This is a genomic window from Thermodesulfobacteriota bacterium (genome assembly GCA_040753795.1).
GTDB lineage: Bacteria > Desulfobacterota > Desulfobacteria > Desulfobacterales > Desulfosudaceae > JBFMDX01.
Window position 1 is genome coordinate 230687 of sequence record JBFMDX010000005.1, and the last position, 45357, is coordinate 276043.

37 protein-coding genes (1 of these 37 running past the window's edge) are annotated in these 45357 nt (G+C 57.3%); 15 read left to right on the forward strand and 22 right to left on the reverse strand.

Going from position 1 to position 45357, the window contains the following annotated elements; translation table 11 throughout:
* The 7 genes from AB1724_08810 to AB1724_08840 all read left to right on the forward strand — a co-directional run.
* Window positions 1–521 carry the 3' portion of a DUF4105 domain-containing protein gene (locus AB1724_08810; GenBank protein ID MEW6077898.1) on the forward strand. The gene continues 508 nt to the left of window position 1, outside the view, so only the last 521 of its 1029 coding nucleotides appear in the window; the start codon falls outside the window, past its left edge; it ends in the stop codon at window positions 519–521.
* 72 nt (window positions 522–593) lie between these two features.
* Entirely contained in the window at window positions 594–1085 is a 492-nt protein-coding gene (locus AB1724_08815; protein ID MEW6077899.1) for a glycine zipper family protein, read from the forward strand.
* Between the two features lie 12 nt (window positions 1086–1097).
* On the forward strand, window positions 1098–1514 hold the full coding sequence (locus AB1724_08820; GenBank protein MEW6077900.1) for a hypothetical protein: 417 nt from the start codon (window positions 1098–1100) through the stop codon (window positions 1512–1514).
* 75 nt (window positions 1515–1589) lie between these two features.
* The gene (locus AB1724_08825; GenBank protein ID MEW6077901.1) at window positions 1590–3359 is read left to right on the forward strand and encodes a SulP family inorganic anion transporter; all 1770 of its coding nucleotides are present in this window, start codon (window positions 1590–1592) and stop codon (window positions 3357–3359) included.
* A gap of 137 nt (window positions 3360–3496) precedes the next feature.
* On the forward strand, window positions 3497–5437 hold the full coding sequence (locus tag AB1724_08830) for a hypothetical protein (protein MEW6077902.1): 1941 nt from the start codon (window positions 3497–3499) through the stop codon (window positions 5435–5437).
* A 98-nt stretch (window positions 5438–5535) separates the two neighbouring features.
* Window positions 5536–5997, forward strand: coding sequence for a DUF3332 family protein (locus tag AB1724_08835; protein ID MEW6077903.1), 462 nt, complete (start codon window positions 5536–5538; stop codon window positions 5995–5997).
* Window positions 5998–6048: 51 nt separating this feature from the next.
* Entirely contained in the window at window positions 6049–6516 is a 468-nt protein-coding gene (locus AB1724_08840) for a DUF3332 family protein (GenBank protein ID MEW6077904.1), read from the forward strand.
* 323 nt (window positions 6517–6839) lie between these two features.
* Here the strand turns inward: AB1724_08840 and AB1724_08845 are convergent, their stop codons facing one another.
* From AB1724_08845 to malQ, 7 genes are all read right to left on the reverse strand, one after another.
* Window positions 6840–7505, reverse strand: a complete 666-nt coding sequence (locus AB1724_08845) for a TrkA family potassium uptake protein (protein MEW6077905.1) — start codon at window positions 7503–7505, stop codon at window positions 6840–6842.
* 43 nt (window positions 7506–7548) lie between these two features.
* Window positions 7549–8925 (reverse strand): TrkH family potassium uptake protein, encoded by a 1377-nt coding sequence (locus AB1724_08850; protein ID MEW6077906.1) that lies wholly within the window; start codon window positions 8923–8925, stop codon window positions 7549–7551.
* A gap of 146 nt (window positions 8926–9071) precedes the next feature.
* Entirely contained in the window at window positions 9072–10361 is a 1290-nt protein-coding gene (locus tag AB1724_08855; protein MEW6077907.1) for an anaerobic sulfatase maturase, read from the reverse strand.
* 123 nt (window positions 10362–10484) lie between these two features.
* Window positions 10485–12800: an arylsulfatase gene (locus AB1724_08860; GenBank protein MEW6077908.1), complete on the reverse strand. Its 2316-nt coding sequence runs from the start codon at window positions 12798–12800 to the stop codon at window positions 10485–10487.
* Between the two features lie 334 nt (window positions 12801–13134).
* Window positions 13135–14229 (reverse strand): calcium/proton exchanger, encoded by a 1095-nt coding sequence (cax, locus tag AB1724_08865; GenBank protein ID MEW6077909.1) that lies wholly within the window; start codon window positions 14227–14229, stop codon window positions 13135–13137.
* Between the two features lie 177 nt (window positions 14230–14406).
* Window positions 14407–15402, reverse strand: a complete 996-nt coding sequence (gene glk / locus AB1724_08870) for a glucokinase (protein MEW6077910.1) — start codon at window positions 15400–15402, stop codon at window positions 14407–14409.
* Window positions 15399–16904: a 4-alpha-glucanotransferase gene (gene malQ / locus AB1724_08875; GenBank protein MEW6077911.1), complete on the reverse strand. Its 1506-nt coding sequence runs from the start codon at window positions 16902–16904 to the stop codon at window positions 15399–15401. Before malQ ends, glk begins: the two co-directional genes overlap by 4 nt.
* Window positions 16905–17356: 452 nt before the next feature.
* On the opposite strand from malQ, the gene AB1724_08880 reads away from it, so the two are divergent.
* From AB1724_08880 to AB1724_08890, 3 genes are read left to right on the forward strand one after another with little or no spacing between them, the layout of a single operon-like run.
* A complete protein-coding gene (locus AB1724_08880; protein ID MEW6077912.1) occupies window positions 17357–18760 on the forward strand; it encodes a TolC family protein in 1404 nt (467 codons plus the stop codon).
* Window positions 18757–20403 carry an efflux RND transporter periplasmic adaptor subunit gene (locus AB1724_08885; GenBank protein MEW6077913.1) on the forward strand — a complete coding sequence of 549 codons (1647 nt, stop codon included), beginning with the start codon at window positions 18757–18759 and terminating at the stop codon, window positions 20401–20403. Before AB1724_08880 ends, AB1724_08885 begins: the two co-directional genes overlap by 4 nt.
* Before the next feature lie 15 nt (window positions 20404–20418).
* A complete protein-coding gene (locus tag AB1724_08890) occupies window positions 20419–24087 on the forward strand; it encodes an efflux RND transporter permease subunit (GenBank protein MEW6077914.1) in 3669 nt (1222 codons plus the stop codon).
* Window positions 24088–24208: 121 nt separating this feature from the next.
* Here the strand turns inward: AB1724_08890 and AB1724_08895 are convergent, their stop codons facing one another.
* The 6 genes from AB1724_08895 to AB1724_08920 all read right to left on the reverse strand — a co-directional run bounded on the left by AB1724_08895 (window position 24209) and on the right by AB1724_08920 (window position 30717).
* Window positions 24209–26173: a DUF1365 family protein gene (locus AB1724_08895; GenBank protein ID MEW6077915.1), complete on the reverse strand. Its 1965-nt coding sequence runs from the start codon at window positions 26171–26173 to the stop codon at window positions 24209–24211.
* Window positions 26170–27426 carry an FAD-dependent oxidoreductase gene (locus tag AB1724_08900; protein MEW6077916.1) on the reverse strand — a complete coding sequence of 419 codons (1257 nt, stop codon included), beginning with the start codon at window positions 27424–27426 and terminating at the stop codon, window positions 26170–26172. Before AB1724_08900 ends, AB1724_08895 begins: the two co-directional genes overlap by 4 nt.
* A gap of 120 nt (window positions 27427–27546) precedes the next feature.
* On the reverse strand, window positions 27547–27948 hold the full coding sequence (locus AB1724_08905) for a DUF2177 family protein (GenBank protein MEW6077917.1): 402 nt from the start codon (window positions 27946–27948) through the stop codon (window positions 27547–27549).
* Between the two features lie 13 nt (window positions 27949–27961).
* Entirely contained in the window at window positions 27962–28750 is a 789-nt protein-coding gene (locus AB1724_08910) for a DUF1295 domain-containing protein (protein ID MEW6077918.1), read from the reverse strand.
* Between the two features lie 15 nt (window positions 28751–28765).
* On the reverse strand, window positions 28766–30136 hold the full coding sequence (locus tag AB1724_08915; protein ID MEW6077919.1) for an MFS transporter: 1371 nt from the start codon (window positions 30134–30136) through the stop codon (window positions 28766–28768).
* Entirely contained in the window at window positions 30133–30717 is a 585-nt protein-coding gene (locus AB1724_08920) for a chalcone isomerase family protein (GenBank protein ID MEW6077920.1), read from the reverse strand. Before AB1724_08920 ends, AB1724_08915 begins: the two co-directional genes overlap by 4 nt.
* A gap of 451 nt (window positions 30718–31168) precedes the next feature.
* On the opposite strand from AB1724_08920, the gene AB1724_08925 reads away from it, so the two are divergent.
* The 3 genes from AB1724_08925 to AB1724_08935 all read left to right on the forward strand — a co-directional run bounded on the left by AB1724_08925 (window position 31169) and on the right by AB1724_08935 (window position 33765).
* Window positions 31169–31480, forward strand: coding sequence for a hypothetical protein (locus tag AB1724_08925; protein ID MEW6077921.1), 312 nt, complete (start codon window positions 31169–31171; stop codon window positions 31478–31480).
* Between the two features lie 557 nt (window positions 31481–32037).
* On the forward strand, window positions 32038–33063 hold the full coding sequence (locus AB1724_08930; GenBank protein MEW6077922.1) for a lysophospholipid acyltransferase family protein: 1026 nt from the start codon (window positions 32038–32040) through the stop codon (window positions 33061–33063).
* 123 nt (window positions 33064–33186) lie between these two features.
* Window positions 33187–33765 (forward strand): nuclear transport factor 2 family protein, encoded by a 579-nt coding sequence (locus AB1724_08935; GenBank protein ID MEW6077923.1) that lies wholly within the window; start codon window positions 33187–33189, stop codon window positions 33763–33765.
* Window positions 33766–34097: 332 nt separating this feature from the next.
* On the opposite strand, the gene AB1724_08940 is transcribed toward AB1724_08935, so the two are convergent.
* The 8 genes from AB1724_08940 to AB1724_08975 all read right to left on the reverse strand — a co-directional run bounded on the left by AB1724_08940 (window position 34098) and on the right by AB1724_08975 (window position 42562).
* Window positions 34098–35387 (reverse strand): FAD-binding oxidoreductase, encoded by a 1290-nt coding sequence (locus AB1724_08940; GenBank protein MEW6077924.1) that lies wholly within the window; start codon window positions 35385–35387, stop codon window positions 34098–34100.
* 48 nt (window positions 35388–35435) lie between these two features.
* Window positions 35436–36527, reverse strand: coding sequence for a patatin-like phospholipase family protein (locus AB1724_08945; GenBank protein ID MEW6077925.1), 1092 nt, complete (start codon window positions 36525–36527; stop codon window positions 35436–35438).
* A gap of 200 nt (window positions 36528–36727) precedes the next feature.
* On the reverse strand, window positions 36728–37489 hold the full coding sequence (locus AB1724_08950) for an SDR family oxidoreductase (GenBank protein ID MEW6077926.1): 762 nt from the start codon (window positions 37487–37489) through the stop codon (window positions 36728–36730).
* 20 nt (window positions 37490–37509) lie between these two features.
* Window positions 37510–38379, reverse strand: a complete 870-nt coding sequence (locus AB1724_08955; protein ID MEW6077927.1) for an amidohydrolase family protein — start codon at window positions 38377–38379, stop codon at window positions 37510–37512.
* Window positions 38380–38645: 266 nt separating this feature from the next.
* Window positions 38646–39713, reverse strand: coding sequence for a phosphotransferase family protein (locus tag AB1724_08960; protein MEW6077928.1), 1068 nt, complete (start codon window positions 39711–39713; stop codon window positions 38646–38648).
* A 55-nt stretch (window positions 39714–39768) separates the two neighbouring features.
* The gene (locus AB1724_08965; protein ID MEW6077929.1) at window positions 39769–40458 is read right to left on the reverse strand and encodes a TetR/AcrR family transcriptional regulator; all 690 of its coding nucleotides are present in this window, start codon (window positions 40456–40458) and stop codon (window positions 39769–39771) included.
* Between the two features lie 9 nt (window positions 40459–40467).
* On the reverse strand, window positions 40468–41667 hold the full coding sequence (locus tag AB1724_08970; GenBank protein MEW6077930.1) for an acyl-CoA dehydrogenase family protein: 1200 nt from the start codon (window positions 41665–41667) through the stop codon (window positions 40468–40470).
* A 184-nt stretch (window positions 41668–41851) separates the two neighbouring features.
* Window positions 41852–42562, reverse strand: a complete 711-nt coding sequence (locus AB1724_08975) for a histidine phosphatase family protein (protein MEW6077931.1) — start codon at window positions 42560–42562, stop codon at window positions 41852–41854.
* Window positions 42563–42692: 130 nt separating this feature from the next.
* On the opposite strand from AB1724_08975, the gene AB1724_08980 reads away from it, so the two are divergent.
* Window positions 42693–43469: an electron transfer flavoprotein subunit beta/FixA family protein gene (locus tag AB1724_08980; GenBank protein ID MEW6077932.1), complete on the forward strand. Its 777-nt coding sequence runs from the start codon at window positions 42693–42695 to the stop codon at window positions 43467–43469.
* Window positions 43470–43480: 11 nt separating this feature from the next.
* A complete protein-coding gene (locus AB1724_08985; GenBank protein MEW6077933.1) occupies window positions 43481–44461 on the forward strand; it encodes an electron transfer flavoprotein subunit alpha/FixB family protein in 981 nt (326 codons plus the stop codon).
* Between the two features lie 47 nt (window positions 44462–44508).
* Here AB1724_08985 and AB1724_08990 read toward each other — a convergent pair.
* Window positions 44509–45357: YadA-like family protein (locus AB1724_08990; protein ID MEW6077934.1), on the reverse strand; the 849-nt coding region annotated here is incomplete at its 5' end.

Sequence of the window (45357 nt, forward strand, 5' to 3'; positions counted from 1 at the left end):
ACGACTACCTCTGCTTTTCCATTGAAACGCGCAAGGAAACGGGGGAAAGCTATTCGGCCGTCAGGGGTTTTTTCCGCCAGTACGAACTGATTTATATCGCCGGCGATGAGCGGGACCTGGTCCGGCTGCGCACGGACTTCCGCAAGGGCGAAAACGTGTACCTGTACCGTATGCGCTTCGCCTCCCCGGATGACGCCCGCCGGGTGCTGCTGGGATACCTGGAACGGATCAACCGGCTTCATGAACACCCGCAATGGTACAACGCCCTGACCGAAAACTGCATGACCAGCGCCTTCCGCCTGGCCCGCCGGGAGACGTCCGAAAAGAGGAAATGGCACTGGTCGATCATTTTAAACGGGTTCGCCGACCGCCACGCCTATGAAAACAAAAGAATCGACACGTCGCTTCCCTTTGACGAACTCAAACGCCTGAGCCTGATCAATGAACGGGCCCTGGCCGCCGGCGACGGGCCCGATTTTTCCCGAAAGATCCGGGAAGGGCTGCCGGGCATGAGTCAGTGACGGCCAATACGTTTTTATCAGATAACCGTTTTCTGTTTAAAATGTAACACAAAACAATGAGGAGACGAAAAAATGAACCAAATGCAGAAGATCTTTGTGGCGGCTGTCCTGCTCATGCTGTTTGCCGGATATGCCTTTGCCGAGGATTTTATGATCTTCCCCGGTAAAGGCCAGAGTAATGAGCAACTGGAAAAAGACAAATACGACTGCTACCAGTGGGCCAAACAACAGTCCGGTTTCGATCCCATGGCCGCGCCCCAGGCGACAACACCACCGCCGCAAGCCGAGGCGCCGCAGACCAATGCCGTTAAGGGCGCTGCCCGAGGTGCCCTGCTCGGCGTCGCGGTCGGCGCGATTGCCGGAGACGCCGGCAAGGGCGCGGCCATCGGAGCGGCTTCCGGCGGCCTGGTCGGCGGAATGAGAAAACGGGACCAGGTGGCCAAGCAGGAACAGGCCCAGAACAATTGGGAACAGCAGCAGGCCCAGCAATACGCGGCCAATCGCGACAAGTATAACCGGGCTTATACCGCCTGCCTTGAAGGCAAGGGATATACCGTAAAATAAAACAGGAGAAAAATGATGAACAAGCGAATGCTCATGATTGCCCTGCTTGTGGTGGCGGGGATTTTGCCGATATCGGCCAATGCCGCTGAATTTAACGGATCAAAGCCTTTTATCTGTACGATTATAGAAGCTTATGAGTGCGAACCGAATGCGGACTGCAAGCGGGTTACGGTCCAGGATATCGACTGCCCGAGATTCCTCAGGGTGGATGTGTCTAAAAAAATCATCGTCGGCACCATGACCGACCAGAGCACGCGGGATGTTGAAATCCAGTCCAGCGCCCATGTGGAGGGGAATTTCATCCTCCAGGGCGTTCAGAAAGACCGGGCCTGGAGCATGGTCGTATCGGAGTCCACCGGAATGATGACGCTGACCGTAACCGGTCAGGATGCGGGCTTCGTGTTCTTTGGAGCGAGTTATCTTCCATAACCGGTACGGATAACGAAAAGTCGGAAACCGTTTCAATACTATCCCGGGCCATGGAAACCGGGAAGGGGAAAAAACATGAATGCAGCCGATAAAATGAAATGGCCCACCGTCTTTTCAGGCTTGAAAGGGGGCACCCGGACGAATTTACCCAGGGAGATTTCCGCCGGCATTACCCTGGCGGCGCTGATCATCCCCCTGAACATCGGGTATGCCCAGGTGGCCGGGCTGCCGCCGGTCTTCGGCCTATATGCGGGCATCTTTCCCCTGGCCGTGTTCGCACTTTTCACCGGCTCCCGTCACGTGGTGGGAAGCCCGGATGCGACCATTGCCGCGATTCTGGGAGCGGCGCTGATCGGTTTTGCGCCCATCGGCGACCCGCTGCGGGTGGACTACGCCCTGGCCCTTTCCCTGCTGTGCGGGGTGCTGTTCATAGCGTTCTGGTTTTTCCGGCTGGCGTTTCTGGCGAATTTCCTGTCCCGGGCCGTATTGGCGGGATTCATCAGCGGCCTGGCCATCGAGGTGTTCACCAACCAGGTCCGGAAGATACTGGGAGTGTCGCATACAAAAGGAGTGGAGTTGGGGGCGATCGGTCAGCAGATTCATGATGCCATGACGGCTTCCCTGAACACTACTGGCTATTTTGCGGAACTCATCCTCCTGATCAAGTCCATACCGCATGCGAATCTGTACTCGGTGGCGGTCGGCGCCGGCGCGTTCTTGATCGTGCGGCTGATGAAAAAATACGCCCCCATGGCCCCGGCGGCGCTGATCGCCCTGATGCTGACGACGGTTGTCGCGTCACTGCTCGGCCTGGATCAGAAAGGAGTCAAGGTCCTGGGTTCCATACCATCGGGGCTGCCGTCACTGACCGTGCCGCGAGTGCCGCTTTCCGACTATGTGCAACTGTTCCCCGGCGCCATGGCGGTGGTGGCCATCACCCTGTGCAAGGGATTGCTGCTGGTCCGGGACTGCAGCCGGAAGAACCATACCAAAGCGGACGGCAACCAGGTGCTGTTTGCCTACGGCATGAGCAGCATCGCCAGCGGGTTCACCGGGTCGCTGGTTTCGGGTCCCAGTTCGTCCCGGACCGCCGCCATGGACGCCGCGGGATCCCGGACACAGATCTCCAGCCTCGCTGCCGCGGTTACGGTCGCGCTGGTCATGATGTTCTTGACGGATGCGCTGGCCTCCCTGCCGATTGTCGCCCTGGCCGGAGTCGTCGCCAGCGCGGTATTGAGCATGATCGAAATCGACGAACTGCGGGAATTCTGGCATACGCGCCGGTCCGAGTTCTGGATCGCGTCCATCTGCCTGTTTTGCGTCCTTGGATTGGGGCCGTTACGGGCCGTCATCATTGCCTTTCTCCTGTCCACCATCGACCTGGTCCGGCGGGCGTCCCGTCCCGGGACCTGGCTCCTTTACGAAGCACCGGACGGCAGTTATTTCATTCCCGAGAAAACCGACCATATCCCTGCCGACTCCGAGATAATTATCTACAGGTTTGGCGCGTCCCTCTACTTCGCCAACGCCACCCTGTTCGAGGAAGAAGTGGAACAGCTGATCACCCGGGCATCCCTGCCCGTCAAATGGTTCGTGCTGGACGCCCAGGCGTTGAATGATATCGACACCACCGGCGAGGATGTGCTGCATCAGATTTTCAAATGGCTGACCGATCGCGGGGTGACCGTTGCCGTCAGCCATGCCAGCCCGTCGACCCTTGCTTTGCTTAAAAAATATCATCTGCTGGATTTGATCGGGGAAAACCGGACCTACCCTTCCAACCGCCATGCCATCGCGGCATATCGCCGGGAGACCGGGCAGGTGGTGGCACCCCCTGCCGGATAATTCTTTTCCGGCATCGGGTTGTTTTTCGTTTGAATGAAAACAACTTATAGATATCGACCATAAAAATCATCGTATGTCACGCCAGACGACATGAAAGCGCGGTACAAAAAACTATAAGATGAGTTGGGAGCTTGAATATGCGATCGGAATCAATTGAATACAGAGTGACATGGTTCGGCGCACGACTTGCCCTGGCTGTTATCGCGGCATTGTTGATTGCCGGTTGCGCCACCCCGGTGGGCGTTTCCCGTGTAAAGGAAAGCGATGTATACCGTCAGATCGACGCCAGCGCCCTGACGACGAAAACCTTCAGCGACCATACGGCTATCGTGCTGCATCGTCACGGCATTAAAGGAAATGAGTTTTTTGATCATCCCGCGGCCGTCATCCGGAAATTGCATGAAATCGCCTGCAACGATGACCGGCGGGACCTGCTCCTGACCCTGTCGGAACTGTGTTATCTGGCAGCGCCCCGGGCGAAGGTTGAAAAAAAGATCCCGCCCGGCCCGGATTCGCCCCAAAAAAAGCGACCGGTTTATTCCAGTGACTATTATCTCGGCGCCTCGGTTTATGCCTACCTGTATCTCATGGGTGAAGGCAGCGAACCGCCGCCGGGGCCTTTTGACCGCCGTTTCCGCCTGGCCTGCGATTTATATAACCGGAGTCTGGCCAATCAACTGAATTTCATCAGCGAGCGGATTGAACTCAGCGACAAGATCATGGCCATGCCGGTCGGGCAGATCCACGTTACCTTCAAAACGGTTGAAGTACCCTGGAACACGGAAGAACTGGCCACCATCCTGCCGGCGGATACTTTCGAGGTCCATGGCCTGAGTATCCGCAACCGGGTATCCGGGCTGGGAGCCCCGATTCTGGCCGTGCGCAAGCGGCAACCCGGAAAGCCGGTAACGTCGGCCGTGGCCGCGACCTTGTTCGCCGAAATCAAAGGAAGTATCAGGGATATTGACAACGGCACCTGTCAGGCGGAGGTAAGCCTCTATTCACCCGAAGCCATGGGGGAAAACGAAATCACGCTGGACGGCAAAAAAATCCCCCTGGAAATCGACATGACGGCGCCCATCGCCTACGCCTTAAACGACCCGATCGTCTGGAAAATGGGCCGCAATCTTTTCCGCCTGGGCCGTTCACCGTTTAAACCCGGCCTGTACGCCTCACACCCTTATGCGCCGGGCCGTATCCCCATTGTTTTCGTCCACGGCACCATGAGCAGTCCCGTCTGGTGGGCGGAGATGTTCAACACCCTGTCGTCCGATCCCCGGATCCGCCAGCGCTTTCAAATCTGGATGTACCTGTATGACAGCGGCAAACCGGTGGTTTTTTCGGCCGCCCATCTGAGAGAATCCATCGCGAAAAAAATCAGGGAATACGATCCGGAAGGCCGGGACCCGGCCTTAAACGATATCGTCGTCGTCGGCCACAGTCAGGGAGGCCTGCTGACCCGCTGGACGGTCACCGAAAGCGGCGACACGCTGATCCGGGCGGCCACCGGAAAGTCGCTGGATGAACTGGACCTGTCCCCCGAGCAGATGGAAACCGTCACCCGATATGCCGTCATCCACCCCATGCCGGAGGTGAGCCGGGTCATCTTTATCTCCACCCCCCACCGGGGCAGCATCCTGGCCGGCAATATCGTCCGGCGGATCGCCGCTAAGTTTATTTCCCTGCCCCGGGAAGTGATTCAGACCGGCGCGGACCTGTTTAACTTCTATGAACGATTTTCCCTGGCGGGCAAACTCAAATGGAGCATACCCAGGACCAGCATCGACAGCATGTCGCCGGAAAATCCAGCGCTGCTGGCCATGGCGGAACTCCCCTTCCCGCCGGAGGTGAAGGCCCATTCCATCATTGCCGTAAAAGGCAAGGAAAAACCGCCGGAAGGCGATGACGGCGTGGTGGCCTATAAAAGCGCTCACCTGGAGGGGGTTGCGTCGGAACTGGTGGTTCCCTACGGCCACAGTTGTCAGGACAAGCCGGAGGTCATTGAAGAGGTGCGGCGCATTCTTATCGAACACCTGGAGGACCTGGAACACAAGAAGACAGAAAATCCGGTTCATTAAAGGCAAAAACGATTGATGCCGGCCGATACGCGATCGACTGGAGCGCGAGGCGTTATTATTTTCTGCATCCGAACATGAATGAAAGGAGAGAAAAAAAAATGAAAAAAACGATAGCCTTGATTCTGGTGGCCGCCCTGTTATCCGGATGCATGGGTACCGGTGCCATAAACGCTAAAGCGAAAGAATTAAATTTAAAAGTCACTGAAAACCGATGGGGCCGTGAAGGCACCTTCCTGGTTTTTACCGTTCTCTGGGTGTATCGAGTTTGCGCGGTTCTGGATCTGTTCATATTCAACTCCATTGAATTCTGGTCCGGAAAAAATTTCATTAATGGAAAAAACGCGCTGGTCGATTTGCCCATGGATCAAGTTCAAATGATAGGATTAAACGACATCAACAATGCGCGGATTGAACGAATAGACGAAAATAACGCAAAACTCCATGTCGATTTTGAGAACGGCGACAAGATGACTTTCGATGTTATCCGTGATCAGGACGTTTATACGGTGAGTTATCTGGGCAGAGAATTCTACCGGGGCGAACTGAAAAAAGAATCTTGATTGACCGGAAATCTCTGAACAACCATCTCATAATACACGGAGAGTATGAACATGATAACAAGAAAAATATTCATCGGTTTATTGATTGTTATTTGCCTGACCGGATGCATGGGACAAAACGGACTGATGGGGAAAGCCGCTAAATTCAACCTGTCGGTGGTGGAAAACCGATACGGCCGTGAAGGCGTCTTTATCTGCATGATACCGGCATATCTTGTCTGTTCGGTCTGCGACCTGCTCATTTTTAACTCGATTGAGTTCTGGTCCGGCACAAACCCGTTAAACGGGAAAGAAGCGCTGGTCGACACGAAACTGATCGAGGTGCCGAGCGATGTAGTTAAAAATATGGGCTTTAAGGAACTTGTTGCCGCCCGGATTGAGCGGCTGAATGACACCCAGGCCAAACTTTATCTTGCCTTTGAAAACGGAGACAGGGCCACGTTTGACGTCAACCGGGACGACCGGATCTATACCGTCAGTTACGGCAACGTCGAGTTCTACAAAGGTGTATTGAACTAGTTTCCATCCATCAATGGCCTTTTTCCGCAATCTCGGCGTCAAACTGCGGGGTTTTTTGTGCGGCGTACGAAAAGTACGCCTCCGCAAAACCCCTTGTTTTCCTTGACCTTGCGAAAAAATTCTCATTTCTGGATTGGAAACGTTTCCGCGTGACTTTTATAGCCCTGGATGGAAACGAACCAACCCGGATATTACATCGATGCCAACAAGTCATCCTTCATCCTATCCCCGAGCCCTTGTTGGCTCCATCTGCTGTGGTGAAGGCCGCTCTCAATAAGACATGGGAGCGTCCTTCAGCCCAATTTCTTGATTGAGAAACAGACTCACTTTATCTTTCTCAGTTCCCGGAGGCGGTCGATGTGCCCGGCCAGGATCAGGATATCGGTTTTGGCGACAGGTCGACCCGGCTCCGGGAAGCGGGGCGGTCCCTCCTGGCCGGGCTGCCAAACTGCCAGCAGAGAAACGCCGTAACGTTCCTGCAGCGTTAATGGCTCTATCATCGAGCCGACCAGGCTGGCCGGGGGGGAACCGGCGACGACCATCCATCCCTGGCCCAGTTCAAGAAAATCGATGGACCGGGTATGATGGATCAGCATGGCGGCTTTATGGGCCGCATGCCGGTCCGGCAAAATCACCTCAGTGGCGCCAACCAGCCTGACAATGGCCGCCTGCTCCTCGTTGGCCACCTTGACCATAATCTGGGGCGTCCGCATGTTCTGCAGATGATGCACCAGCAGCACGGTCGTTTCCAGCCGCTCGGGGAGGCACACGGCCACGATGTCGAACCCGGCGATTCCCAGTTCCTCCAGCACTGAATGGTCCGCCACGTCGGCCACCGCCGATTTGGTGACATCGGGTAGAATCCGCTGCACCTTGTCCTGGTTGCTGTCAACGGCCAGCACTTCATGCCCTAACCGGTAGAGTTCGACAGCAAAATGATAGCCGAAATCTCCCAGTCCGAGAACGGCCACACGGGCAAGTCCTTTCATTCGTTTCCCTCCATTTATTCAGATCCTTGGGAGTTCAAATATCTTAACCGATCATGATGGGCTCCTCGGCCAGCCTCACGGCCGGGGCCGGTTCATGTCGGGCAATCGCCACGGCGATGGTCAACGGTCCGAGACGCCCGATAAACATCAGCAGAATGAGAATGCTTTTGCCGCCTGCCGTCAGCGTCGGGGTGATCCCCGTTGACAGCCCCACGGTGCATAAGGCGGATACCACTTCAAACAAAATACCCACCGGCTGACCGGCATTATTTATGCGGGACAGATGGCTAAAACCGACGGTGGATAGCAGCAGAATTCCGGCAATGATGAAGACGGAGGCCAGAACCACGACTGAGAACGCTTTATCTACGGCCAGTTGAGGAATTCCCCGGTTAAAAAGGCGCGCTCTCCGACTGCCGCGAAGACGCGCGCGTGCCGACGCAAACAGCACGGCCAGGGTGGTGACTTTTATGCCGCCGGCGGTCGATCCGGGACAGCCGCCGATCAGCATCAGCACAATCGTCACAAAAACAGTAGCCGTAGTCGCCTGCAGGTAGTCGATGGAATTAAAACCGGCGGTCCGGGGCGTGACCGAAGCGAAAAAACTGATCAGGAACCGGCTCGTCAGGTTTGACCCGTTGAGCAGATTGTGGCTTTCCAGAGCCCAGAATCCGCAGGTGCCGGCCAGCAGCAGAAGGCCGGTTGTGGTCAGGGCTGTTTTGGTATGCAGGGAGAGCCGTCGCGCACTCCGGCCGCGGACCCGTTCCTTTAAATGGTCAAACAACTCCGTAATCACGCTGAAACCTATCCCCCCGAGAATGATCAAACCCGCGATGGGCAGGATCACGGCCGGATTGGAACGGGCGCTCATGAGGTTGTCCGGCCGCAGGGAGAAGCCGGCATTGCAGAAAGCGCTGACGGCATGGAATGAGGCGCTCCAGACGGCCTGCAACACCGGCAGGCGGGCCAGCTCGGCCGGCAGCAGGGTCAAGGCCCCGACAGCCTCGATCGCTACGGTCCAGATGAAAATCTGCAGCAGAAGGGTCTTGAGCTTTCCGCGGGGACGCGCAAGAAAGTTGCTTTCCACGACTTCGCCTGCCGAAAGGGACGTCCGTTGGCCGAAAAGCAGGAAAAGGGCCGTCGACAGCGTCGTTATGCCCAATCCGCCCAACTGGATCAGCAGCAGTATCGCGGTTTGTCCGAACGCCGAGAATGTGGTGCCGGTGTCGCAAACCGTAAGGCCGGTCACGCACACCGCGCTGGTTGCCGTGAACAGCGCATCAATAAAACTGACTCGCGCACCGGACGATGAAAAGGGCAGGCTGAGCACCACCCCGCCTGCCAGAGCCGTTGCCACAAACCCGCCGACCAGCAGCCGGGTCGGATTTTTCCGAAGCTTGTTCCACTGAATAAATGACATTATCCCACTCTATCCAAGTTATCTATGGCTGCAAGAACGTGAATCTACTGCCAGCGCCCTGCAACACTGCGGATGGAGCCAAGGGCTCGGGGTCAAGGTGACTCGCCCGAGGGGTGAAAGCTGTCGACATAAAACGGGCGTAAAATTCATTTTTTATCCAGCTTGATGACCAGCGGCCCATCTATTGCGTTCATCACATGGGAAGCCGGAAGGCCGCATTCAAGCAATTGTGTCATCGCCTTTAAATACTTACGGATGTGAAGAAAAAATTTCTGATATCCATTACAGAGGTATTGAAGCCCCGGCTCGCCATAATATGTTTTTGCGAAACGATGTTTCGGACAGCCCCCCTGGCAGGCGGCCAGGACATCGCATTCCCGGCACCATCTCGGCAGCGCGGATTCTTTGTCCACACCAAAGCCGGTGAGCAAGGATTTGTCCACCATTTCATTTAACGGGTCAATGGTGATATCACCCAGCCGATATCGGGGATAGACACAATGATCGCAGGCATATACATCGCCGTTATGTTCTATTACCAGAGACCGGCCGCATTGTTGGGCATGAATACACACCGGGGAAGGATTACCGATCCAGGCATTGAGCGCCCACTCGAAATTCATCACAAAGACCTTGCCCACATCGTGCCGGACCCATTCCTCATATATGGCGATCAGAAAGTCGCCGTATTCATCAGGAACCACCGACCATGGAGAAACCTCGGCCTGAAGTTCTTCCTTATATAGCGCCGCGGGTCCGGCGAAGCGCAAGCCCTCTTTTTTACTGATTGCATCCGGCAGGCGCTCGACGATTGGTGAAAATTGAATGAATTCGACACCCGCATCCTTAAAAAACCGGTAAACGGCAAGGGGATGCCGGGCCGTGTCACGGGCTACGCAGGCCATCACATTATAATCCACCTGATGTTTCTGGAGCAGCCTCAGCCCCCGCATTACTTTTTCAAATGAACCCTCTCCCTCACGATCACGCCGATAGCGGTCATGAATCTCCCCGGGGCCATCCACGCTGATGCCGACCATGAAATGATGTTTTTTCAAAAAAGAGCACCACTCATCGGTCAGCAGCGTTCCGTTGGTCTGTAGCGCATTGCTGATCTTCTTGAGCTCTGTAAATGGCCGCTGAAACTCGATCACTTTCCTGAAAAAATCAATTCCCAGCAATGTCGGCTCACCGCCCTGCCAGACGAAATCAACCATCGGCGTGGGTTGGGCGGAGATATAGCGGGTGATGAATGCCGAAAGGACATCGTCCGACATCCGGAAATTTTTCGTGGAACCGAAAAGCGCCTGTTTTTCCAGATAAAAGCAATACTCGCAGTTTAAATTGCAAACCGGCCCAACCGGCTTGGCCACAACGTGGAGGCCCTGGCCTGTGCGTTGTTCCCGAATGCTCTCCTTTGCTTGTTCCGTTGGCATAAGCGCCTTGCTTTATTCAATCCGGTGCGGCAGATGTCATTTTTTTGCTATTGGGATCGGGTAAAAAAGGATGCCCTGACAGAACGATCTGAAAATTCTGCCAGGGCGATCTAAAAAACGGCCTTACGGCTTCCTTTCAATGGTCACATAATTGATTTTTCCATTGAACCTGGATGAAGCGCCATAATCCGCAACATGGGTGCCGTCATCGATGCCGACATCCGCCAGATCATCAACCGAGAAAAGCCCTGGCTGGGTTTTTTCAATCCTCTTTTCCGCCACCTTTTTCCCGTTGGCTGAAATGGTGCCAACGCCGCCTTTGCCCATTCCGCCGCCATCGTATTGAAAGTCGTAAACCAGTTTGTAATTTCCCGGTTCCAGTGCCTTTTCAGCCATGATCTGCGTTGATTCCATCCCCAGGTAATTGTAAGTGAAAGCCGGTTTTCCATTTTTCATATAGAAAGACAGGCCGCCAAACCGCCCGCCCTGGCATACGATTACACCATTTCCGTTGGCATCTACCGCTACTTCTGAAGTGATGGTGTAAGCCGTATTTCTCAGGTCGATGAAAATATCAACGCCCATTCCCTTCATGCCCTCGCCGTAGGTGATGGTGTTTCTGCCGCCCATAATCGTTGGCCTGCCCATCAATTCGGCATTGGTTCTTTCCAGCAGGCGATCATCAATAGGGAGTACATGGTATTTTTCAGCTTCCGCCATAAAGGAATCCTGCATGGACTTCAGTTTATCGGGATTTTTCGCGGCCACATTATTGGCCAGACTGAAATCCTCATTGGTATTGTATAATTCCCACTTGTCTTCCTGAAGGGGATGGAGGGGTTTCTGCATCCATGCCGGTCTGTGGATGGTCCGGGCGAACCAGCCGTTCTGGTAAACGCCTCGGTTGCCGAACATTTCAAAATATTGTATTTGATGTCGCTCAGCCGCGCCGGATTCATTGAATGTGTATGCCAGGCTGACTCCCTCAATCGGATCCTGCTCTATGCCATTGACCATTCTGGGCGCCGGTATTCTGGTGACTTCATAAACGGTTGGAGCGATATCAATGACATGGCCGAACTGCGAACGCAATTCTCCTTTGGCTTTGATGCCTGCCGGCCAGTGAATGATCATGCCGTTTCGGGTGCCACCAAAATCGGAAGCCACCTGCTTGGTATAGGAGAAAGGCGTGTCCAGGGCAACGGCCCATCCGGCAGCGAAATGCGGGTAGGTGCTTTCAGAGCCCCATTCGTCGTAATGTTTCAGCATATCCGGAACGGTTTCGGGCACCCCGCTGAAGTAGGTCATCTCACTGAACATGCCGTTCATCTGGCCTTCGGCGCTGGCGCCATTATCGCCGGCAATAAAAATGATGACCGTATTGTCCAGTTCACCCAGTTCTTCAATCGCTGAAATGAGTCTTCCCGCTTCATAATCGGTTTGTTCGGCAAATCCGGCATAAACTTCCATCTGGCGGGCAAACAATTTCTTTTCATCGGCCGAAAGTTTTTCCCAGTCTTTGATGGCTTCGGGTTTAGGGGCCAGTTTGGTGTCTGGGGGAACGATTCCCCGTTTTTTCTGTCGTTCCAGAGTCAGTTCACGCATTTTATCCCAGCCCTGATCGAATTTTCCTTTGTATTTTTCAATCCATTCTTTTGGAACATGATGCGGCGCATGGGTAGCACCCGGAGCATAATACATAAAGAATGGTTTGTCGGGTGTTAACGCCTGTTGGAAACGAACCCAAGAAATAGCCTGGTTGGTCATGTCGGTGGTGAAGTGATAGTTCGGGTCTTCGGGTGTTTCTACCAGCGTAACCCCATCATAAATAAGCGGCGCCCACTGATTGGTTTCACCGCCGATAAAACCATAAAATTTCTCAAAACCTGAACGTGTCGGCCAGCGGTCCTGGGGGCCTGAAACGGAGATTTCCCAGGGCGGGGTTTCATGATATTTCCCAAAGGCGGCGGTATTGTATCCATTCTGCCGAAGCACTTCAGCCATTGGGGTGATGGTTTGAGGCCTTACCCCGGTATTTCCCGGAAAGGTGGTCGCAGCTTCTGTAATAGCGCCCATATTGTTGCTGTGATGGTTATAACCGGTCAGCAAGGCCACCCGTGTGGGCGAAGAAAGGGCAGTTGTATGAAACCGATTAAATCTCAAACCGTTGTCGGCAAGCTTGTCCATGGTCGGCGTTTTGACAGGGCCGCCAAACGCTTCCGACACGCCAAAGCCCATATCATCAATTAAAATAACGACCACATTGGGCGCTCCGGCCGGGGCGGTTACTTCAAAACGCGCCGGCGGAGTGGCATTCCGGGCATCGAGCACATTGCTGCGCGGGAACCGGGGTTCCGGGATCGGCAGCGCTGTGCGATCCAAGTCCGTCTGGGCTCCGGCGGTTGCGGCGCAGGCCGCGCCCAGCGCAAGGCCGATCATGTTATGGATTTGTTTCCTTTTCATGTTAACATCTCCTTATTCGATATCGTTAGAGAATACAATGGTCAGGCCCGGCGCCGGCCCATACCGCCACATTCAACATTATCAATAATATCATTGAAATTCAAAGCTACATTGCCGGAAAAGATTCTCGACTCACCGCCGGCCATGGATTCCGTCTCTAAGGACGCTGAGGGAGCAAATGACAGCAATCCGGAATTCAGACCGCGGAAATCTCGCTCGGCAAATCGGCCCGGGAGATTCCTCTCAAGTCTAAAAAACATCGTGGGCCATTGAACCATACAGGCTGTACCCTTACTTCAGTCCTTATATTTCAGGCGCCTTGAGGCGGCAGCAGGTAAAGCGTCATGGCGAAAATCAGGTAGACCATTAACACCAGCACACCGTCAAACCATGCCGATCGGCCGCTATTGGTGACAAGCGATGCGGTCAGCGTGGCGATAAGAATCATTACCACCGCACCCGGCCAGAATTGCAGATCCATCGGTGCCGGTCCGATGAAATAACTCGCGAGCACCAGAACCGGTGCGACAAAAAGCGCTATTTGCGATGCGCTGCCCAGGGCAATGCCCACGCTCAGGTCCAGGCGGTTTTTACGCGCACCCGAAAACGCGGAGGCCATTTCAGCCGCACCGCCGACCAGCGCCACGATAATGAACCCCACAAAGGCACGGGTCATCCCGAAGGCCTCTGCCGCCTTCTGCACCGATTCGACAAAAATCTCGCTCACCAGCGCCACCAGCACCGTGACGCCGGCGAGCGTCAGCAGTGACAGACCGATGGGCCATGGCGTTTCATCGGCCTCTCCGGATTCCGCGCTGGCGAACAGCTCGCGATGGGTTTTAAGGGAGAACAGCATGCTCAGGCCATAGGTCGCGATGAGCAGCAGTGCCAGCCCCAGGCTCAGATCCTTTGTAAATTCATTGACACCCGCGGCATCGGCTTTGGCGACCGCGGAAGGGATCAGGAGGGCGACCGTGGCAAGGAAGAGCAGGCCCGCCTGCAGGCGGGCGCTGGTCCGGTTGTATTCCTGCACATGGTGTTTGAGCCCGCCGAGAAAAAACGATGCCCCCAGCATGAACAGCGTGTTGGCGACAATCGCACCGGCAATGGACGCCTTCACCAGCAGGTATTCCCCGGCGCTCAGGGCGGTGACCGCGATGACCAGCTCGGTCAGATTTCCCAGTGTGGCGTTGAGCAGGCCGCCCACCGCATCGCCGGTTTTGGCGGCCACGGACTCGGTGGCATGGCTCAACAAGGCGGCCAGCGGAACGATGGCCAGGACCGATAATCCGAACAGCAGCCGGTGTGCTTCGGGATAAAATTCCCGGGCCATTAAAACCACCGGTACAAAAGCAAGCAGCCAGAGCAACGGATTATGGCGTATTTCCTTGAACAGTTCGCGCATAGCGGTAATGTCTTTCCTGTTTATTGTCTATCGATCTGATGCTTCACCGCTGTACATGACGTGCCGGTATATCGGCATAACGACTTCATATGGACATTCAGCGCAGACTCGGCCCTGCAGGGGCGCGGCGCGCCGTGCCCCTGCGGTGTCAAGGTTATACGCCCTGCCACGCCGGCATCACATCCGCGCCGCGTACCGGGCCGAACCCAGCAGGGCGGCCTTGGGGTTTAAGATCACCCGGACGGGCATGGACTGCAGCAGGGGCTTCATCCGCCCCTTGGCCGTGAAGGCGTTCATGAACACCGGCTCTTTCAATCGGGCGATGATCCTGGGGGCGATGCCGCCGCCGATATAGACCCCGCCGGTGGCCATGACTTTCAGGGCCATGTTCCCGGCTTCGGCGCCGTAGATCGATACGAACATGTCCAGGGCCTGGACGCAGATGGGGCTCTTGCCGTCCAGGGCGTTGCGGCTGATCACGGCCGGCGGGTCTTCCCGCCGCACCTGCTCGGCCAGCCAGGCCGGCTCCTCGAGTTTGCCGGTGTCTCTCAGGAACTGATAAAGGTCGTACAGGCCCCTGCCGGACAAGACCCGTTCCACGCTGACCCGGCCATGTTTTTTCAGCAGGTAATTGAGCAGTTCCATCTCGATGTGATTGCGCGGGGCGAAATCACTGTGGCCGCCCTCGGTCCCCATGGGCCTGGATCCGGACTCGTCCCTGAAAATGACGGCCTCTCCCAGGCCGGTGCCGGCGGAGACGACCGCCCGGTTGCCCCGGGGGTCTTCGGTCCCCGGGTTGAGGACCTCGATATCGGCGTCCTCGAGTTCGCCGATCCCCCAGGCATTGGCTTCCAGGTCATTGATCAGGCCCACTTGGGGAAGACCGAGCTTGCGGGCGATCTGCCGGGCGTCGATCACCCAGGGGAGATTGACGGTTTCGCAGCGCCCGGAACAGACGGGTCCGGCCACGCCGAAGCAGGCCCTGGTGACGGCATGGGAAGAACCCGCCAGAAACCGGTCAAGGACGCTCTCCAGGCCGGTCTCTTCCCGGCTGGAGAACCGCTGCTCCGCGACAAACCGGAACCGGTCCCGGTCCATCTCCATGACCGCCAGACGGGTATTGGTCCCGCCGATGTCGCCGACCAGGATCATCTCTTTTCCCTCTCCGTTCATCCGGCATTCCTCCCGTAGATTTCCGTCATTTCCCGCAGCCTGTCCGCCGCAGCGGCCGTGACCTGTCCGGGCGCAAGCCGCCACTCCCAGTTGCCGCGGGCCACGGCGGGCGTGTTCATGCGGGCCCCGGCGCCGAGTCCCAGCACGTCCTGGACCGGCAGGATGACCGTGTCGGCCGCCGACATCATGGCCAGGCGGATAAAGGCCCAGTGGATTTCCTTCCCGGGCACTTTCCGGCCGGCATAGCGGAAAAACATTTTCCGGTCTCCGGCCGTGGCCTCTTCTTCGAACCACCCGCGAACCGTATTATTGTCATGGGTCCCGGTATAAGCAAAGCAATTCTTTTCATAGGCATGGGGGAGAAATGAAGGCTCCGCGTTCCTCCCGGTAAAGGCGAACTGCAGGATTTTCATCCCGGGAAGCCGGTACCGCGCCATGATTTTCCGCACATCCGGGGTGATGAAGCCCAGGTCCTCGGCGATCAGGGGAAGGCGCGAAAACTTTTCTTTGGCCGCGCGCAGGAGATCCCCGGCCGGGGCTTTGACCCATTTCCCGTTAACGGCGGTCTTTTCCCCGGCCGGGACCTCCCAGCAGGCGACCAGCCCCCGGAAATGGTCGATCCGAACCAGGTCAAACAGGCGGAAATGATGCCCCATCCGGTCGAGCCACCACCGGTAGCGGGTTTTTGAATGCGCCGCCCAGTCATAAACCGGGTTGTTCCACAGCTGGCCGGTCTGGCAGAAATAATCGGGCGGGACGCCGGACACTACCATCGGCCGGCCCTGCTCATCCAGCTTGAACAGGCCGGGGTTTGCCCAGGTATCGGCGCTGTCTGCGCCGACGTAAATGGGGATGTCTCCAATCAGGCGCACATCCTTTGTCCGGCAGTATGCCGCCAGCGCCTGCCACTGGCGGAAAAAAAGATACTGGCAGAATTTCTCCCTGCGGATGCGGGGGGAAATTTTCTTCCGGAGAGCCCTCATCTCCTTTGGATTTCTGTCCCTGATCGCTTCCGGCCACTGGTTCCAGGGTTTTCCCCGGAAATGATGTTTCAGGGTCACAAACAGCGCAAAATCCTCAAGCCATGGCGCCTGTTCGCCGCAAAACGCGTCAAACGCCCGGCGCCCCCTGCTTTGCCGGTTAAATTTTTTCCAGGCGTTTTCCAGCAGCCGGTTCCGGTAACGGACCGCCCCCGCGAAATCACATCGGCCCCGCGGAAACCGGGGCCGGGGCGTCATGTCCTTTGCGGCGAGAAAGCCTTCCTGCACCAGCAGTTCCGGGCTGATAAGGGAGGTGTTGCCGGCAAAAGCGGACGGGCTGCTGTAGGGGGAATTTCCATGGAGCGGGTCGACGGGGTTGAAGGGCAGGATCTGCCAGTATCGCTGCCCGGCTTTTGCCAGGAAATCCGCGAACCGGTATGCCTCCGGCCCCAGGTCACCGATGCCGCAGGCCGAGGGCAGCGACGTGATGTGAAGCAGCAGGCCGGATCCTCTCTGGTTCATTTTCGCCTCTCCGGGAAAAAGGTTCGTTCCGCAACCGGTTTTCATTATTATACCGGTTTATCCGGAAATTTCACGAGTTGATTTGGCCGCGGCAGACAACAAGATCGATCCAGCCCACGATATTCTTCGCCGTCTGCCTGGCGTTATCGTTTCCCTGCCCCCATGAAACAAATCCTTGCAATGGAACAGCTTCAATCGCGCTTTCTTAGAATTCTCGAGCGAACCAATAAATACGATCTGTTCGACAGATTATACAACGAGGGCCGAAAGGTGGATTATTCTCATCCGGAATTGCAGAAACGAAAATGGAAAAGACAGATACTGTCGCTTGTCATTTACATCGCAATATGTGAAATTTAAAAAATCACACGGGGGAAAATCGTTGAACCTTGCATCCGCGCAAACTAACCCTGTCTTTTAATTATGGAAATATTTGCCGGACGGAGAAAACCATGAATTATAGCCTGAAACTTATTTTATCCGGGGTGATACAATTTACTATTGCTGCCGTTTTTGCATCATTGATTATGGCATGCGCTGGCCGGCCCGTTCCGGTTGAAAAAACCATCCGCAGCGATTTCAGCGCGGTTGCTTCGCGCTATCGGCCGGGAGACGCCAAACCAGATCTGCCGGTTCTAAGCACCCGGTCCGGGATAGACGATTATCTGCGTTTCGCGATACTCAACAATCCTGCCGTCGAAGCGGCCTATTACGAATGGGCCGCGAGCGTGGAGCAGATCTCTGTGGCCCGTTCCCTTCCGGACCCGCGCCTGACCTTCCAGGCGGACATCGCCGATATGATTTCCTCTCTCATGGCGGGTCTGATGCTGGATCTGCCCGGCCCCGGGAAGCTGCGCGCGGCCGGCGAGGCGGCCGCCGCCGAAAGCCGGGTGCGTTACGCCGCATTTGAAGCGGAAGTTCTCCGCATTGCCTTTGCCGTCAAAAGCGCTTATTACCGGCTTGCCTTCCTGGAAGAAAACATCCACGTCCAGCGGGATACGCTCAAGCTGCTTGATGACCTGGAACAGCTGGCCCGGCAGCAGAATGCCGCCGGACGCGCCATGCTTCAGGATGTATTGCGGGCGCAGATCGAACAGGAACAGCTCAGAACCCGGATCGAGAATCTGGAAGATTCACGTGGCATGCTGCTGGCCGAATTCAAAGCCGCTCTCGGCCTGGGCCCCGGAGACAGCATTCCGCCCACGCCCTCGGTCTTCACCCTCTCCGGGGAGACACCTGACAGTGAAGGCATTCTGGAAACCGCCCTGCGGCAGAACCCGGCCATTCAACAGATGGCGGCGGACATAAAAAGGGCGCAAGCCATGCTTGATCTGGCGCGCAAGGCCGGCGTGCCGGATTTTTCGATCGGTTTAGAAGTTGATGTGAAGCCCGACCCGGTCATGTGGCGGCCGTCGGCTGGCATCAGCCTGCCTGTCTGGCGCGACCGGATCGCAGCGGAAATAGCGGCTGCCCAGGCAGGCAAGCGCGCCGCCGAGGCGCGCCTTGACGGTGAACAGGTGCGAATCGCGGCAGAGCTTGCCGCGATGCTTTACATGCATCGCGAGAGTGTCCGCAACGCAGATCTTTTGGAGAACCGCCTCATTCCCAAGGGGCGGCAGTCGCTTGAGGCGGCCCGCGCCGGATATGCAAGCGGCAGGTCTGCTTTTTTCGATGTGATCGAAAGCCACCGCCAACTGCTGATGTTCGATACCGCGCTCATCGAGGCCCGCACGCAACGGGAGCTGTCGCTGGCAAACCTCTCGCTTTTAATTGCCGGCACGCCACCGCCGGGCGACCCGTTGCAGCATTCCGAGGAGAATTCTGATCACCAAAATACGAAGGAGGATTCCCGATGAAACGTTTCATCGTTATTACGGCCGCCGTCGCGCTCCTGTTGATCGCCGCTTTTGCCGGTTTCTTCCTCGGCCGCGGGACTCACCGGCCCATGGCCGTTTCCACGGAGGGAAAAAGGATTGAAGCCTCGCCCCAGGTTTACACCTGTTCCATGCACCCACAGGTTCGCCTGAACAAACCCGGCAAATGCCCGATCTGTGAAATGCCCCTGATCCCTGCGGACAGCGCACCACCATCGGAAGGCGTCACACCCTCCCTGAGTCTGTCCAGTCACGCCCTTGCCATGGCTGCCGTGGATACGGTCCCCGTTGCCTATCATGAACTGACCCACAATCTGCGGGCCGTCGGCAAGGTTCAATACAACGAAGCCTCCCTCGCGACAGTCACTGCCCGCATAGATGGCTATGCCGAAAAATTGTTTGTCAATATCACGGGCGTGGATATCGAGGCCGGCGATCACCTGGTGGAGATCTACAGTCCGGAACTGCTTGTCGGTCAGCAGGAGTTGCTCATCGCCATGCAGAGCGGCGACGGATCTCTGGCGGAAACCGCCAGGCTCAAGCTGCGCCGCTGGGGACTCACCGGGGAGCAGATCAAACAGCTTGCCGACTCCCGCAAGGTTGCCGAACGGGCGACCCTTTATTCGCCCATCACGGGTACGGTCATCGAAAAAACGATCGTTGAAAACAGCGCCTTCAAGGCCGGCGATGCTCTCTACCGCATCGCCAACCTGGACACAGTCTGGGCCTATCTGGACATTTACGAATTTGACCTTGCCTGGATTCGTTACGGTCAGACGGTTGCACTTACCGCCGAGGCCTATCCGGGCCGGACGTTCACCGGCATGGTCACCTTCGTGGAGCCGGTGCTCAACGAGAATACCCGTACGGTCCGCGTCCCGGTCCATGTGGAAAACAAAAGACACGATCTCAAGCCCGGCATGTTCGTCAGCGCGGTCATCAGGGCGCCGCTGGACTCCGGCGGACGGGCCGCTCCAACGGGCGTGGAAGGAAAATTCACCTGCCCGATGCATCCGCAGGTTATTCAGGATGTCACCGGCTCATGCCCCATGTGCGGCATGGCCCTGGAACAGATACCCGGCGGGGAAATGCATGCGGCGCATGAAGGTCGCGCGGCCGAGCCGTCGCAAACGGAGGTCTATGCCTGCCCAATGAAATGTGAAGACGGGAAAACATATGATGCCCCCGGCAACTGTCCGGTCTGCCAGATGAAGCTTGAAAGAACAGCAGCACCCCCGAAATCGGACGATGCCCGAAAAAAAGGCCTGCTTGCCGTGCCCAATAGCGCCGTTCTGGACAGCGGTTCGCGGCGAATCGTTTATGTGGAAAAGGACCGCGGCGTCTTTGAGCCGCGCGAGGTTACGCTCGGCCCGCGCAGTGGTGACTTCTTCCCGGTATTAAAGGGGTTGACCGAGGGCGAGCGTGTGGCGGCGCGCGGCGGTTTTCTCATCGACAGCCAGTTCCAGGTAACTGGTCACCCCAGCCTGTTTTACCCCGGCGGCCTCCAGGCGGACATGGGGCACGCCCACGGCGCTCCGGAAAGCATTCCTGCCGCCGATACGCCAGCCGAACCGGCAACGGTTGAAACTCCGGCGGATTCATCCGCCGCCGGCCACAATCATTAACCGGGAGAGTGGATCATGGTGAATGCGCTTATCCGCTGGTGTTTGAAAAACACCTTTCTGATGCTGCTCCTGACCGCCGCGCTCTCCGGCGCGGGATACTGGGCAATCATGCATACGCCGGTGGACGCCCTCCCGGACATCGGCGAAAAACAGGTCATTGTTTACGCGGACTGGCCGGGACGCAGTCCGCAGGACGTGGACGACCAGGTGACCTACCCGCTCACGACCAGCCTGACGGGCACGCCGGGCGTGAAAGCCATCCGCTCCATGTCGGGTTTCGGCTTTGCCATGGTGTTCGTGATTTTCAAGGATGAGGTGGATTATTACTGGGCCCGCTCGCGGGTGCTCGAACGCATGAACGTGGCCCAGCAGCGGTTGCCCATGGGCGTCATGCCCGTCCTCGGCCCGGACGCCACGGCCCTGGGCCAGGTCTACTGGTACACCGTCGAGGGCGAAGGCTTCGATCTGGCCGAGCTGCGTTCGATTCAGGACTGGTACATCCGCTACCAGCTTCAGTCGGTGGACGGCGTGAGCGAGGTGGCGGGTATCGGCGGTTTCGTCAAGCAGTATCAGATCGATCTCCATCCGGACAAGATGCGGGCTCACCGGGTGACGCTCATGGAGGTGCTGGAAGCCGTACGCAAAAGCAATATCGACGTCGGGGCGAAGGTGGTGGAAAACGGCGGCTCGGAGTTCTTCATCCGGGGGGTGGGCTTTGTCAAAACCATTGAAGACCTGGAAAAAATCGTCATCCGCCAGCAAGGCGGCACGCCGGTCTTTGTACGAAACGTTGCCACGGTACAGATGGGGCCGGATTTCAGGCGCGGCGCCCTGGACAAGGCCGGCATGGAGGCCGTGGGCGGCGTGGTCCTCATGCGTTACGGTGAAAACCCGAGGGAAGTGGTTCGACGCGTGAAGGGAAAAATCGCGCAGCTTGAACCCGGCCTTCCGTCGAAAGCACTTGGCGGCGGACGTGTTTCCAAGGTCAGGGTCGTGCCGTTCTATGACCGCACCACCATCGTCGAGGAAACCCTTGTTACACTGAAGCAAGCGCTCCTGGAGGAAGCCGTTCTGGCAAGCCTGGTGGTTATCTTCTTCCTGCTGCATCTGCGAACCGCCGTGACGGTTCTGCCGACCCTGCCGCTTGCGCTGGCAAGCTCCTTTGTGCTGATGTATCTTTTCGGCGTGGACAGCAATATCATGTCCCTGGCCGGTCTGGCCATCGCCATCGGCGATATCTCCGACATGGGCATCATCATGTCGGAAAACATTTACCGCCACCTCGCCTCCGCCGGGGAGGAGGACAAAAAGACAAAAGGCTATTTCGGAATTGTTTACGAAGGGGCAAGCGAAGTCGGCGGCGCTATTTTAACGGCCGTCAGCAACACCATCGTTTCCTTTATTCCGGTGTTCTTCCTTACCGATCAGGAAGGCAAGCTCTTCAAGCCCCTGGCTTTCGCCAAGACCTTCGCCATCGGTTCTTCCGTCGTTCTGGCCGTCACGGTCGTCCCTTTCCTCTGTTATCTGCTGTTCCGGCCCCTGGAACAGCGCGCGAAAAGCATCTTTATCACGGCGGCGGTTTGCGGCATAATGGCGGCATTCGCATCCCATGCCGCGTTCATGTGGGGCGCCGCGGCCGCGCCCGGTCACGGCTGGCTGATGTCCGCCGCCATCGGAATCGGCATTTTCCTCTGCGTTCTCCGCATGGCACGCGAAAAGTTCGTGCCTCTTGAGAGAAACCGTGTTTCACGGATCATTGCCGGGATATATGCGCCGTCTCTGCGATGGATTCTCGGTCATAAAAAAACATTCATGGTTGCACCGCTGATCCTTCTCTTCTGCGGGTTTACGGTGTGGCTTGGCATTCACCAAACCCTTTACCCCCTGCAATGGGCGGTCAACCTGTTTGCCCGCGCCAAAGCTTCTCCGGCGCTCAGGCAACTGATGTACGCACCGGCCGATGTCGATGTCACGCGCCCCCTGCTGGAATTGGACCAGCTCCGCTGGCAACGGATTCAAGACAACAGGGGATTCGAACGAAGCCGTATGCTTTTCCGGCGGCAGGACCCGGTCGAACGCGAAGCGGAAACCCTGGCCGGCCTGACCGTCGTTCGGGAAAGCCGCATTCTGCCCGGCATCGGGCGCGAGTTCATGCCGCCCCTTGATGAAGGTTCTTTCCTTTATATGCCGTCACTCCTGCCGCAGGCCTCGCTTTCCCAGGCGGTGGAAGTCAACAGCAGGCAGGACATGGCCATTGCCGGCGTGCCTGAAGTCGAAAGCGTCGTTGGCAAAATCGGACGCGCCGATTCGGCCCTTGATCCCGCGCCCATCGGCATGATGGAAACCGTCGTCATTCTCAAGCCCGAGGATCAGTGGCGGACGGTTCCGGTCAATCGCTTTTTCGCGGGCTGGCCTGGATGGCTCAAGGCGCCGCTGGCATGGATCTGGCCTGAGGAACGCCGCATCCTGAAAAAGGAGATTCTCGCCGAGCTGCAGGAACGCACCGCCATTCCGGGCGTGCTGCCCACCTGGCTCCAGCCGATCCAGACGCGCCTGGTGATGCTGCAGACCGGTTTTCGCGCCATGATGGGCGTCAAAATCTACGGCAGCGACCTGCGCGAGATCGAACGCATCGGCCTTAAGATGGAACAGCTTCTTCGCGGGGTTCCCGGCGCGACGGACATCGTCGCCGACCGCATCGTGGGCAAGCCCTATCTCCAGATCGAGATCGACCGCGATCGCATCGCCCGCTACGGCGTTAACATCCGCGACGTGCAGGACGTTATCGAAACCGCCCTGGGCGGCGTAAATATCATGGATTCGGTGGAGGGCCGCGAGCGCTACCCGATCCGCGTCCGGTTGCTGCGCGATTTCCGGGAAGACCTGGCCGCCATCGAACGGATCAGTATCCCCTCCTCCACCGGCGCGCAGGTGCCGCTCGCCCAGCTTGCCGCCATCAAAACCGTTCTCGGCCCCCAGGAAATCAAGGGTGAACGCGGCCTGCTGGTCGGCTATGTGACGATGAACACCCGCGACCGCGATGAAGTCTCGGTTGTCCAGGATGCCGAGGCGCTGCTCCAGCAGGCGGTCCGGAATGGGCGGCTGGTCCTGCCCGCCGGTTACTACTGGGAATGGTCCGGCCAGTTCGAAAACCAGGTCAGGGCCACGGCCCGCATGAAAATTCTTGTCCCCATCACCCTCGGCATCATGTTCGTGATGCTCTATCTGGGGTTTGCCCGATGGTGGGTCGCGCCGGTAATTTTCTTCGGCGTGCTGGTGTCCGCTTCCGGTGGTTTTATCATGCTCGCAATCTGGGGCGCCAATCTTTCCGTGGCTGTCTGGGTCGGATTCCTGGTACTTTTCGGCGTGGTGGACGACGACGGTGTGATCATGGCCACTTATCTGGAAGGAATATTTAAGGATCTTTCCCCGGCTTCCGTGGAGGATATCCGCGAAGCCGTTGTCGATGCGGGCCTGAAGCGCATTCGTCCCTGCCTGATGACCATTGCCACCACGGTCATCGGCCTGATGCCGATTTTCTGGGCCACCGGCCGCGGGTCGGATGTCATGCAGCCGATGGCCATTCCATCGGTCGGCGGCATGACGGTTTCGCTGATCACGCTTTTTATCGTGCCCTGCCTGTTCTCTGCCGTCGAAGAATGGAAATGGCGGTGGAAACATTGATGTCAAAATTATAGGCACCCCATTAACGGCGATTTTTAACCGGAATAACGCTGGAATCCAAAGACGGCCGTGAACACTTTGCGGTCATGACCATAAAGCGCTGATAGCGGCGTGGCGAAGATCACTCCCGCACCAGCACCAGCTGCAGGTCGCCCAGGGCGCGGTTGGCAAAGCCGGCTTCACACACGGCCAGGTAGTAAAACCACTTGCGGATAAAAACGGTGTCAAAACCCAATGCCCGGACATGGGCCTCGTTATCCATAAACCGCCGACGCCAGTGATTGAGGGTGATGGCGTAATGGGGGCCGATGTTTTCCAGGTAATCGATGGTAAACCCGGTTTTCCGGGTCAGGATGCTGCTGATCAGGGTCAGGGAGGGCAGGTGTCCCCCCGGGAAAATATGCTTCTGAATCCAGTCCCGCTGGCGGCGATACTCTCGATAACGCTGGTCCGGAATGGTGATGGTCTGGATGACCGCCCGGCCGCCTTTTTTCAGCAGCCGGTCACAGGCCTGAAAAAAGCCGGCCATATACTTTTCACCCACGGCTTCCAGCATTTCAATGGAAACGATCCGGTCAAAAGCCCCCTCCAGATGACGGAAGTCTTTCAGCTGAATGTCGATCCGATCCTGAAGCCCGGCCTGCCGCACACGCTCGACGGCCAGATCGTGCTGGGCCTGCGAGATGGTGATACCGGTTACCCGGCAGCCGGTCTGCCGAACGGCTTCAATGGCAAACCCGCCCCAGCCGCAGCCGATTTCCAGCACATGATCGTCCGGGCCGATGCGGGCTTTTTCGATGATACGGTTTAATTTGTGTTGCTGGGCGGTTTCAAGACTGTCCCCCGGCGACTGAAACAGGGCGCAGGAATAGGTCATGCTGTCATCCAGGAACAGGGCGTAAAAATCGTTGCCCAGGTCATAATGCTGGTAAATGTTTTCGCGGCTGCCGGGGATGGAGTTTTTTCGGGCGATATGGGCCAACCGCTCTTTTATCAACAACGGCAGAGCGGTCAGCCAGTTGCCGTCACTGATGGCCGAGCGGTTTTTGATCAGGACCGTAAACAGGCCCGCCAGGTCGGGGCTGTCCCAGTTCCCGTCCACGTAAGCCTCGCCAAATCCGATATCACCCTGAAAAACCAGCCGGGGGAAAAAATGATAATCCCGGACGTCAATGACGCCTTTCGGCCCCGAGCCTTCCGTTCCGAGTATCCGTCGGCGTCTGTCGGGCAGTATCATCTGCAGTTGGCCCTGATTGATCTTTCTCAGCACCGACATAACGATCCGCTGACAGAGGGTTTGCAGCAGAAAGGGTTTGGTGCTGGGAATCGTCATGATGCTCTTCGGCGCGGGCTTCGGGTGGTAGGCGAGCTTTCTCTGAAAGGACAGGCGGAAGGCCTGCCAGTAAATCCGGGGAATGCTCAGGTGCGGTACCACCGGGTGGGCCAGCAGGGTTCGGGCGTGGGATCCGGGCGTCAGGGCAACGGCTTTGCCCACCAGTTTAGCTTCGAACACCAGTTCACCGTCCCGGATCAGCTCGATCTTTATGTCCAGCCCGGTTTCAAGGGACGAGAAGAAAAAATGGTATGTTCCTTCCAGGTTGTTAAAGGGCGATACATGAAACGCTTTTGCGGTTTCATAGCTGAGGGCATACCCACCGGTGTCGTTGCGCTGACTGGTGAGCACGTATAAATGACGTTCGCCGAAAGTGTTGTTTACTTCGGCCACGACCGCCACCGTCTCGCCGCCGGTGCCGTAGCAGTAATAGAAATTGACCGGATTGAAGACATAGTTGAAATACCGCGCCGAGGTGATCAGCATGATCCGCTCGACAGGCCGGTCAACCCCCTCTTTTTCCAGCAGGGCCAGCAGTTTTTCCCTGATGGATTCGTCGCCGGGACAGCCGTAATCCCGGTCATAAATGGCAGACGGCCGGAAACGGTTGTAACCGAACAGGGGCAGGCGCCGGTCCAGGGCCGGCAGTTCATCCAGATCCAGGCCATAAACATAAAGCGGGTACCGCAGGCGGTGATGCCGGGGCGCATGACGGGTATGCTCGATATATCCGGTATAAATTTTTGAGTTCATAAGGTCACATCAAAATACCGGCCCACGTTCAGGGCGGACCTGGCACCGTCTTCGTGAAAACCGTATCCGAAATAGCTGCCGCAGAAAAAAGTGTGACAGCGGTCGTTTAAAGTATCCAGTTCGGCCTGGGTGGCAAAGGCGGCCTCATCATAAATGGGGTGAGTATAGTCGATGGTCGTGATGACACACTGCCCGGGAATCGGCCGGACCGGGTTGAGCGTCACGAAATAGTCGGTGTTTGTTTTCAGCTTCTGCAGCCGGTTCATGTGATAGGTAACGGTGATGGGGCGGTCGCCCGCTTCTTCAGCCGCGCGCAGATAATTCCAGGAGGCCCAGGCAACCCGGTTGGGCGGCATCAGGGAGGCGTCCGTATGCAGCACGGTATAATTCCGTGAATACCGCCAGGCGGACAGCAGCCGGTTTTCATCCGGCGTGGGATCGGACAGAAGGGCCAGCGCTTCATCGGCATGGGTGGCCAAGACCACCTTTTCAAAATCAAGTTTCTCGCCGTCGCTCATGGTGAGGGTCACGCCTTCCTCGTTCCGCCTGATCTGCCCGACGGGGCGGCGGTTCATCACCTGACCGGTGAAGCTTTTCAGAAAAGCGTTGACATAGTTGTGACTGCCGCCACCCACGAAATACCAGGCGGGATGATTGCGGACCGTCAGCAGCCCGTGATTTTCATAAAACTGGGCGAAGGCCCGGACCGGAAACCCCAGGATCCGGGCGTCCGAGGCCGACCAGATGGCGGCCGCCATGGGAACGACGAACCAGTTCATGACATTGTCGGAAAAACCGTTCTGCTTTAAATAGGCCGCCAGCGTTATATCCGGCAGGCGGCCGGACAGGTAATCAGCGCGAATGGTTTCTAAAAAACGGACCATGCCCCGGACAAACAGCCAGTAGCCCGGCCGCAGCAGATTGCCGCGCCGCGCGAACAGGGTGTTGAGGTTGCGGCTGGCAAAGACCTGACCGGTGCGCTGACAGCAGTAGCTGAAAGACATATCGGTCTTGTGGAAGGAAACACCCAGGCGGGTTAAAAAACGGATAAACACCGGGTATGTTTTTTCGTTGAACACTATAAAACCGGTGTCAACCGGCAGCCCCCGGTCCGGGCCCGATGGGATGACAATCGTATTGGTGTGTCCGCCGGTGTACGCGTTTTTTTCAAAAAGAACGACCTGATGGTTCTGCTGCAGCAGATACGCCGTCAGGATTCCGGAAATCCCCCCTCCTACCACAGCAATCTTCATGGCGGCCTCCATTGTTTCGACAGGTTTACGATCGAACGTACAATGACAGCGTCTATGTTCTTATAAATGAAGGGCTCCGGTCAACCGACATCTTTTATCCGGGCCGGACTCTATTACTGATTACATCTTTGCCAGGGCAAAACCGGTAGCGGTCACGCAGGTACTGAGCACCGCGCCCCAGACCATGTCAATCAGGGTGATGGTCAGGGGCCACTGCTTTATGGTGGCCAGGTTGGTCAGGTCATAGGTGGCGTAGCAGATCACGCCGAACAGGCAGCCTGAAACAAGGGTTTTTGCCAGCGCCCTGGTTTCGATGCCCGGCAGCACGGCAAAAAAGAAGAGGCCGAACACGAAAATCAGGTAAAACACGATGGCCGCCCCCCAGTTGACTTTGGGGGCCATCAGGTATCCCAGATGCTTCTGATACATGCTTCTGGCAACAACGCCCAGCCAGGTCAGGTCGATCACCAGAAAGCTTGCCAGCATGCCGCCGTATACCATCAAAAGTTTTCCTGCCGACATGATTGTCTCCTTTTTAGTCTTTTGGATACCAGGGAATAAACGAACTGGTTCTTCGAACGTATTCCTGATACTCGGGGTTGTCCTTGAAAATGGTCTGTTCCATCAGGGTCACGCCGGTCAGCCGCAGCAGGGTAAAGGTGATCAGGGCCGGGCTGATGATGGTCCAGGCGCCCCAGGGCACGGACAGCACCACCACAAACAGGCCCCACCAGATCAGGGACTCGCCGAAGTAGTTGGGGTGCCGGCTGTATTTCCATAAATACCGGTTCATGATCCTGCCCCGGTTGGCCGGGTCAGCCAGGAACCTGGCCAGCTGCCAGTCCGCGGCCGATTCGATGAGAATGCCGGCGGTCCATATGGCGGCGCCCAGGCCGTCCGCCCAGGTCAGCGCGGCCGGAGTGGCGGCCACCTGGCCGTATTGAACACCCAGGGCGATGGTCCATTGAAACAGGGCCTGCACCAGGAACACCTTGTACAGGCTCACCCACCAGAAGCTGTTCCCGTGCTGAGCCCGCCACGCCGCATACCGCGGATCCTCGCCCTTGCCCCGGTTGCGAAGCGACAGGTGAATAAACAGCCGCAGGCCCCAGATGGTGACCATGGCCGCGATCATGGCCTTGCGAAACAGGACGCCGTCCGCGCGGAAAAAAGTCAGCCAGGCGATCAGCACAAAGCCCAGCCCCCACAGCGAGTCGGCAATGGTGACATTTTTTTTTGCCAGGCTGAAAACCCACCCGGCCCCCATCAGGCCCACGGCGGCAGCCAAGTTGACCAGAAAAATATCGACAAAGACATCCATCATCGCACCTCCTCGTGTTTAGGCTGAAGCCTTCCCGGCTGAAGCCAGCGGATCGACAAAGGGCTCTCCGGCCAATCGGCGCTGGATCTGCCGGTGAATCTGCTGATGCACCTCCCGTGTCAGCGGATAGCGCCAGGCAACGGCCATGGCGACAAGATTGCACAGGCAGGGGACCAGGGTGTAGAGAACGCGAAGGGTGGTCACCACGGCCTGGGATTGGTTTATGCTGGGATCATACCCGGAAACGCCCAAAAGTGCCAGTCCCGCCCCTACCCCCACGGCCGCGGCCAGCTTTTTTGCCACCGACCAGAACCCGATATAGACCCCTTCCCGGCGAAGGCCGGTCTGGATCTGGTCGTAATCAATGACATCGGCCTGCATGGCCGAAGGAATGGCCAGGCTGGCGCCGAACCCCATGCCGGAAATCGCCACCAGGACGCCGTAGGCCCACTCGTCCCCCGGCCCCAGAAAAAAAACACCGAAAAAGGCGCCGGTGTTGACCGCCATGGCGGCCAGCCACATGTTCTTTTTTTCAAACCGTCTGGCCCCGGCCACCCACACCGGCAGCAGCAGGATGCCGGTGACAAAATAAATAAGCAGAAAAAGATCGGCCTTAGACGAGTGCAGCACATACTCCACGTAATAAAGGATCAGGGTGGCCGGCAGGTTGCTGCCGATGGCGCTGATGGTATAACTGATCAGCAGAATACGAAACGGCCTATTTTGCAGGCTGGATGCCAGGCCGGAAAAAAAAGGGGCGGCGTCGTCGGGACGCGATGCCGTGCGTTCCCGGAAAGAAAAGACGCACCAGGCGGCACTGGCAAGAATCAGGGGGCCGTAGAGCAGGGAAAGCACATAAAACACTTCGCGGGACCCTTCGGCGGTTTCCCCGATATGCCACAGGGCCTTTACAATGGCGGGGGAGGCGGCCGCGACCAGGGTGCCGGCAATCAGCGCGCCGTCCCGCATGCCGAACAGGGCGGTCCTTTCATTATAGTCATAGGTCAGTTCCGGTCCCAGGGATTCGTACGGGACAATGATAACGGTCCAGAACAGAAACAGGGCCGCCACCATCACGGCAAACCAGGCGGTTGCCGCCGCGGTCCCCAGGCCGGACGGCGGGTTGAAAAGCAGGGCCATGGCGGCAATCAGGGGCCGGCGCCGGCCAAAGGGGGTTTTCAGCCGGTCGGAAATATATCCCATGACCGGATCGGTAACGGCGTCAAACAACCGGACCAGCAGCAGAATCAGGCCCAGAGCGCCGATGGGAACTCCCACCACGTCGGTATAAAATTTGGGAAGATAGACATAGACAGGGATTCCTACCACGGCCAGGGAAAAGGCCGGCGCCGAATAAGCCAGTTTCCGGGTAACGGTGAGATGTCTCACGGTGCCAGCCCTTTCAGCAGATCGTTGCGAAATCCCTTGTCAATGGGGTTTGCCCCGATCCAGATGGAAAAAAACGCGTGCGAAAAGTCGGCGCCGGGGACCGTTCCCAATGCCTGCCCGTTGAACGCCAGTTCCGTGCCGGATTCGGGAATATAGGTGGCTGTATAACGGTCGCCGGGAGCAACATCCCGGTAAAGAGCGTTCATCCGGTCGACAAAAGGGGCGAGCCGCGCAAACTGCTCCGGCGTCACGTTTTTTTCAATCATGGTGGTCGTGGCCGTTGCAAAATCTTCGGCCGGAATGGCGTGGAAATAATGCAGCTCAAGCCGCCGCGTCACGTTCTCCAGCGCGCTGGCTGGGGGCAGGCCCTCTTCCAGGTAAAAAGCACCGGCATAGGCTTTGATCACCGCAAGGTAACGCAGCAGACCAACGCCTCTCAGAGTCAGACGCTTTTGGCTGACGTAAACCTCTTTTTCAAAATCAGCGCCGTTGACCTGGGCGCCGTAAAGACCGGTGGCAGCGGAAAGAATTATCGCCCAGGTAACTGCCGCCTGATAAAAAATCCGAACCCGTCGTAGCATGGTGTTTATTCTCTCCCAGTTGAGACAAAAATTTATCCGTTAAATACGAGTCACTCCCGTTACGCTGCCCTCTTCCGGCCAGTTAATGGAAAACAGCTTTAACACTTAGAAAAGTTTTTGTTCATCCCCCTGATGGGCAAGTCAAATCATTGTTTATTGGCATACATTGTAAATTGGAAAAAGTAACATGCATGCCATTTACAGCGCATTGGAATTCGGCCTTCCCCGGCTCCCCCCCTGTTGCAAAACGGTTATCCGTGAATAAGTTAACAATTTTAATATGTAAAAAGAAAAGAGGAAAGCCAAAACCCGCTGCGCCACTGAAAAAACATGGTTTGGCATCATGTTTACGGTTCGCCCGCCATATCAACGGCATCGATATCGCTTTTACCTTGTGAAGAATATACATAAGGTATTGGGAGTTAAAAACAATTAAACAGGAGGGGAGATAATGGACGTTAAAGACTTTTGCAGTGGTTTGGGGCAGGAGCTGGTGGCCTGGAAAGCCAAGTTGTTTGATGTGGTTGCAAAGGCTGACAGGCTGAAGAGTGCGGACAAGGAGAGGGTTCCTGGCAATTTTAATGACATGAAAATCCTTTTACAGGATCTTGAGGAAAAGATCGGACAGCTTAAAACCGAGTGCCCGTCCGACTGGAGCCCGCAGAAAAAAGCCATTGAACAGGGCCATGTGAATATGCGGTCAAAGTATGAGGAAACACTGGAGTTTATTGGGAAAGCAGCACCGGTTTCCATCCCGGGCTAAGACCTTGGTAGAAATTTGACTTTGTAAAAAGAGCGGCGCCTGCGCCGCTCTTTTTTTATGAACAAACCGTCTCTTCCTGCTTTGACTGTGTCGAAGGGGAATATGGGAATACGGTGCTGACTCCAGTTTCCGGCTAAATAGATAAAATGGCACTTTAATGCCCGGAAATTTCGCGAGTTGATTTGGCCGCGGCTGCAGGGACCGCCGTGTGGCGGACTGATGCCAAAGCTCGGGTCCTGGTAACAACAATAGCGCTGTTTTCAAAAACCCGGGGTTTTCTGTAATCCCGAATGTTCTGAAGGCCTCTTCCAGTTTTTCTGTCTATAACGACTTCTTCTCCTTCCGGGATTTGATTCTTTTCCCCTTGCTTATTTCCGTCAGTGGTTTATGATCGTACCATACTCATCATCCGAAAACCATCTGATTTCACAATTAAAAACAGGCTGGTACAGGCCATCTATGGAACATCGGCCCGAATACCTTGAATACATCAGGCGGACCGGCGCCTTTTTCTCCCGGTTTGCCGGAAAACAATCATTCGGAGAAACGGACAAGTCATGATTACCGATCCTGTTGAAGCCAAATTGTTTCGGATCTGGAAGCGGCGGCTGATTTCCTTTTCCCTGTATTTTTCTTTATGGTTCCTGGCCACGGCGGGGTTTCCCGTCATCGCCCTGTTCACGCTCATACCGGATTTGATGCTGCCCCATCGCGCGGCCCTGCCGCGAACAAGATGCGTCCTCTTTTTTACGCTCTACCTGAACTGTGAAATGCTGGGGCTCGCCGGCGCTTTCCTCTCATGGATCATCAGCGGGGCCTTTATGGGTCTGGGCAGGGAACGCTTTATCCGGCAGAATGCATGGCTTCAGGCCCGCTGGGCCCATGCCCTGCTCCACAGTTCCCTGAAGATCTTCTCCATGTCCATCAGGGTGGAAGGCATCGAATGCGCCTTTCCCGGCCCCATCATTCTGCTGATCCGCCACGCGAGCACGGCGGATACGGTCCTGGCTTCGGTCCTTATCGCCAACACCCACCGCATGCTCCTCCGGTTCGTGCTCAAACGGGAATTGCTCTGGGACCCATGCCTGGATGTGGTCGGTAACCGTCTGCCCAATGTTTTCGTGGACCGGAGCGGGCAACACACGGAAAGAGAATTAAGCTGCATCCGCGAGCTTGCCACCGGCATGGGACAACGGGACGGCGTGCTGATTTATCCTGAAGGCACCCGTTTTTATCCCCGCAAACTGGAAACAATCAGGGCAAAACTATCCGCAACCGAACAGCCGGAAATCATGTCACGCGTGAATGCCATGCGGAACGTGCTCCCTCCCCGGATGGGCGGCTTTTCCGCGGCGGTGGAAGGGGCGCCGGAAGCAGATATCGTTATCTGCGCCCACACCGGCTTTGAAGCAGCGGTAAATTTCAGACAGTTCTGGCGGGGCGATCTGATCGGTAAAACCGTTCATGTGAATTTTCGCCGGATCGCAGCACGGGAAATTCCCGGAGATCACCCGAAACGTAAGGAATGGCTTCTTGACCGCTGGCTGGAAGTAGACCGCTGGACCACGGCGCATAAGCCCTGAGGAACGCAGCGTACTCAGCAGTACGTGAAATTACGGAGGATGCAGCGCAACGCAGATATTGGGCTTTTTACCAAGCCATCATGTTTAACGGGCAGGGATTAAAATAACTGGGAGCATTTAAGTATGAAAAATCGTTTATGGCTTTTGCTGATCATTTCAGCCTTCTGTTTGATCGGTTGTTCCCCGAAACACCGGTCTTTCCAGATTTCAACGGATTACCTGAACATATTGCAGGATACGGATCCGCTCCGTTCTCCGGGTTTTAATCCGGACACGAACGCCTCCCGGGAGGCAATCGAAAAATTCCGGAAATTTTACGCTGTTTTTTCACCAGAAAACATTCGCGCCGGCGTCCGGGAACTGTATGCGCCGGATGCCTTTTTCGCCGACGGGTTTAAACACGTTCAGGGACTGGACGCCATAGAGGCCTATTTTCTGAGAAGCGTTGAAAGTGTTCATTCCTGCCGTTTTGAAATAGCGGATGTGGTCGACTCGGAAGGCGAATATTATTTCCGCTGGATCATGCACCTTATCCTCGAGCGGGACCTTGAAAAAGTTATCGAGACCGTGGGCATGTCCCATGTACGATTCAATGACCGGGGGCAAATCGTATTTCACCAGGACTACTGGGACACCTCGCTGATTTATGAGCAGATTCCGGTCCTGGGCCGTGTCATCGCCTGGATCAAAAGTCGTTTTTAATTTCCTATTCCGGTAGCTGGGGTCGGACCGGTCTAACAGACTGATCTAAAACAAAATACAACCAAAAATAGCTGTAAAACAAGGCTTAAAATGATATTTTTGGCCCTAAAAAGAGCAATCTAAACCTTTTCATTTCATAAACGGTAGACAAAGATGTGGTCTCGTATAATGACAGGTCTTTGCTTCTCGCGAAAAAGATGAGGAGTCTTAAAGTAATGTTTTTACCATTAAAAAAGATATTTTAAAGGTAGAAAACAGCTACGTTTCCCATGATTATCTTTTATAATTAGACTATTGGCTTGGTCCGACCCCAAACTACCCCAAACTACAGGCTAAATGTGCAACCGCAGCGACTGGAGGGAGTTGATTTTTTCCGTCAGGCCGTAACGTTGCCTGATGTTTCTGAAGTTTTTCGCTTCCGGATAGCCCCGTTCAAAAACCCCGGCCTTCATGCGGGCGTCCTTGGCCAGGTAGTGCCGGCCGCCGTGAGCGATGACGATGGCGTCCAGCTCGTCCAGGAAGGGGAAGAGACGGGGATGCATGGGAAAATCAAGGGCCAGGGAGCACCCTTTCAGGGGGAAGGACAGGGGGTTGTCGTTGGCGGGCCCGAACAGTTTGAGCACGCCCAGAAACGGGCCAACGTTTTCATCCCTCATTTTTCCGAACACGGCGCGCAGCCCCGCGGTCCCGGCTTCGTCGGGGAGCACGAACTGGTATTGAATGAAGCCGGAGGGGCCGTAAAGGCGGTTCCATGAATCCAGGCGGTCCAAGGGATAAAAGAATTGGTCCAGGGATACCCGGCGGGTCCGGGCGGAGGGGCCCGCGGCCAGGAAATAGAGCCGGTTGAACAGGCGGACGGAAAACCGGTTGAGCAGCGGCGAAGGGAACCGCTCCGGAACGGACAGGGAGCGGGGCGGCGGCCGGCTCAGGTCGCCGTCATCGGCGTGTTCGCCCAGCATGACCAGGCCGCGGCCGTTCTTCTCAAGGCAGTCGACCCAGGCAACGGAATACGGCACGGCCTGATGGTGTTCAAGGTTTTCAAGGATCTCGTTCAGCCCCCGGCAGCGGATGGTCCGTTCCCGAATAAAAGCGCTGTTAACGCGGACCAGCCGCAGGGCGGCGTCCAGGACCAGGCCGGTCAGGCCCATGCCGCCGCAGGTGGCCCGGAACAGGTCGGGGTTTTCCTGCCGGCCGCAGGTCATGATCCGGCCGTCCGGCAGCATCAGCCGGAAAGAAAGGACAGACGAACTGAAGCACCCCTGCTGGTGGTGATTCTTACCGTGAACGTCGGCGGCAATGGCACCGCCCACCGTGATCTTCCTGGTGCCGGGCGTGACCTTGAGAAACCAGCCCCGGGGCAGGGTCCGGTCGATGATTTCCGCCAGGGTCATGCCGGCGGCGCAACGGATAATGCCCCGGCCTTCATCAAGGTCGATCAGCCGATGGTAATGCCGCGTGAAAATCACCTCCCGGTTCAGGGCGCTGTCCCCGTAGCTACCCCCGGCGCCATGGGCAATCCAGGGGTGCCCGGCCGACACCAGGGCCGCGGCTTCATCTTCGGTTTCATAGAAGCTGCCTTGCGCCTCAACGCGGGGATATCGCCCCCAACCGGATAGCAACATGGCCTTCCTCATTCCGGATATATTTCCCTCGCCTTGCAGGGGCGGCCTTCAGGCCGCATTAAAAAAATCAAAAGGCCGGACCCGGTCCCGGATGTCGCCTGAAGCAACGGCTTGTTCAAAGTCATCGGCCAGCAATCGGCTCTGGCCGGCCACCGTCTCCCAGTAACGGAACCGCTCTTCATCCCGGCGGTGGAGAAGCTTGAAGTCGTTGCGGTCGGATATTTTCCCGTAGGGCAGGCCGGCCACAAAATCCGGCGACGGCGCCGCCAGCAGCACGTTGTCCAGCCATGCCGGGACCGGCTTCCGCCAGGTGATCTTTTTATCGAACCAGCCCGGAACGATCCTGGGAATATAATGGGGAAAGAGCACGATCCGGTCGGGGTCGCAGGGAAAGGGAAGGTTCATGTGATAATCGATGATGCCACCATCCCGGTAAACGCCGGACGGCGCGCCCGGGATGTCGCTGACACCGGACATGACCAGGGGGATGGAGCCCGAGGCCATGACCGCCGCGCGGAAGTTTTCCTGGCTTAAGGTCACGCGGCGATCGGAAAAACCGTTAAGCCCGTTCCAGAAACCGTCGGCTGCCGGATGCTGGAACAGGACCCGCTGGAAAAATAGCCGCAGCGAAGCGCGGGATACGGCATTGCCGGCGGCGGCCAGGCCCAGGGCGGGGATCTGCCGCAAGGGAGTTTCACTGGCCAGGGCCGCCCGGGCGCACCGGGCCGTCACGAAGGCCGGCCGGAAAAACGGATGAGCCAGGACCTGGCGGATTTCATCGTCGCCGATATACCCGGCCAGCACCCGTTCGCTTTCCCGAGACACTTCGGCCGGAGTGGGTTTGGTTTCGTAGCGCTGATGGATGTAGGCCTCTTTGAGGCGATCAAAGGCCGCTCCGGGATCCCTGACGGAAGCGGCGGCAAACTGCCAGGCGCCGATGGAGGAGCCGATCAGATGCAGCGGATCACTTCTACCCGCGAAAAACCGGGTGAACAGTAAGCGGTTTAAGCCATAGAGGACCAGCCACTTGGGGCCGCCCGCAGCGCCGGTTACCACCTGCACCCGCCCGGGCTTTAGCCCCTCCTCGCGGATGATGGACAGGGCCTTTTTCCCGGCGAAAAAAAGAAGGTCTTTCGACATATCAGTATTATCTCTCGGATGCTTCACAAATCTATGGGCATATATGAAGGGCGCCTCTACGGGTCTATGCCAAGGGCATCAAGCCTGCGTAGGGGAAACCTTCAGGATTCCCGTTTCCGCTGGCGGCCTGAAGGCCGCCCCTACATTCACTTGGCCCCTCGACCCCTCGAACCCTCGGCCCCTTGAATCCTCACAAGCCCTTAAGCCAGCATGCCGCCATCGCAGGTAATACAACTGCCGGTGGTAAAAGACGACGCGTCCGAAACCAGGTACAGCACGGCCCCGGCCATTTCCTCCGGCTGGGCGATGCGGCCCATGGGAATGCCGCCGACGGCATAATCCAGAATGGCCTTGTTGGCGATGATGGCTTCGCTGAACTTGGTGTCGGTCAGGCCCGGCAGGAGGGCGTTGACGCGGATGTTCTTGGCGGCCAGTTCCTTGGCAAAGGCCTTGGTCATGCCCACAACGCCGGCCTTGGTGATGGAATAAATGCCCTGCATGGGCGCCGGCCGCACGGCGTTGACCGACGACACGTTAACGATGGAACCCGGTGTGCCGGTTTCGATCATCAGCCGGGCCGCGAACTGAATGATGAAAAACGGCCCCTTGAGATTGACGTCGTTGGTCTTGTCCCAGGCCCACTCCTCGGCGTTGAGCATTTCGCCAAAATAAGGGTTGGTGGCGGCGTTGTTGACCACAATATTCAGCTTACCGTATTTGTCTTTAATGTGCCGGAAAAGAGCATTGAGTTGTTCCATGTCGCCGACATGGCAGGCCAGGGCTTCGGCCTTACCGCCGGCGGCTTTAATCTTGTCCGCCACGTTATTCAAGGGATCGATCTTGCGGCCGGTCAGAATACACTGGGCGCCGTTGGCGGCCAGCGTCAGCGCGATGGACTCCCCTATCCCCCTGCTGGCGCCGGTGATCAGGGCCACCCTGTCCTTTAATGAAAAATCAACCATCTGTTACCTCCTGAATGAAATTATATGTTCGCAAACGCCGCGAAGTTATCGCCCAGTATCTTCCGCCGGTCAGCGGCATCGGGCAGCAGCCGTTCAATTCTTTTCTTTATCCGGCACATGTCAAAAGTGCCCTGCTCATCATGAAAACCGAAGGGACAGTCGGTGCCATAGCAGCACCGGTCCACGCCCAGGGCCCGGACCACATCCGCCAGGATCTTCTTGCCCACGTAACTGGTCTGGGACACGTCCACCAGAATGTTCCGGTTGCCCGCTATTTTCCGCCAGGTATCGGCATATTCGGGAAAGCCGGCGTGGGCCAGGATGAGTTTCAGGCCGGGCACCTGCGTCACCAGATCCTCGAACCGGCCGTGTTCACCGAACCCGACGTGAATCAGCAAGGGCCGGCCGTCGGCCGCGGCCGCCCGGGCCACCGGGACCAGGGCCTCCGGAGCGTAACGGTGCCAGAAGGGATGGGCCTTGACGCCGATGGCGCCGGGATGGTCCTTCCAGCGTTCGTATTCCCTGACCGGATCAACATTCCCCCGCGGGTTGACAAATATCCAGCCGAAAAAACGGTCCGGATGCCTGTCCACGGCCTCAAACACCAGGGCATTGTCCGGATCCTGATAAATGGAATAGGCGCCGGCCGGCAGCTTGATGTCGCCCTCCGGGGTAAAACGCGCCGCCATAAACCGGGCCGCCCAACGCAAGGACGCATGCGTCAGCAGAAAATGAAACAGCTTGATCAGCAGCGGACCGGTCTCCGGAATGGGATCGCACATGGGCGCCATGAGGGCGGTCCTGTCGATCCCGCAGGCATCCATTTTTTTCAGCAGCAGATCAACGGGCAGCAGCCGCTCTTCCAGATGGGCATGGCAATCGATGATCATGGTTTCCCTCCTCCCGCATGGCTCACGTAAAAGGTGACGATAACAAGTAGCGGAAGTTCTTCAGCCTTCCATTTATCATGGAGGGCTGAAGCCCTCCGCTACATAGTGACGTCTTATCCTGTCAGGCTGACCATTCAGCATATGATGGCGCGGTAAAAAGTTCAAGATCAAGGCGCGCAAATCCCGAGGAATGCAGTCACGCCTGTGGCGTGATGAAATTCCGAGGGATGAAGCGCAACGCCGATATTGAGCTTTCTACCGCGCCATCAGAATTCCGGGTTTTGCATGGCCTTGAGGGCCGCCCTCTCCAGCACCTCCACCGCCGCGATGAGCAGGCCGAACCGCTCATCCTTGGTCTGGCCGTGATAAAAGCGGTAATAGATCTGCTGGGCGATCACGGCCAGGCGGAAAAGGCCGAACACGAAATAGAAGTTGAAATTATCGACCTTGCGGCCGCTCCTGTCAAGATAAGCCGCCACCACCTCCCGCCGGGTCATCATACCCGGCGCGGTTGTCGGCAGCATGCGAATCAGCTTCTGCTCCTCCAGGTCATCGGCCTGAACCCAGTATCCCAGGGACGAGCCCAGGTCCATGAGGGGATCGCCCAGGGTGGCCATTTCCCAGTCAAAGACGCCAATGATCTCCAGAGGGTTGTCCGGGTTAAGCACCAGGTTGTCGAACTTGTAATCGTTATGAATGATGCAGGGGGTATCGATATCCGCCGGCATGTTGTCCGCCAGCCAGGCCATGACCTTCTCGTAATCCGGCGCGTCCGGAGTGCGGGCATCGCGATAGCGGCGGCTCCATCCTTCCACCTGCCGCCGGACATACCCTTCCGGCTTACCGAAATCCGCCAGGCCGATGGCCTGGTAATCAACGGCATGTAAACGGCACAAAATATCGATCATGTTGTCGCACAGTTTGCGGACGGCCTCCGGCGCCATGTTCAGCTCGGCCGGAATGTTCTTGCGCAGCACGATCCCCCGCACGCACTTCATGACGTAAAAATCGCACCCCAGGACCTCCGGATCGTCACAGAAGGCCAGCGCTTCCGGGCAAAAAGGAAAGACCGGATGAAGGGCCTTTAAGATCCGGTACTCCCGGGACATGTCGTGGGCGGTTTTCGCCTTGCGGCCAAAGGGCGGACGACGCAGCACCAGTTCGGTATCACCCACTTTCAGTAAATAGGTCAGGTTGGAAAACCCGCTGGGAAACTGCCTGACCGTCAACTCTCCCGACAGACCGGTGATGGTATCCTTTAAATAGGTTTCGACCTTTATAATATCGAGGTCTTCACCCTCCCTTACCGTTTTCGGCTGATCGATGACACTCATCGTCTCCCCTCACTTAATAACTTAACCACTTAAAACTTAATCACTTAAAACTTAATCACTTTATAACTACCCCCAACGCCCGTTCGACGAATTTGACGACAAAATCCGCATACTCATCCACGCTGATTTTTCTTTTCGTATATTTCCACCGTTTCAGGTACCAGTCCTGAAGCAGGGTCTTGATCAGCGACGCCGCCAGCAAGGTGTTGCCGGTGGTAAACCGTCCGGCTGTCACGCCCGCGGCCAGGATATCGGCAAAGACCTTTTCCGTATACAATTCGCTGGCGATCACCTTCTTCTGCTCCTCTTTGTTCAAATTTTTGGCTTCCATGAAGAAGAAGTAGAACCAGGGCTGCATGGCTTCGCTCAGATACAGATGAGTACGGATGGCGATGTCGAGCTTTTCCACGGGTTCGGTCTTTTTGCCGATTTCCTCTTCCAGGAGTTTTCCGGTAATCCGATAGCCCTGCTCCTGGATAACGGCCAGGAGCTGTTCCTTATTGGAAAAATAGGAATAGAGCGCGCCCAGACTTAAATTGGTTTCACGGGCCAGCTCCCGAAGGCTCATGGAGTGGAACCCCTTTTTGTTGCTCAGGCTCAGGGTGGCGTTATAGATATTGACCAGATTCTTCACCACCACCGCCTCTTTTTTCACTTTGATGGCGGCACGATTCTCGCGGAAGATATCCCGGCAGATATCCTCCATGGAAAGCATGACCTTGTCTTTAAAGTCGGCGTACGTCATTTTAGTCTGCTACTTACCCTGGTAACTTTTCAGGATCCGCTTGGACACGGACATTTTGTGGACTTCATCGGCGCCGTCGTAGATCCGGGCGGCCCGCTCATGACGGTAGAAGAACGCCAAAATGGTGTCATCGGTCATGCCCAGCCCGCCGTGCACCTGCAGGGCCCGGTCGATCACCCGCAGCATGGTGTTGGCCACGTAAAACTTGATAAAAGAGACGTCGTCGCGGGCCTCTTTCTGGCCGTAGCGGTCGATTTTCCAGGCGGCGTGCAGGGTCATCAGCCGGGCCGCCTGCATCTCCGCGGCTGAATCGGCCACCCATTGACGGACGATCTGGCGCGTGGCCAGTGTCTGGCCGTCGGGCAGGATCAGCCGCTGGTTGGCCCGGCGGCACATCATGTCAAAGCAGCGTTTGCTGATGCCCAGCCAGCGCATGCAGTGATGGATCCGGCCGGGGCCCAGCCGTTCCTGGGCGATGACGAACCCGTGGCCTTCCGGCCCCAGCAGGTTCTTCCGCGGCACCCGGCAGGATTGATAGAGAATTTCGCCGTGGCTGGCGTAGTCGCTGCCCTTCTCGCCCATGACCGGCAGGTTGCGGACCAGGTTGAAGCCGGGAGTGTCCGTGGGCACGATGATCATGCTGGCCCGCAGATATACCGGTGCTTCCGGGTTGGTGACGGCCATGACGATGGCAAACTTGGCGCCATCAGCGGCGGTGGTGTACCATTTATGACCGTTGATGACATAGTCGTCCCCGTCCTTGACGGCGGTGGTATCCAGCATGACCGGATTGGAGCCGGGCAGGTCCACTTCGGTCATGGAAAAGCAACTGCGGATCTTTCCCTCGACCAGGGGCTTGAGATACTGTTCCTTCTGCTCCGGCGTACCGTGCAGATGAAGGATCTCGATGTTGCCGGCGTCCGGCGCCTGGCAGCCGAAAACATAATGGCCCAGCGGGCAGCCGCCCAGGGCTTCGGACACCAGGCCGTGATCCACCAGGGAAAGGCCCATGCCGCCCAGTTCCGTCGGGATCTGCGGACCCCACAGTTCCATCTTCTTGACCATCGCCCGTTTTTCCGCCAGCACCGGCACCATTTCCTTGAAATCATGGGTCACGAACTCCGCTTCCAGGGGCATCAGCTCCTTTTCCACGAACTCGTGAATCATCTCCAGAATGGTCTTCATCTTATCCGATATTTCAAAATCCATGTTTTCCTCCCAAATTGATTATTCGTTATTAATAACAAACACCTGACAAATAGCGTGATCCTGATGGCTTTGTTAAAAGTTCAAGATCAAGGCGCGCAAATCCCGAGGGGCGGAACGTACTTTTTCGTACGTGAGCACCCGAGGGATGCAGCGCAACGCAGATATTGAGCTTTTAACGAAGCCATCACCGATACGTAACGAGATTCTCCTTCTCCGGATGAGCCAGCCAGTCGTGCTCGTTGAACGACGCCAGCATCATCGCCTCAGGCGTGCATTTAAAACGGGTCATGGAGCAGTTGATCACCTGCCAGTTCACCCGCATGGTCATCTCTCCGGAAAGGGCCAGGGCCCGCTGCACAGCCACCGCCGTCGGCCCGCCGGACGTGAACACGCCCACCTGCCGGCCGCGCCCGTCCTGGTCCAGGATCTTGTCGATGCCCCGGTTGACCCGGGAAGAGAATTCATCCCATGACATCAGGTCGGCCGCTGAATATTCGCCCCTGACCCAGCGCAGGGCCGCCTCTTCGAACACGCGCTGGAAGGCCCGTCCGTCGATGAACATGGCGGCCACATCATTATTATAGGATTCGCTCTCCGCGGCCAGGACCGGAACCAGCGTTCGCAGCACGCCGCCGAAATCATACTCCGCCAGTTCCGGCATCTCCGTGACGGTAAAATGATTGATGCCGGCCAGCCGGCACCTTGACAGATAGGGTTCGGCGGTCTGGCGGTGACGGACCTGGGGCCCGATATAGACCGTGTCAAAAACAATTTTTCTTTCCAGCAGGTGATCCGCCAGCCGGCCGGCCTGGATCATCCCCTGTTCGGAAAGCTGGTCGTAGTTCTCCTTTCCAAAGGATGCCTGGCCGTGACGGATGAAGTAGATCGTGCTCATACGGTTTCCTGTTTTTATTCATCATAGGCCGATAATTTGCGTTGTCAATAAAAATCTAACGAACGTTCGTTTTTTTGTTGTAACCGTCAGCTCCTTGCGGTAATATGAACAAAACGAAAGAGAAAATGCCATGAAACTTCTTGTTTGCGTCAAGCACGTCATTGATATCGAGCAGCAGATCGACATCCGCAATGACCGCCTGTGGATCGCGGAGAACGAAGACACCCGTTTTCACATGAACTATTTTGACGAATTTGCCGTGGAAGAAGCCGTCCGGATCAAAGAACGGTTTACGGGCGTTACCATTGACGTCCTGACCCTGGGGCCAGGCAGCGCGGAAGTCACCCTGCGACGGGCCATGGCCCTGGGCGCGGACCATGCCATTCATATTCTGAGCCCTGAGAACGGCTTTGTGCCGGCCGAGGAAACGGCTTTTCATATCGCGGAATTTGTCAAAACCGAAGCTTATGATTTGATTCTCTTCGGGGTCATGTCCGAAGACAGCATGCAGAGCCTGACCGGGCCCATGACCGCGGCCATGTGCGGCCTGCCCTGCGCGGCCGCGGTGGTCGACCTGACGATGGCTCCGGAAACCCGGAGCCTGACCGCGGTCTGCGAACTGGCCGGCGGCCTGCGCGAAACCGTGCGCCTGCCGCTGCCGGCGGTTATCACCACGCAGTCGGGCATCAACCAGCCCCGGTACGCCTCCCTGTCCAACCGCCTGCGGGCCAAGTCACAGGCCATCCGGACGATCGTTCCGGAATCAACGAAACTGCCGAAACCGCGGCAGCACCCCCTGTCCGTCTTCCTGCCCGCTAAAACCGGGGCCGGTGAGTTCATTCAGGGGACCATCGAGGAAAAAGCCCGCACCCTGATTGACCTGCTGCATCAGAAATCGCTGATATGAAAGGATGACCGATGAAAAACAATATCCTGCTGGTAGCGGAAACAATCGACAACCAGGTAGCGCCGGTCAGCGCCGAGCTGTCCGGCCTGGCCGCCCGCCTGTCGGCCATTACCGGCGGCCGGGCGAATTTTCTGATTGCCGGCAGCGATATCGTCGGACCGGCCGGGGAGTTCGCGGCCAAGACCGGCCGGCCGGCGCTTGTGATTCAGCACCCGTCGCTGTGCTATCCCAACCCGGAGCTGCTGGCCGACGTCGTGTCCGATCTGGCCGCCCGGCAGTCCTTTCATTATATCTGTTTCCCGCACACGGCTACCGGATGTCAGGCCGCGGCCAGAGCCGCGGTTAAAACCAACGCCGTCTGCGTTTCGGGGATCAGCGACCTGCGAGCGGACGAGGATGACATCATCTTTCAGCGGTCCCTGTTCAACGGCAAACTGGCCATGGACATCAGGGCGACCGACGGACCGGTGGTACTGACCGCCCTGCCCGGCGCTTTTTCTAAATCGCCGGACGACCCGGGCCTGACGGCCGATCCGGAAATAATTGTCCGGTCCGTGGAGAACACCGCCGTTGCTTATCAACCCCTGACCATTACCGCCGCCGATGACACGGACGCGGGCATCGACAGGGCGGACATCATCATCGCCGCCGGTCGCGGCATCGGCGACCGGGAAAACCTGGAACTGGTCCACCGCCTGGCCCGGCTCTTTCCCAACGCCGCGGTGGCGGCCTCGCGGCCCCTGTGCGACCTCAAATGGCTGCCCTACTCCCGCCAGGTCGGCGCCACCGGCAAAACCGTTGCCCCCAAACTTTATCTCGCCTGCGGCATTTCCGGCGCCCAGCAGCATGTTTACGGCATGAAAGACTCCCAGTGGATCGCGGCCATCAACACCGACCCCAACGCCGCCATCTTTTCCGTGGCCGACTACTGCGTGGTGGAAGATGTCACGACCTTCCTGCCGGTCCTGGCGGATATGTACGAAAATCGATAGAGACAAGGCATGCCTTGTCTCTACGTTACCTTTATCACCACCGTTCCCTAAAACTTCAGCCCGATGCCGCCGCCGGTCTGGACATTGCCGCCGGCCATGCTGGTGCCCAGGTTTAAGTGAATGTTCCTCGTGGTGTAATGCTGAACCGACAGGGCCACGGCGTTCTTGCCGTGGGAATTGCCGAACCCCATAGCCACGCCCGATTCTCCGGGAGCCAGCGGCAGGAAGGCCCGGGACATGGCAATGGCGCCGGCAATACTCCGGTTGGCTTCCTGGTCCAGGTCATTGATGCGGTCGTCGGTGTAGTCGTTGGCCGAGGCCAAGGTAGCCGAAGCATAGGACTGGGCCTGATAGACGTTGACCGCGTCATAAGCGTCCACGCCGTAATCCACGTAGACAATCCGTCTTTCGTTGCCCTGCGACCCCACGGACACGACATTGTCGGCCCCGTCGTCAGTAGAATTGGACCCGATGGCCGCGGAGTTTTCACCGGTCGAGGTGGCGCCCTGGCCCAGGGCCGCGCTCTTTTCCCCCGTGGCCGTGGCATAATCGCCCACGGCCGATCCGCCGTTCCCGGCGCTGGCATCGGTACCCACGGCCACCGAACCGGTGGCCACGGCCCCGCTGCCGATGGCAATGGCGTTGGCGCCCGTAGCCCGGGCGTTCATGCCCACGGCCAGGGAATTGGCGGCCGAGGCCACGGCCCCGGAACCGGCAGCCATGGCATTGTCGCCGTTGGCTTCAGGATCGGCATACCCGCCGGTGTTGTTGACGGCGATGAGGCTGTCCGTGTACCCGTTGGCCGAAGCCAGGGCGTCGGCCGAACGATTGTCCGCGTAGCCGTTGGCCGAGGCCAGGGTGCCGGCCGCGGCGGCGTCCGTGTAAGTGTTGGCCGA

Coding starts and splice junctions, on each gene's coding strand:
- AB1724_08930 (MEW6077922.1), top strand. CDS start 32,038: ATGATTACCGATCCTGTTGAAGCCAAATTGTTTCGGATCTGGAAGCGG.
- AB1724_08885 (MEW6077913.1), top strand. CDS start 18,757: ATGAAACGTTTCATCGTTATTACGGCCGCCGTCGCGCTCCTGTTGATC.
- glk (MEW6077910.1), bottom strand. CDS start 15,402: ATGAACGGAGAGGGAAAAGAGATGATCCTGGTCGGCGACATCGGCGGG.
- AB1724_08815 (MEW6077899.1), top strand. CDS start 594: ATGAACCAAATGCAGAAGATCTTTGTGGCGGCTGTCCTGCTCATGCTG.
- AB1724_08850 (MEW6077906.1), bottom strand. CDS start 8,925: ATGTCATTTATTCAGTGGAACAAGCTTCGGAAAAATCCGACCCGGCTG.
- AB1724_08975 (MEW6077931.1), bottom strand. CDS start 42,562: ATGAGCACGATCTACTTCATCCGTCACGGCCAGGCATCCTTTGGAAAG.
- AB1724_08945 (MEW6077925.1), bottom strand. CDS start 36,527: ATGTCGAAAGACCTTCTTTTTTTCGCCGGGAAAAAGGCCCTGTCCATC.
- AB1724_08905 (MEW6077917.1), bottom strand. CDS start 27,948: ATGTCGGCAGGAAAACTTTTGATGGTATACGGCGGCATGCTGGCAAGC.
- AB1724_08820 (MEW6077900.1), top strand. CDS start 1,098: ATGATGAACAAGCGAATGCTCATGATTGCCCTGCTTGTGGTGGCGGGG.
- AB1724_08920 (MEW6077920.1), bottom strand. CDS start 30,717: ATGCTACGACGGGTTCGGATTTTTTATCAGGCGGCAGTTACCTGGGCG.
- AB1724_08860 (MEW6077908.1), bottom strand. CDS start 12,800: ATGATCGGCCTTGCGCTGGGCGCGGCCTGCGCCGCAACCGCCGGAGCC.
- AB1724_08895 (MEW6077915.1), bottom strand. CDS start 26,173: ATGAACTCAAAAATTTATACCGGATATATCGAGCATACCCGTCATGCG.
- cax (MEW6077909.1), bottom strand. CDS start 14,229: ATGCGCGAACTGTTCAAGGAAATACGCCATAATCCGTTGCTCTGGCTG.
- AB1724_08830 (MEW6077902.1), top strand. CDS start 3,497: ATGCGATCGGAATCAATTGAATACAGAGTGACATGGTTCGGCGCACGA.
- AB1724_08855 (MEW6077907.1), bottom strand. CDS start 10,361: ATGCCAACGGAACAAGCAAAGGAGAGCATTCGGGAACAACGCACAGGC.
- AB1724_08845 (MEW6077905.1), bottom strand. CDS start 7,505: ATGAAAGGACTTGCCCGTGTGGCCGTTCTCGGACTGGGAGATTTCGGC.
- AB1724_08965 (MEW6077929.1), bottom strand. CDS start 40,458: ATGACGTACGCCGACTTTAAAGACAAGGTCATGCTTTCCATGGAGGAT.
- AB1724_08925 (MEW6077921.1), top strand. CDS start 31,169: ATGGACGTTAAAGACTTTTGCAGTGGTTTGGGGCAGGAGCTGGTGGCC.
- AB1724_08955 (MEW6077927.1), bottom strand. CDS start 38,379: ATGATCATCGATTGCCATGCCCATCTGGAAGAGCGGCTGCTGCCCGTT.
- AB1724_08985 (MEW6077933.1), top strand. CDS start 43,481: ATGAAAAACAATATCCTGCTGGTAGCGGAAACAATCGACAACCAGGTA.
- AB1724_08900 (MEW6077916.1), bottom strand. CDS start 27,426: ATGAAGATTGCTGTGGTAGGAGGGGGGATTTCCGGAATCCTGACGGCG.
- AB1724_08880 (MEW6077912.1), top strand. CDS start 17,357: ATGAATTATAGCCTGAAACTTATTTTATCCGGGGTGATACAATTTACT.
- AB1724_08825 (MEW6077901.1), top strand. CDS start 1,590: ATGAATGCAGCCGATAAAATGAAATGGCCCACCGTCTTTTCAGGCTTG.
- AB1724_08980 (MEW6077932.1), top strand. CDS start 42,693: ATGAAACTTCTTGTTTGCGTCAAGCACGTCATTGATATCGAGCAGCAG.
- AB1724_08960 (MEW6077928.1), bottom strand. CDS start 39,713: ATGAGTGTCATCGATCAGCCGAAAACGGTAAGGGAGGGTGAAGACCTC.
- AB1724_08970 (MEW6077930.1), bottom strand. CDS start 41,667: ATGGATTTTGAAATATCGGATAAGATGAAGACCATTCTGGAGATGATT.
- AB1724_08910 (MEW6077918.1), bottom strand. CDS start 28,750: ATGATGGATGTCTTTGTCGATATTTTTCTGGTCAACTTGGCTGCCGCC.
- AB1724_08950 (MEW6077926.1), bottom strand. CDS start 37,489: ATGGTTGATTTTTCATTAAAGGACAGGGTGGCCCTGATCACCGGCGCC.
- malQ (MEW6077911.1), bottom strand. CDS start 16,904: ATGAACCAGAGAGGATCCGGCCTGCTGCTTCACATCACGTCGCTGCCC.
- AB1724_08935 (MEW6077923.1), top strand. CDS start 33,187: ATGAAAAATCGTTTATGGCTTTTGCTGATCATTTCAGCCTTCTGTTTG.
- AB1724_08840 (MEW6077904.1), top strand. CDS start 6,049: ATGATAACAAGAAAAATATTCATCGGTTTATTGATTGTTATTTGCCTG.
- AB1724_08835 (MEW6077903.1), top strand. CDS start 5,536: ATGAAAAAAACGATAGCCTTGATTCTGGTGGCCGCCCTGTTATCCGGA.
- AB1724_08890 (MEW6077914.1), top strand. CDS start 20,419: ATGGTGAATGCGCTTATCCGCTGGTGTTTGAAAAACACCTTTCTGATG.
- AB1724_08940 (MEW6077924.1), bottom strand. CDS start 35,387: ATGTTGCTATCCGGTTGGGGGCGATATCCCCGCGTTGAGGCGCAAGGC.